This window comes from Pseudomonas fluorescens (genome assembly GCF_902497775.2).
Classification (GTDB): domain Bacteria; phylum Pseudomonadota; class Gammaproteobacteria; order Pseudomonadales; family Pseudomonadaceae; genus Aquipseudomonas; species Aquipseudomonas putida_F.
The window spans coordinates 5,486,083-5,541,762 of the sequence record NZ_OZ024668.1 but is presented as its reverse complement, the minus strand read 5'-3'; the positions used below and the strand labels follow the sequence as shown (position 1 = coordinate 5,541,762).

At 62.4% G+C, this 55,680-nt stretch carries 55 protein-coding genes and 1 pseudogene (2 of these 56 cut by a window edge); 28 read left to right on the top strand and 28 right to left on the bottom strand.

Annotated features, from left to right (window positions below):
- On the bottom strand, positions 1–757 hold the 5' portion of the coding sequence (locus F8N82_RS25510; RefSeq protein ID WP_038998059.1) for a methyl-accepting chemotaxis protein. The gene continues 1,223 nt to the left of window position 1, outside the view; the window shows 757 of its 1,980 coding nt (coding positions 1–757); it begins with the start codon at positions 755–757; the stop codon falls past the left edge of the window.
- A 155-nt stretch (positions 758–912) separates the two neighbouring features.
- Positions 913–1,857: a LysR substrate-binding domain-containing protein gene (locus tag F8N82_RS25505; protein WP_038998058.1), complete on the bottom strand. Its 945-nt coding sequence runs from the start codon at positions 1,855–1,857 to the stop codon at positions 913–915.
- Positions 1,858–2,012: 155 nt separating this feature from the next.
- Here F8N82_RS25505 and F8N82_RS25500 point away from each other — a divergent pair, with 155 nt between their 5' ends.
- Positions 2,013–3,404 (top strand): NorM family multidrug efflux MATE transporter, encoded by a 1,392-nt coding sequence (locus F8N82_RS25500; protein WP_038998057.1) that lies wholly within the window; start codon positions 2,013–2,015, stop codon positions 3,402–3,404.
- Positions 3,405–3,458: 54 nt separating this feature from the next.
- On the opposite strand, the gene F8N82_RS25495 is transcribed toward F8N82_RS25500, so the two are convergent.
- Positions 3,459–5,123 carry a putative bifunctional diguanylate cyclase/phosphodiesterase gene (locus F8N82_RS25495; protein ID WP_038998056.1) on the bottom strand — a complete coding sequence of 555 codons (1,665 nt, stop codon included), beginning with the start codon at positions 5,121–5,123 and terminating at the stop codon, positions 3,459–3,461.
- 265 nt (positions 5,124–5,388) lie between these two features.
- Here F8N82_RS25495 and rep point away from each other — a divergent pair, with 265 nt between their 5' ends.
- On the top strand, positions 5,389–7,398 hold the full coding sequence (gene rep, locus F8N82_RS25490) for a DNA helicase Rep (protein ID WP_038998055.1): 2,010 nt from the start codon (positions 5,389–5,391) through the stop codon (positions 7,396–7,398).
- 63 nt (positions 7,399–7,461) lie between these two features.
- Positions 7,462–8,034, top strand: coding sequence for a xanthine phosphoribosyltransferase (locus tag F8N82_RS25485; RefSeq protein WP_010225834.1), 573 nt, complete (start codon positions 7,462–7,464; stop codon positions 8,032–8,034).
- Positions 8,035–8,124: 90 nt separating this feature from the next.
- On the opposite strand, the gene F8N82_RS25480 is transcribed toward F8N82_RS25485, so the two are convergent.
- The 6 genes from F8N82_RS25480 to dadA all read right to left on the bottom strand — a co-directional run bounded on the left by F8N82_RS25480 (position 8,125) and on the right by dadA (position 14,176).
- Complete coding sequence (locus F8N82_RS25480; RefSeq protein ID WP_038998054.1) at positions 8,125–10,038, bottom strand: acetyl-CoA hydrolase/transferase C-terminal domain-containing protein; 1,914 nt, start codon at positions 10,036–10,038, stop codon at positions 8,125–8,127.
- Between the two features lie 122 nt (positions 10,039–10,160).
- Positions 10,161–10,583, bottom strand: a complete 423-nt coding sequence (locus F8N82_RS25475; RefSeq protein ID WP_176470450.1) for a c-type cytochrome — start codon at positions 10,581–10,583, stop codon at positions 10,161–10,163.
- Positions 10,584–10,722: 139 nt separating this feature from the next.
- A complete protein-coding gene (locus F8N82_RS25470) occupies positions 10,723–11,271 on the bottom strand; it encodes a cupin domain-containing protein (protein WP_038998052.1) in 549 nt (182 codons plus the stop codon).
- Between the two features lie 108 nt (positions 11,272–11,379).
- Positions 11,380–12,453, bottom strand: coding sequence for an alanine racemase (gene alr, locus F8N82_RS25465; protein ID WP_038998051.1), 1,074 nt, complete (start codon positions 12,451–12,453; stop codon positions 11,380–11,382).
- A gap of 96 nt (positions 12,454–12,549) precedes the next feature.
- The gene (locus tag F8N82_RS25460; RefSeq protein WP_038998049.1) at positions 12,550–12,903 is read right to left on the bottom strand and encodes a RidA family protein; all 354 of its coding nucleotides are present in this window, start codon (positions 12,901–12,903) and stop codon (positions 12,550–12,552) included.
- Positions 12,875–14,176, bottom strand: coding sequence for a D-amino acid dehydrogenase (gene dadA, locus F8N82_RS25455; RefSeq protein ID WP_038998048.1), 1,302 nt, complete (start codon positions 14,174–14,176; stop codon positions 12,875–12,877). The genes F8N82_RS25460 and dadA overlap by 29 nt, the downstream gene beginning before the upstream one ends.
- 156 nt (positions 14,177–14,332) lie before the next feature.
- Here dadA and dadR point away from each other — a divergent pair, with 156 nt between their 5' ends.
- The gene (gene dadR / locus F8N82_RS25450) at positions 14,333–14,821 is read left to right on the top strand and encodes a transcriptional regulator DadR (RefSeq protein ID WP_008366790.1); all 489 of its coding nucleotides are present in this window, start codon (positions 14,333–14,335) and stop codon (positions 14,819–14,821) included.
- Between the two features lie 3 nt (positions 14,822–14,824).
- Here dadR and F8N82_RS25445 read toward each other — a convergent pair whose 3' ends face one another.
- Entirely contained in the window at positions 14,825–15,178 is a 354-nt protein-coding gene (locus tag F8N82_RS25445) for a YkgJ family cysteine cluster protein (protein ID WP_038998046.1), read from the bottom strand.
- 114 nt (positions 15,179–15,292) lie between these two features.
- On the opposite strand from F8N82_RS25445, the gene F8N82_RS25440 reads away from it, so the two are divergent.
- The gene (locus F8N82_RS25440) at positions 15,293–16,597 is read left to right on the top strand and encodes an NAD(P)/FAD-dependent oxidoreductase (protein ID WP_038998045.1); all 1,305 of its coding nucleotides are present in this window, start codon (positions 15,293–15,295) and stop codon (positions 16,595–16,597) included.
- Here F8N82_RS25440 and F8N82_RS25435 read toward each other — a convergent pair.
- Complete coding sequence (locus F8N82_RS25435) at positions 16,594–16,824, bottom strand: DUF1127 domain-containing protein (protein WP_038998044.1); 231 nt, start codon at positions 16,822–16,824, stop codon at positions 16,594–16,596. The two genes, F8N82_RS25440 and F8N82_RS25435, sit on opposite strands and share 4 nt — an antisense overlap.
- Before the next feature lie 177 nt (positions 16,825–17,001).
- On the opposite strand from F8N82_RS25435, the gene F8N82_RS25430 reads away from it, so the two are divergent.
- Together F8N82_RS25430 and F8N82_RS25425 are read left to right on the top strand one after the other, a co-directional pair.
- Positions 17,002–18,432: a PLP-dependent aminotransferase family protein gene (locus tag F8N82_RS25430; RefSeq protein WP_038998043.1), complete on the top strand. Its 1,431-nt coding sequence runs from the start codon at positions 17,002–17,004 to the stop codon at positions 18,430–18,432.
- A 60-nt stretch (positions 18,433–18,492) separates the two neighbouring features.
- Positions 18,493–20,049 carry a phospholipase D family protein gene (locus F8N82_RS25425; RefSeq protein ID WP_038998042.1) on the top strand — a complete coding sequence of 519 codons (1,557 nt, stop codon included), beginning with the start codon at positions 18,493–18,495 and terminating at the stop codon, positions 20,047–20,049.
- Here the strand turns inward: F8N82_RS25425 and F8N82_RS25420 are convergent.
- Positions 20,046–21,185: an MFS transporter gene (locus F8N82_RS25420; protein ID WP_038998041.1), complete on the bottom strand. Its 1,140-nt coding sequence runs from the start codon at positions 21,183–21,185 to the stop codon at positions 20,046–20,048. The two genes, F8N82_RS25425 and F8N82_RS25420, sit on opposite strands and share 4 nt — an antisense overlap.
- An 86-nt stretch (positions 21,186–21,271) precedes the next feature.
- The gene (locus tag F8N82_RS25415) at positions 21,272–22,765 is read right to left on the bottom strand and encodes an aldehyde dehydrogenase (RefSeq protein WP_038998040.1); all 1,494 of its coding nucleotides are present in this window, start codon (positions 22,763–22,765) and stop codon (positions 21,272–21,274) included.
- A 199-nt stretch (positions 22,766–22,964) separates the two neighbouring features.
- Here F8N82_RS25415 and F8N82_RS25410 point away from each other — a divergent pair, with 199 nt between their 5' ends.
- Entirely contained in the window at positions 22,965–23,324 is a 360-nt protein-coding gene (locus F8N82_RS25410) for a cupin domain-containing protein (protein ID WP_038998039.1), read from the top strand.
- Between the two features lie 83 nt (positions 23,325–23,407).
- Positions 23,408–23,611 carry a hypothetical protein gene (locus F8N82_RS25405; RefSeq protein WP_038998037.1) on the top strand — a complete coding sequence of 68 codons (204 nt, stop codon included), beginning with the start codon at positions 23,408–23,410 and terminating at the stop codon, positions 23,609–23,611.
- Between the two features lie 68 nt (positions 23,612–23,679).
- Here F8N82_RS25405 and rpmG read toward each other — a convergent pair whose 3' ends face one another.
- Both rpmG and rpmB read right to left on the bottom strand, forming a co-directional pair.
- The gene (rpmG, locus tag F8N82_RS25400) at positions 23,680–23,835 is read right to left on the bottom strand and encodes a 50S ribosomal protein L33 (RefSeq protein ID WP_010225867.1); all 156 of its coding nucleotides are present in this window, start codon (positions 23,833–23,835) and stop codon (positions 23,680–23,682) included.
- 11 nt (positions 23,836–23,846) lie between these two features.
- Positions 23,847–24,083, bottom strand: a complete 237-nt coding sequence (rpmB, locus tag F8N82_RS25395; RefSeq protein ID WP_010225868.1) for a 50S ribosomal protein L28 — start codon at positions 24,081–24,083, stop codon at positions 23,847–23,849.
- Between the two features lie 362 nt (positions 24,084–24,445).
- On the opposite strand from rpmB, the gene F8N82_RS25390 reads away from it, so the two are divergent.
- Positions 24,446–26,035 carry an ABC transporter substrate-binding protein gene (locus F8N82_RS25390; RefSeq protein ID WP_038998036.1) on the top strand — a complete coding sequence of 530 codons (1,590 nt, stop codon included), beginning with the start codon at positions 24,446–24,448 and terminating at the stop codon, positions 26,033–26,035.
- Here F8N82_RS25390 and radC read toward each other — a convergent pair.
- Positions 26,032–26,706, bottom strand: coding sequence for a RadC family protein (radC, locus tag F8N82_RS25385; RefSeq protein ID WP_038998035.1), 675 nt, complete (start codon positions 26,704–26,706; stop codon positions 26,032–26,034). The two genes, F8N82_RS25390 and radC, sit on opposite strands and share 4 nt — an antisense overlap.
- A gap of 133 nt (positions 26,707–26,839) precedes the next feature.
- Between radC and coaBC the strand changes: the two genes are divergently transcribed.
- The 4 genes and pseudogenes from coaBC to argB all read left to right on the top strand — a co-directional run bounded on the left by coaBC (position 26,840) and on the right by argB (position 30,959).
- On the top strand, positions 26,840–28,048 hold the full coding sequence (gene coaBC / locus F8N82_RS25380; protein WP_010225871.1) for a bifunctional phosphopantothenoylcysteine decarboxylase/phosphopantothenate--cysteine ligase CoaBC: 1,209 nt from the start codon (positions 26,840–26,842) through the stop codon (positions 28,046–28,048).
- A gap of 6 nt (positions 28,049–28,054) precedes the next feature.
- Positions 28,055–28,510: a dUTP diphosphatase gene (gene dut, locus F8N82_RS25375; protein ID WP_038998032.1), complete on the top strand. Its 456-nt coding sequence runs from the start codon at positions 28,055–28,057 to the stop codon at positions 28,508–28,510.
- Between the two features lie 137 nt (positions 28,511–28,647).
- Positions 28,648–30,024: pseudogene (locus tag F8N82_RS25370) on the top strand (phosphomannomutase/phosphoglucomutase); the annotation flags it as partial.
- A gap of 29 nt (positions 30,025–30,053) precedes the next feature.
- Positions 30,054–30,959, top strand: a complete 906-nt coding sequence (gene argB, locus F8N82_RS25365) for an acetylglutamate kinase (RefSeq protein WP_010225876.1) — start codon at positions 30,054–30,056, stop codon at positions 30,957–30,959.
- A gap of 101 nt (positions 30,960–31,060) precedes the next feature.
- Here the strand turns inward: argB and pyrE are convergent, their stop codons facing one another.
- On the bottom strand, positions 31,061–31,702 hold the full coding sequence (gene pyrE, locus F8N82_RS25360) for an orotate phosphoribosyltransferase (RefSeq protein ID WP_038998028.1): 642 nt from the start codon (positions 31,700–31,702) through the stop codon (positions 31,061–31,063).
- 80 nt (positions 31,703–31,782) lie between these two features.
- Here pyrE and F8N82_RS25355 point away from each other — a divergent pair, with 80 nt between their 5' ends.
- Positions 31,783–32,562, top strand: a complete 780-nt coding sequence (locus F8N82_RS25355; protein WP_010225880.1) for an exodeoxyribonuclease III — start codon at positions 31,783–31,785, stop codon at positions 32,560–32,562.
- A 66-nt stretch (positions 32,563–32,628) separates the two neighbouring features.
- On the opposite strand, the gene F8N82_RS25350 is transcribed toward F8N82_RS25355, so the two are convergent.
- Both F8N82_RS25350 and rph read right to left on the bottom strand, forming a co-directional pair.
- Positions 32,629–32,997, bottom strand: a complete 369-nt coding sequence (locus F8N82_RS25350; protein ID WP_038998027.1) for a DUF4870 domain-containing protein — start codon at positions 32,995–32,997, stop codon at positions 32,629–32,631.
- A 25-nt stretch (positions 32,998–33,022) separates the two neighbouring features.
- Positions 33,023–33,745 carry a ribonuclease PH gene (gene rph / locus F8N82_RS25345; RefSeq protein ID WP_038998026.1) on the bottom strand — a complete coding sequence of 241 codons (723 nt, stop codon included), beginning with the start codon at positions 33,743–33,745 and terminating at the stop codon, positions 33,023–33,025.
- A gap of 237 nt (positions 33,746–33,982) precedes the next feature.
- On the opposite strand from rph, the gene F8N82_RS25340 reads away from it, so the two are divergent.
- The gene (locus F8N82_RS25340) at positions 33,983–34,846 is read left to right on the top strand and encodes a YicC/YloC family endoribonuclease (protein ID WP_038998024.1); all 864 of its coding nucleotides are present in this window, start codon (positions 33,983–33,985) and stop codon (positions 34,844–34,846) included.
- A gap of 13 nt (positions 34,847–34,859) precedes the next feature.
- Complete coding sequence (gmk, locus tag F8N82_RS25335) at positions 34,860–35,480, top strand: guanylate kinase (protein ID WP_038998022.1); 621 nt, start codon at positions 34,860–34,862, stop codon at positions 35,478–35,480.
- 21 nt (positions 35,481–35,501) lie between these two features.
- On the opposite strand, the gene F8N82_RS25330 is transcribed toward gmk, so the two are convergent.
- From F8N82_RS25330 to F8N82_RS25315, 4 genes are all read right to left on the bottom strand, one after another.
- Complete coding sequence (locus F8N82_RS25330; protein WP_038998021.1) at positions 35,502–37,022, bottom strand: APC family permease; 1,521 nt, start codon at positions 37,020–37,022, stop codon at positions 35,502–35,504.
- Positions 37,023–37,134: 112 nt separating this feature from the next.
- Positions 37,135–37,914, bottom strand: a complete 780-nt coding sequence (locus F8N82_RS25325) for a gamma-glutamyl-gamma-aminobutyrate hydrolase family protein (RefSeq protein ID WP_038998020.1) — start codon at positions 37,912–37,914, stop codon at positions 37,135–37,137.
- Between the two features lie 14 nt (positions 37,915–37,928).
- On the bottom strand, positions 37,929–39,422 hold the full coding sequence (locus tag F8N82_RS25320; RefSeq protein WP_038998019.1) for an aldehyde dehydrogenase: 1,494 nt from the start codon (positions 39,420–39,422) through the stop codon (positions 37,929–37,931).
- A 17-nt stretch (positions 39,423–39,439) separates the two neighbouring features.
- A complete protein-coding gene (locus F8N82_RS25315) occupies positions 39,440–40,822 on the bottom strand; it encodes a glutamine synthetase family protein (protein ID WP_038998017.1) in 1,383 nt (460 codons plus the stop codon).
- Between the two features lie 247 nt (positions 40,823–41,069).
- Here F8N82_RS25315 and F8N82_RS25310 point away from each other — a divergent pair, with 247 nt between their 5' ends.
- The 5 genes from F8N82_RS25310 to F8N82_RS25290 all read left to right on the top strand — a co-directional run bounded on the left by F8N82_RS25310 (position 41,070) and on the right by F8N82_RS25290 (position 45,741).
- Positions 41,070–41,942 (top strand): LysR family transcriptional regulator, encoded by an 873-nt coding sequence (locus F8N82_RS25310; protein WP_038998016.1) that lies wholly within the window; start codon positions 41,070–41,072, stop codon positions 41,940–41,942.
- A 160-nt stretch (positions 41,943–42,102) separates the two neighbouring features.
- Complete coding sequence (gene rpoZ / locus F8N82_RS25305) at positions 42,103–42,369, top strand: DNA-directed RNA polymerase subunit omega (RefSeq protein WP_038998015.1); 267 nt, start codon at positions 42,103–42,105, stop codon at positions 42,367–42,369.
- 60 nt (positions 42,370–42,429) lie between these two features.
- Positions 42,430–44,538, top strand: coding sequence for a bifunctional GTP diphosphokinase/guanosine-3',5'-bis pyrophosphate 3'-pyrophosphohydrolase (spoT, locus tag F8N82_RS25300; RefSeq protein ID WP_038998014.1), 2,109 nt, complete (start codon positions 42,430–42,432; stop codon positions 44,536–44,538).
- 23 nt (positions 44,539–44,561) lie between these two features.
- Positions 44,562–44,942, top strand: a complete 381-nt coding sequence (locus F8N82_RS25295; protein ID WP_003229509.1) for a RidA family protein — start codon at positions 44,562–44,564, stop codon at positions 44,940–44,942.
- A gap of 61 nt (positions 44,943–45,003) precedes the next feature.
- Complete coding sequence (locus F8N82_RS25290; RefSeq protein WP_038998013.1) at positions 45,004–45,741, top strand: hypothetical protein; 738 nt, start codon at positions 45,004–45,006, stop codon at positions 45,739–45,741.
- Between the two features lie 3 nt (positions 45,742–45,744).
- On the opposite strand, the gene F8N82_RS25285 is transcribed toward F8N82_RS25290, so the two are convergent.
- A complete protein-coding gene (locus F8N82_RS25285) occupies positions 45,745–46,602 on the bottom strand; it encodes an SDR family oxidoreductase (RefSeq protein WP_038998012.1) in 858 nt (285 codons plus the stop codon).
- A 194-nt stretch (positions 46,603–46,796) separates the two neighbouring features.
- Between F8N82_RS25285 and exbB the strand changes: the two genes are divergently transcribed.
- From exbB to F8N82_RS25255, 6 genes are all read left to right on the top strand, one after another.
- Positions 46,797–47,786, top strand: a complete 990-nt coding sequence (exbB, locus tag F8N82_RS25280; protein ID WP_038998011.1) for a tonB-system energizer ExbB — start codon at positions 46,797–46,799, stop codon at positions 47,784–47,786.
- A 3-nt stretch (positions 47,787–47,789) separates the two neighbouring features.
- Positions 47,790–48,215 carry a TonB system transport protein ExbD gene (gene exbD / locus F8N82_RS25275; RefSeq protein ID WP_038998010.1) on the top strand — a complete coding sequence of 142 codons (426 nt, stop codon included), beginning with the start codon at positions 47,790–47,792 and terminating at the stop codon, positions 48,213–48,215.
- Positions 48,212–48,949: an energy transducer TonB gene (locus F8N82_RS25270; protein WP_038998009.1), complete on the top strand. Its 738-nt coding sequence runs from the start codon at positions 48,212–48,214 to the stop codon at positions 48,947–48,949. Before exbD ends, F8N82_RS25270 begins: the two co-directional genes overlap by 4 nt.
- A gap of 93 nt (positions 48,950–49,042) precedes the next feature.
- Complete coding sequence (locus F8N82_RS25265; protein WP_038998008.1) at positions 49,043–49,963, top strand: hydrogen peroxide-inducible genes activator; 921 nt, start codon at positions 49,043–49,045, stop codon at positions 49,961–49,963.
- A 9-nt stretch (positions 49,964–49,972) separates the two neighbouring features.
- Positions 49,973–52,048, top strand: coding sequence for an ATP-dependent DNA helicase RecG (gene recG, locus F8N82_RS25260; RefSeq protein WP_038998007.1), 2,076 nt, complete (start codon positions 49,973–49,975; stop codon positions 52,046–52,048).
- A gap of 78 nt (positions 52,049–52,126) precedes the next feature.
- Positions 52,127–53,527 (top strand): aminoacyl-tRNA deacylase and HDOD domain-containing protein, encoded by a 1,401-nt coding sequence (locus F8N82_RS25255; protein WP_038998006.1) that lies wholly within the window; start codon positions 52,127–52,129, stop codon positions 53,525–53,527.
- 22 nt (positions 53,528–53,549) lie between these two features.
- On the opposite strand, the gene F8N82_RS25250 is transcribed toward F8N82_RS25255, so the two are convergent.
- The 4 genes from F8N82_RS25250 to F8N82_RS25235 form a co-directional block, all read right to left on the bottom strand.
- Positions 53,550–53,924 (bottom strand): hypothetical protein, encoded by a 375-nt coding sequence (locus tag F8N82_RS25250; RefSeq protein WP_038998004.1) that lies wholly within the window; start codon positions 53,922–53,924, stop codon positions 53,550–53,552.
- Between the two features lie 117 nt (positions 53,925–54,041).
- On the bottom strand, positions 54,042–54,431 hold the full coding sequence (locus F8N82_RS25245) for a hypothetical protein (RefSeq protein WP_038998003.1): 390 nt from the start codon (positions 54,429–54,431) through the stop codon (positions 54,042–54,044).
- On the bottom strand, positions 54,422–55,429 hold the full coding sequence (locus F8N82_RS25240; RefSeq protein WP_038998002.1) for a hypothetical protein: 1,008 nt from the start codon (positions 55,427–55,429) through the stop codon (positions 54,422–54,424). The genes F8N82_RS25245 and F8N82_RS25240 overlap by 10 nt, the downstream gene beginning before the upstream one ends.
- Positions 55,426–55,680: the end of a hypothetical protein gene (locus F8N82_RS25235; protein ID WP_052251608.1), read on the bottom strand. It continues 276 nt past the right edge of the window; 255 of the gene's 531 nt are visible here — the last part of the coding sequence; its start codon lies beyond the right edge, outside the window — the gene reads right to left on this strand; it ends in the stop codon at positions 55,426–55,428. The genes F8N82_RS25240 and F8N82_RS25235 overlap by 4 nt, the downstream gene beginning before the upstream one ends.

Below are 55,680 nucleotides of genomic sequence, written 5' to 3'. Positions count from 1 at the left end.
CTGCCTGGCTGTCCGCGCGCACACCTGCCGGTGGCACCAGCCAGCGCTGCTTGTCGTCGAGCACGGCCAGTGAGCCAGTCTGGCCGATGCGAAAGCGCCCGAGGTTGGCGAACTGGGCCTTTTGCGCATCGGTGTAGTCGAAGCCGACGAACAGCACTGCAATCACCCGTCCGCTGCCGTCACGCACCGGGGTGTACTGGGTCATGTAGTCGCGTTCGAACAGGTTGGCCCGGCCGACATAGGCTTGACCGGCGAGCAAGCGGGCGTAGGCCGGGTGCTGGCGGTCGAGCAGCGTGCCGATGGCGCGGCTACCGTCCTGTTTGGTCAGCGAGGTGCTGATACGGATGAAATCGTCGCCGCGGCGTACGAACAAGGTGGCGACGCCCGCGGTCATCTGGCGGAAATCATCCACCTGGCGAAAGTCGTTGTTGAGCAACTGATCGCCCAGATACAACGCGGGTGTGGAAACCCCGGCAACCGTCACCGACTCGCCTGGATACAGCTGCAATCCGGCGGCGAAGCGCTTCTCGAACAGGCCACTCAGGCGCTGAGTGCTTTCGCGCAAGGTGCTGTGAAAGGTGTCGAGCTGATCGGCGAGCAGTCGCGCTTCGCTGGCCAGGTGTTCCTGGCGGGTAATCAGGTTGGCGTTGTCCAGCGAGCGCAGGGCAAACAGGGTGCTACCGGTAATCACCACAGCCAGCACGATGGCGAGGGCGATACCGAGTTGCGAGGCAATCCGGGCACGGGGTTGAGACATGGAAGCTCCTGGCAAGAGGGGCCGGGATCGTCCTGATCACGCTGACCGCCCGCATCGATACGGGAATCGAACCCTCTAGGCGTGGCTCTGATGCCTCTGCTTCGGCGGCGCGCGGTAATACTTGAGTGTGCAGCAGGGTTATCCCGCGCAAACGTTCAACTGGTTCCGATTGGCGCTGATAAGCCCAGTATTTCCACCTTGGGCAGGTCCATGGAATCTGCCTCGCCTTGCAGAAAGTCGCTCAAGCGCCGCAGCCGTTCGCCACCGGGGCGGGTTCTGGGCCAGACCAGGTAGTAGTCCAGGCCACTGGCCACTGCTGTCGGCCACGGCAGGCTGAGCCGGCCCTGGGCTACATCCTCGGCAACCATCAGCAAGTCGCCCATGGACACACCGTAGCCCCGGGCGGCAGCAATCATGCCCAGCTCCAGGGTGTCGAACACCTGGCCACCCTTGAGTGAAACCTTGTCGGTAAGGTCCATGCGCGCCAGCCAGCTGCGCCAGTCGCGTTTGTCGGGGGTCGGATGCAGCAGCTCGACGCCGGCCAGGCGCCGCTCGTCCCAGGCGCCTTCCTTGAGCAGCTCCGGCGCACCGACCGGGATCAGCAGCTCGGAGAACAGCCGCTTGACCTCCCAATCCGGCGGAAAGTGACCGTCGCTGAGCAACACCGCACAGTCGAAAGGCTCGTGGTTGAAATCGACATGATCGACATCCATCCAAGCGCTGGTCAGTTGCACCTCGTTGCCCGGCTGCAGGTGGCGAAAGCGGCTCAGGCGCGCCAGCAGCCAGCGCATGGTCAGGGTCGACGGGGCCTTCATGCGCAGGATGTCGTCTTCGCTGCGCAAGGTGTTGCAGGCCCGCTCCAGCGCGGCAAAGCCTTCGCGAACCCCCGGCAAGAGCAAACGCGCCGCTTCGCTGAGCTGCAGGCTGCGGCCATTGCGCACGAATAAACGGCAGGCGAAGTGTTCTTCGAGGGTGCGAATGTGCCGGCTGACCGCACTCTGGGTTATCGATAACTCATCTGCGGCACAGGTGAACGAACTGTGCCGGGCGGCCGCTTCGAAAGCCCGCAATGCGTACAAAGGCGGTAAACGGCGAGACATGACGACGGGCTCCAGGTTATCCACAAGCGATCGCCAGGATCATACCCCCATGAGTTTTAATCATGCCAACCATCGCTATTTTCCTTTTGTGGATAACCGCACGAAGCCTCAGACTTTCACGCTTTGAATCTATCGCGTAAGAAAAGGACGACTCCATGCAGGCTGCGCCGACCCAAGAACTCAAGGCTTTGCTGCGCCTGGCCGGGCCGCTGATTGCCTCGCAGTTGGCGCACATGCTGATGGTGCTCACCGACACCCTGATGATGGCCCGCATCAGCCCGCAGGCGCTGGCCGGTGGCGGCCTGGGTGCGGCGAGCTATTCGTTCGTGTCGATTTTCTGCCTGGGCGTGATCGCCGCGGTCGGCACCCTGGTGGCGATTCGCAAAGGTGCCAGTGACATCGCCGGCGCCACCCGCCTGACCCAGGCCGGGTTGTGGCTGGCCTGGGTCATGGCCCTGGTGGCCGCGCTGGCGCTGTGGAACCTGGAGCCGGTGCTGCTACTGCTCGGCCAGAGCCCGAACAACGTCGAGGCCGCCGCGCAGTTCCTGCTGTTGCTGCCGTTTGCCCTGCCCGGCTACCTGAGCTTCATGGCCCTACGCGGCTTTACCAGCGCCATTGGCCGCTCGACGCCGGTGATGGTCATCAGCCTGATCGGCACGGTGGCCAACTTCCTGCTCAACTACGCCTTGATCGAGGGCATGTTCGGCCTGCCGAAACTCGGCTTGGTGGGCATCGGCCTGGTGACCGCGATCGTTGCCAACTGCATGGCCGTGGCCATGGCGTTGTATATCCGCTGGCACCCGGCCTATGCACCCTACCCGATTCGCCAGGGCCTGAGCCGCCCGTCGTGGCCGGCCTTGCGCGAGCTGTGGCGCCTGGGCCTGCCGATTGGTGGTACCTACACCGTCGAGGTCGGCCTGTTCGCCTTCGCCGCGCTGTGCATGGGCGTACTCGGCAGCACCGAGCTTGCCGCGCACCAGATTGCCCTGCAGATTGTCTCAACTGCGTTCATGATTCCGGCCGGCTTGTCGTACGCCGTGACCATGCGTGTAGGGCTTTATTACGGCGCCGATAACCTCCTGGGCGCCCGGCATGCCGGCCGGGTCGGGATTGGCTTTGGCGCGACGATGATGCTGATGTTCGCCATCCTCTTCTGGTTGCTGCCAGACCCGCTGGTGGGGCTGTTCCTCGACCACGGTGACCCGGCCTTTGCCGAGATCATCCAGCTGGCAGTGAGCCTGCTGATGGTTGCCGCCTGGTTCGAGCTGTTCGATGGCGTCCAGACCATCGCCATGGGGTCGATCCGTGGGCTCAAGGATGCCAAGACCACCTTCCTGGTCGGGCTGTTCTGCTACTGGGTGATTGGTGCGCCGGCGGCCTGGTTGCTGGCGTTCAACCTCGGTCTGGGTGCGGTGGGCGTGTGGTGGGGGCTGGCGCTGGGCCTGGCGTGTGCGGCGGTAAGCCTGACCCTGGCGTTCGAATGGCGAATGAAGCGTTTGCTGGGCAGTGCCGGCGGAGTGAACAAGGTGACTGCTTCGGTGATTTGAGGGCCCTGTGGGAGCTGGACTTGCCAGCGATGGGCTGCAAAGCAGCCCCAGAATCTACAAAGCCACCGACTGCTGCACTGGCCCACGCAGCAAATACTCCATCAACTCATCAATCGGTAACGGCCGGCTGATTAGAAACCCCTGCACCTGGTCACAATCGAAACTGCGCAGCAGGTCCATTTGCTCCACGGTCTCCACACCCTCGGCCACCACCTCAAGGTTGAGGTTGTGCGCCAGGTTGATCATCGCATGCACCAGTTTGCGGTTTTCTTCGCGCTGCTCCATGCCGCCGACAAAGCTGCGATCGACCTTGAGCAAGGTGATCGGCAAGCTGTTGAGGTGCACGAACGACGAGAAGCCGGTACCGAAGTCATCCAGGGAAAAGCGCACGCCCAGGCGCCCGAGGGCATCCATGGTCTGCTTGACCAGGTCGTTGCGGCGCATCACTGCGGTTTCGGTGAGTTCGAACTCCAGCCAGCGGGCATCGACGCCATGTTCGATGATCAGCCGGCTCAGGGTCGCCAACAGCTGGCTGTCCTGGAACTGGCGAAACGACAGGTTGACCGCCATGTGCAGCGGCGCCAGGCCTTGCTCGCGCAGCGCCTGCATGTCGCGCAGGGCGCGGGAAATCACCCAGTAGCCCAAGGGCACGATCAGCCCGCTCTGCTCGGCCAACGGCACGAACTCGCTGGGCGGCAGCAGCCCGCGTTCGGCATGGCGCCAGCGCACCAGGGCTTCGAGGCCGACGATGCGCCCGTCGGCCAGGTTCAACCGCGGCTGGTAATGCAGTTCCAGTTCGTCACGACGCAGCGCCCGGCGCAGTTCGCTTTCCAGGTCGGCAAGACTGCGGGCGTTGCGGTTGATGCGTTCGTTGAAGACGTGGAAGGTACAACCCTGAGTGCTCTTGGCCTGCTGCATGGCGATGTGTGCATGCCACATCAGCGGGTCGGCGCCACCTTGGGCGCGAGCGTGGGCGACCCCCAGGCTACAGCCGAGCAGCAGGCTTTCGCCGTCTATCCAATAGGGCTCGGCCAGGGCTTCGGTGATGCGCTCGGCCATCCATTCGGCGCGCTGCGGCTCGCGGCGGGTATCGATCAACAGGGCGAACTCGTCGCTGCCCAGGCGCGCGACCTGGTCACCGGCTTCAAGCTGGCTTTTCAGCCGCCCCACCACCTGCAGGATCAGCCGGTCGCCGGCCTGATGGCCAAGGGCATCGTTGGCATGGCGAAAGTTGTCGAGGTCCAGATGCCCGAGGGCGACACCGCGCCCTTCGTTATCGGCCAGACGCGCGGCCAGCAGGGTCTGAAAACCCTGGCGGTTGGCGATGCCGGTCAGCGGGTCTTGTTCAGCCAAACGTTGCAGGGTCGCTTCGAGAACGCCGCGCTCGCGAACATGGCGCAGGCTGCGGCGCAGGATATTACTGTTGAGCTGATCAAGAATCAGCCAGTCGCTGACACCCGGCGGCGGCACCTGCGGCTCATGCTCAAGCAGCAGCACCATCGGCAGTACGCAGCGCCCGGGCGCCGGCTGCAGTTGCGGGGTCGCCAGCACCAGCGCATTGCGGTCATTGGCGAACAGGGTGTCGACCGCCTCCCAGTTCGGAGCAGTGAGCAATACCGCCTGGCCCGCCATCGGCAGCAGACACTCGCGCAAGACCGTGGCCCATTCCGGCTCATCGGCCAGCAGGAGCAAACGCAAGGGTTCGACGGGCGTAGACAAGCTGGCTCCTTAGGACGTAGGCGCAGTCAAATGACGATGGGCAGCGAGAATGCGTATCCTAAACCATTAATGAAAATGATTTTCACTTAAAGTCATGCCATTCCATTGCCGACATCCCGCAGGTTTCGCCACGCATCCTGCGGGAAAGTATCAAATGCGGCAAATTTAGATCGCGTGGTACGTCACACTGTCAGACGGTCGCGGCAGAAACTTTCTACCCCTGCTAAAATGCCCGGCTATTTTTCTAGCGTCCCCGGTTTTCGTCATGTCCCGACTCAACCCCCGGCAACAAGAAGCCGTGAACTACGTCGGCGGCCCTCTTTTGGTGCTCGCTGGTGCTGGCTCCGGCAAAACCAGCGTGATCACCCGCAAGATCGCGCACCTGATCCAGAACTGCGGCATCCGTGCCCAGTACATCGTGGCCATGACCTTCACCAACAAGGCCGCGCGAGAGATGAAAGAGCGGGTCGGCACCCTGCTGCGCAAGGGCGAAGGCCGCGGCCTGACCGTGTCGACCTTCCACAACCTGGGCCTGAACATCATCCGCAAGGAGCATGAACGGCTGGGCTTCAAACCAGGCTTCTCGATCTTCGACGAGACCGACGTCAAAGCCCTGATGACCGACATCATGCAGAAGGAATACTCGGGCGACGACGGCGTCGACGAGATCAAGAACATGATCGGCGCCTGGAAGAACGACCTGATCCTGCCGCCCGAAGCCCTGGAAAACGCCCGCAACCCCAAGGAACAGACCGCCGCAGTGGTCTATGCGCACTACCAGCGCACCCTGCGGGCGTTCAACGCGGTGGACTTCGACGACCTGATCCTGCTGCCGGTCAAGCTGTTCCAGGACAACCCCGATGTCCTCGAGAAGTGGCAGAACAAGGTGCGTTACCTGCTGGTCGACGAATACCAGGACACCAACGCCAGCCAGTACCTGCTGGTGAAGATGCTGATCGGCACGCGCAACCAGTTCACCGTGGTCGGCGACGACGATCAGTCGATCTACGCCTGGCGCGGGGCGCGGCCCGAGAACCTGATGCTGCTCAAGGACGACTACCCGTCGCTGAAAGTGGTGATGCTCGAGCAGAACTACCGCTCCACCAGCCGTATCCTGCGCTGCGCCAACGTGCTCATCTCGAACAACCCGCATGCCTTCGAAAAGCAGCTGTGGAGCGAGATGGGCCACGGCGACGAGATCCGCGTAATCCGCTGCAAAAACGAGGAAGCCGAGGCCGAACGAGTAGCCATGGAGATCCTCAGCCTGCACCTGCGCACCGACCGCCCCTACAGCGACTTCGCCATTCTTTACCGGGGCAACTACCAGGCCAAGCTGATCGAGCTGAAGCTGCAGCACCACCAGGTGCCGTATCGCCTGTCGGGCGGCAACAGCTTCTTCGGACGCCAGGAAGTCAAAGACCTGATGGCTTACTTCCGCCTGCTGGTCAACCCGGACGACGACAACGCCTACCTGCGGGTGATCAACGTACCGCGCCGGGAAATCGGCTCGACCACCCTGGAAAAACTCGGCAACTACGCCACCGAGCGTAAGGTTTCGATGTACGCCGCCAGCGAGGAACTGGGCCTCGGCGAGCACTTGGACAGCCGCTACACCGACCGCCTGCAGCGCTTCAAGCGCTGGATGGACAAGGTCCGCGAGCAGGTTGCCCTGGAAGATCCGATTGCTGCGCTGCGCAGCATGATCATGGACATCGACTACGAGAACTGGATTCGCACCAACAGCTCCAGCGACAAGGCTGCGGATTTTCGCATGAGCAACGTCTGGTTCCTGATCGAGGCGTTGAAAAACACCCTCGAGAAAGACGAAGACGGTGGCATGACCATCGAGGAAGCCATCGGCAAGCTGGTGCTGCGCGACATGCTCGAGCGCCAGCAGGAAGAGGAAGACGGCGCCGAAGGTGTGCAGATGATGACCCTGCACGCCTCCAAGGGCCTGGAATTCCCCTACGTGTTCATCATGGGCATGGAAGAGGAAATCCTCCCCCACCGTTCCAGCATCGAAGCCGACACGATTGAAGAAGAACGGCGCTTGGCCTACGTCGGGATTACCCGCGCACGTCAGACCCTGGCCTTCACCTTTGCCGCCAAGCGCAAGCAGTACGGCGAGATCATCGATTGTTCGCCGAGCCGCTTCCTGGACGAACTGCCCGACGACGACCTGGCCTGGGAGGGCCTGGACGATGCGCCGACCGAAGTGAAGGCCGCTCGTGGCAACAATGCACTGGCCGATATCCGTGCCATGCTCAAACGTTAGATAATCAACCTTTGCTGCGGCGTATTGCCGTGGCCACTCTTGCTACATCGAGGAAATACCACAGTGGAAGCACTGCACCAGAAGATTCGCGAAGAAGGCATCGTGCTTTCCGATCAGGTTCTCAAAGTCGATGCGTTTCTCAACCATCAGATCGACCCTGCGCTGATGCAACTGATTGGCGATGAGTTTGCCCGCCTGTTCGCCGACTCGGGCATCACCAAGATCGTCACCATCGAAGCCTCGGGCATTGCCCCGGCGGTGATGACCGGCCTGAAACTGGGCGTCCCGGTGATTTTCGCGCGCAAGCACCAGTCGCTGACCCTGACCGAAAACCTGCTGGTAGCTTCGGTGTACTCCTTCACCAAGCAGACTGAAAACACCGTGGCGATCTCCCCGCGCCACCTCAACAGCAGCGACCGCGTGCTGGTGATCGACGACTTCCTGGCCAACGGCAAAGCTTCCCAGGCGCTGATCTCGATCATCAAGCAAGCCGGTGCCACCGTTGCCGGCCTGGGTATCGTCATCGAAAAGTCGTTCCAGGGCGGCCGCGCCGAGCTGGACAGCCAGGGCTACCGCGTTGAATCGCTGGCCCGGGTGAAGTCGCTGGAAGGTGGCGTGGTTACTTTCATCGAGTAATTTGCGCTGGCCTCATCGCTGGCAAGCCAGCTCCCACAGGTACTGCATACCGCGGACCTTGGGGGAGCTGGCTTGCCAGCGATAGCGTCCTCAAAGGGACGCCGTCGCCTGCAACCCCGCCAGCAACAACCGCTGATACAAGTCCTCCTTCAGCCCCTGCGGTTGCGCCAGGTTCATCCGCGCCAACTGCGCCCGGAAGGCCGCCGGTTCCGGTGCATCCAGCGCCGCCTTGCCCAGTTCCAGCACCTCGCTCAACTTGAACTTGCTCTTGAGCCAGTTCAGCGCCCGCAACAAATCGCGCTCCTCAGCGGTGAAATCGCTGCCCAATGGATACTCGGGGAACAACCGTGCGTGCCTGTCGCGCAGCGCCTGCAAACGCTGCGGGCTGTTGTCGGTAAAGCGCGGCGCCAGGCAAAAATCCTTCGGTAACTTGCCGGCCTTCTGCGCCCGCTCGATCAGCTCGGGCTGAAAGCGCGAGTCAGTGATCGCCAGCAACCGCGCAATCACCTCGGCATCGGTCTGGCCACGCAGGTCGGCGATGCCGTATTCGCTGACGACGATATCGCGCAAGTGGCGGGGAATGGTGCAGTGGCCGTATTCCCAAACCAGGTTGGAGCTGACCTCACCGCCCGCCTCACGCCAACTGCGCAGCAGCAGGATCGAGCGCGCGCCTTCAAGGGCATGGCCTTGGGCAACGAAGTTGTACTGCCCGCCGACCCCGCTGAGCACCCGACCGTCTTCCAGCTGATCGGCGACTCCGGCGCCCATCAAGGTCATGGTGAATACCGTGTTGATAAAACGCGCATCCCGACGCTGCAGGCGCTTGAGCGACTCCTGGCCGTACAGCTCGTTGATGTAGCTGATGGCGCTCATGGCGAAGCGCTTGCGCTGGCCAAGCGGCATTTCCCGCAAGCGCTGGTAAAACGCCTGGGGGCCAAGAAAGAAGCCGCCATGCACCAATACGCCCTGATCATCCAGCTCACCCTTGTTGGCCGCCTGCTGGCGCGCCTCGTCCGGGTAGACCGGGCGGCGAATAATCCCCGCTTCGACCAGCGCCAGCAGGCCGTTGACGAACATTTCGCTGCAACCATACAGGCCGTGGGCGAAGGGCTGGATGCCGCCTTCGCGAGCGATCAGGGTTTGCCAGGGCGTGAGGTCGAGATCTGCCAGCAACGCCTGGTAAGCCTCGTTGTCAGCCTGACGTGCCAGCAGCCCGGCGGTCAGCGCATCGCCCATGGCGCCAATACCGATCTGCAGGGTGCCGCCATCGCGTACCAGGGAGCTGGCGTGCAGGCCGATGAAATGGTCCTGGGTGGTGACCGGCATGTTCGGCGTGGAGAACAACCGGGTGCTTTCCGGGCTGTCGATCAGCAGGTCGAAGTCATCCCGCGGCAGCTCTGATGCGCCCGGCATGTACGGCAGTTCGGCATGCACCTGGCCGAGTATGAGGATGGTTTCACCGGCTGCCCGGCGGCGGGCAATCATCGGCAGCAGGTCAAGGGTGATGTCCGGATTGCAGCTCAGGCTCAAATGGCCAGGATGCGCCGGGTCTTCGGCAACCAGTTGCGCCACCAGGTTCAGGCCCTTGGCATTGATATCGCGGGCGGCATGGCTGTAGTTGCTGCTGACGTAGTCCTGCTGGGCCATGGCGCTGTGCAACAGGCTGCCGGGCTGCATGAAGAACTGCTCGACACGGATATTCGCCGGCAACTGATCGCGGCGCAGGTCGTGCAGGTAGTCCAGTTCGAGGTAGTCGGCGAACACCCGCTCGATGAAGGGCTCAAGGAAGCGCCGCTGCAAGCCGTCGCCCAGGTCTGGCCGGCCCAGGCTCAAGGCGGTGTAGATAGTCAGTTGCCGCTCGGGTAACTGGCGGATCCGCGCATACAGGGCATTGACGAACCGGTTGGGCTTGCCCAGCCCCAGCGGCAGGCCCATGTGGATATGCGCGGGCAGGCGCGCCAGCACCTGGTCTACGGCATCGTCGATCGAACAGCTGTACGCCATCTCGGCCTCCTGTGGCGTTCCTTGACCACTTTGGACCGAGCATGCCGCCAGATTGCTGCGCTGACCAGCGCTAAAAAGCACAAAGCCCGCACGTGGCGGGCTTTGTTGAGCAAGCGCTGGGCTTACAGGCCGGACATCTTCTTGATGGCACCCATGAGGTCGTCATCCGAGCAGTCGGCGCAGGTGCCTTTCGGCGGCATGGCGTTGATACCGGTAATGGCCTTGGCGAGGATGCCGTCCAGACCACCCTGGTGATCGGAGCGCTCTTTCCAGGCAGCGGTATCGCCGATTTTCGGCGCGCCGAGCAGGCCGCTGCCATGGCAAGCATTGCAGTGCTTGGCAATGATTTCATCCGGGGTCTTGGCACCGCCGCCAGCAGCAGATGCTGCGACTTCCATTCCCTTGCATTCCTGACCCTGGACACACACCTGGCCGACCGGTTCCAGTCGATTGGCGATGTCATCGTTGGTCGCAGCTTGTGCGCTGACTGCCCAAAGGGCCAATACGGCAGCTGGTACGGCCAGCATTTTCTTGATTAGATTCACGCGTACACCCTCATGGTGGCTAGTCACGCCCGCGGCCACGGTTTCGCGGGCGGCGCAAGTATAACGGGAACCCTGCCTCACCGAAACAACCCTAGTGTCCAAAGGGTCTTAGCCGCGACAATCCGCCGCGCAATACCCGCTAGAAGTTGGCCGGAGTCGCCGCGCTGATCAGCCGAGCCGGCTCATCGTAAGGATTGCGGAAACGGTGCGGCTTGGTACTTTCAAAATAGTAGCTGTCGCCCGCTTCGAGGATGAAAGTTTCCAGGCCCACCACCAGTTCAAGGCGGCCTTCGAGGAGGATGCCGGTCTCTTCCCCCTCATGGGTGAGCATTTCTTCGCCGGTATCGGCACCCGGTGGATAGACCTCGTTGAGAAAGGCAATGGCCCGGCTCGGGTGCGCCTTGCCGACCAGTTTCATGGTCACGGCACCGTCCGAAATGTCGATCAGCTCGTGGGCTTTGTAAACGATCTGGGTGGGATTTTCCGGTTGCAGCTCTTCGGAAAAGAACTCGACCATGGACATCGGAATACCGCTCAGCACCTTGCGCAGCGAGCTGATGGAAGGGCTGACGCTGTTCTTCTCGATCATCGAGATGGTGCTGTTGGTGACGCCCGCACGTTTGGCGAGTTCACGCTGTGACAGGCCCTTGAGCTTGCGAATGGCTTGCAGTCGTTCACCGACGTCCAAAGCTGGAGCCCTCCTAAACGAACGAGTGGGGTCGAAATTGAACGTTATCATCGCAACAGCGTTCAGTATTTACAACACTTCGACCCGCAGCCTGTCCGCTTTGGCGCCTTAATCGCCGCTGTAGTCCAGCGGTACGCGCTTGAGGTTGCAGAAAATCTGGTAAGGGATGTTGCCAGCATGCGTCGCCACTTCGCTGGCCAGCACGTTCTTGCCCCACAGCTCCACCGGGCTGCCGAGGCCCGCTTCCGGCACATCGGTGAGATCGATGCAGAGCATGTCCATCGACACCCGGCCGATCAGTTGGGTGCGTTTGCCGGCCACCAGCACCGGCGTACCGTTTGGCGCCTGGCGCGGGTAGCCATCGGCATAACCCATGGCCACCACCCCTACCCGGGTCGGCCGCGGGCTGAGGAACTTGGCGCCATAACCGACAGGCTCGCCGGCCGGCAGTTCACGCACGCTGATTACCCGCGATTGCACGGTCATGACCGGCTGCAGGCGCGCAGCTTCGGCCTGCGGCACTTCGAAGGGCGTGGCGCCGTACAGCATCAGGCCTGGGCGTACCCAGTCGCTGGGCATGTTCGGCCAACCGAGCACGGCCGGCGAGTTGCGCAGGCTGACCTCGGCGCTCAAGCCCTGGCGCGCGGCCTGGAATACCGCCAGTTGTTCGTTGCTGGCCTCACTGTCGAGCTCGTCGGCACGGGCGAAGTGGCTCATCAACACGATGCGCGCCACCTTGCCGCTGGCCAGCAGGCGCTGGTAGGCGGCCTGATAGTCCTTGGCGTGCAGGCCGACCCGGTGCATGCCCGAGTCGAGCTTGAGCCAGACGGTGATCGGCTTGCTCAGGTGCGCCTGCTCGATCGCCTCCAGTTGCCACAGCGAATGCACCACGCACCACAGGTCATGCTGGGCGATCAGTTGCAGTTCGCTGGCTTCGAAAAAGCCTTCGAGCAGCAACACCGGCGGCTTGATCCCGGCGGCGCGCAGCTCCAGCGCCTCTTCGATGCAGGCCACGGCGAAACCATCGGCGTGCTGCTCCAGGGCCAGGGCACAACGCACGGCACCGTGACCATAGGCATCGGCCTTGATCACGGCCAGGGCTTTGGCTCCGCTCAGTTCGCGGGCAAGTTGATAGTTGTGACGCAGGGCTTGAAGATCGATCAGGGCACGGGCAGGACGCATGACGGCAGCCTTCTGGGCAGTCTGGTTAGAAGTAAAAAGCCCGGTGCTCAACGGCAGCTGGTCGGCCGCCGGCGGCACCGGGTGAGGGATCGGGGTTTACGGCAGTGCGGCGACCACCGACAGCTCGATGAGGATTTCCGGTTCGCACAGTTTGGCTTCAACGGTGGCACGGGCCGGCGCGACGCCTTTTGGCAGCCACTTGTCCCACACCGCGTTCATGCCCTGAAAGTGCGCGTCGATGTCCTTGAGGTAGATGGTCACCGAAAGCAGGCGGGTCTTGTCGGTACCGGCCAGGTCCAGCAGGCGCTCGATGTTGGCCAGGGTCTCGCGGGTTTGCTGCTCGATCCCGGCGTTCATGTCGTCACCCACCTGGCCCGCCAGGTAGACGGTGCCGTTGTGGGTAACAATCTGGCTCATGCGCTCATTGGTGAGCTGGCGCTGGACTGACATGCTTGGCAGGCTCCTGGTGTTTTCCATAGCGAGAAATATCGAGGCCTTCGGCGCTGATTTGCGGCGTCTTGCGCGCAATCAGGTCGGCCAGCAGGCGACCGGAACCGCAGGCCATGGTCCAGCCCAGTGTACCGTGACCGGTGTTGAGGAACAGGTTACGGAACGGGGTAGCACCAACGATCGGCGTACCGTCCGGGGTGGTCGGGCGCAGGCCGGTCCAGAAACTGGCCTGGCTCAGGTCGCCGCCACGAGGATAAAGGTCGTTGACGATCATCTCCAGGGTTTCGCGCCGACGCGGATTCAGCGACAGGTCAAAACCGGCGATTTCAGCCATGCCGCCAACCCGGATACGGTTGTCGAAACGGGTGATCGCGACTTTGTAGGTTTCGTCGAGAATAGTCGAAGTCGGCGCCATCGCCGGGTCGGTGATCGGCACGGTCAGCGAGTAGCCTTTGAGCGGGTAGACCGGGGCCTTGATGCCCAGCGGCTTGAGCAACTGCGGCGAGTAGCTGCCCAGGGCCAGCACGTAGCGGTCGGCAGTTTCCAGCTTACCGTCGATCCACACGCCGTTGATGCGGTCACCGGCGAAGTCCAGGCGCTGAATGTCCTGGCCAAAACGGAATTCGACACCGAGCTTGATCGCCATTTCCGCCAGGCGGGTGGTGAACAGCTGGCAGTCGCCGGTCTGGTCGTTGGGCAGGCGCAGGGCGCCGGCGAGGATATCGGTGACATTGGCCAGGGCCGGTTCGACGCGGGCAATGCCTTCGCGGTCGAGAACTTCGTACGGCACACCGGACTGCTCAAGGACAGCGATGTCCTTGGCGGCGTTGTCCAGTTGCGCCTGGGTGCGGAACAGCTGAGTAGTACCCAGGGTACGGCCTTCGTAGGCAATCCCGGTTTCGGCGCGCAGCTCGTCGAGGCAGTCACGGCTGTACTCGGACAGGCGCACCATGCGCTCCTTGTTCACCGCGTAACGATTGGCGGTGCAGTTGCGCAGCATTTGCGCCATCCACAGGTACTGGTCGATGTCGGCGGTGGCCTTGATGGCCAAAGGCGCGTGACGCTCCAGCAGCCACTTGATGGCCTTGAGCGGCACACCCGGGGCAGCCCAGGGCGAAGCGTAACCAGGCGAGACCTGGCCGGCGTTGGCAAAGCTGGTTTCCATGGCGACTGCCGGTTGACGGTCGACCACGACGACTTCGAACCCTTGCCGTGCCAGATAGTAGGCACTGGCGGTTCCGATCACACCGCTACCAAGTACCAGAACTCGCATGTTTATTACCCTCGACGCAGCGTACCGCTGACATTTGTTGTTAATGGCGTAGATGGGCGCAGTATAGGAAGGTATGACCAGTGCTTTTCACTATATAAAAGCCTATATTTGGCGAGAATTCTCGGCAAGGTTGGCTTTTACGGAGGGGCATCCACTATGAGAACCCAGCACCAAAGCAAACGTGAACTGGACAAGATTGACCGCAACATCCTGCGCATTCTGCAGGCAGATGGGCGCATCTCGTTTACTGAACTGGGCGAAAAGGTCGGCCTGTCGACGACCCCCTGCACCGAGCGGGTCCGGCGCCTGGAGCGCGAAGGGATCATCATGGGCTACAACGCCCGGCTCAATCCGCAGCATTTGAAAGGCAGCTTGCTGGTATTCGTTGAGATCAGCCTCGACTACAAGTCGGGCGATACCTTCGAAGAATTCCGACGCGCCGTGCTGAAGTTGCCGCACGTGCTTGAGTGCCACCTGGTCTCTGGCGACTTCGACTACCTGGTAAAAGCGCGAATTTCCGAGATGGCCTCGTACCGCAAGCTGCTCGGCGACATCCTGCTCAAGCTGCCGCATGTGCGCGAGTCAAAGAGCTACATCGTCATGGAAGAGGTGAAGGAAAGCCTCAACCTGCCGATCCCGGACTGAGGCTCAGACCAGCACCTGGCGGGTGCTGGCGATGTACTGATGCACCAGCTTCTCGGCCTGCGGATCGATCATCTCGGCCGGCCCCCGGCCGTTAGGGCATGGCAGCTTTGGAGTGGTACCGAACAAGCGGCAGATCAGCGGCCGCTCTTCATACACGGTGCAACCATTGGGGCCCAGGTGTACGCAGTTGAGTTCCGCCAGCGCCGCTTCCTGTTCAGCGGCACTCTTGCGCGGCAAACGGGCCATTTCTTCCGACGAGGTGGTTACCGGCCCGCAGCAATCGTGACAGCCCGGCACGCATTCAAAGGACGGGATCTGCTCACGCAGGAAGCGGATCTTGTGGCTGTTGCAACTCATGGCGGCCTGCGGCAAAGAAGTGTGGCGCTCTATTTTGCCCTATGGTTGCCCGCCGCTGAAAGCGCAGCTTATCCTGCGTAAAATTTTCCAAACACTCAGAATCAGGACATTGCCATGAACGCCGGCGTTCAGCAGCCCGCCTCGCACACTGCTTCCTACTACGCTGCCAGCAGCGCCCCACAGGTGGATTATCCACAGCTGCAGGGCGAGCTGAGTTGTGACGTCTGCGTCGTGGGCGGTGGTTTTTCCGGGCTGAACACGGCAATCGAACTGGCCGAGCGCGGCCTCAATGTGATCGTGCTGGAAGCCCGCAAAATCGGCTGGGGCGCCAGCGGACGTAACGGCGGGCAGCTGATTCGCGGCGTCGGCCACGGCCTTGAGCAGTTCACCTCGATCCTTGGCTGTGACGGGGTGCGTGAGCTCAAGTTGATGGGCCTGGAGGCCGTGGACATCGTGCGCGAGCGAATCGAGCGCCATGCCATCGACTGCGACCTGACCTGGGGCTATTGCGACCTGGCCAACAAACCACGCGACCTGGAAGGTTTCGCCGAGGACGCCGAAGAACTGCGCAGCCTCGGCTATCGCCACGAACTACGCCTGGTAAAGCCGGAGCAGATGCACAGCGTGGTCGGCTCAGACCGCTACGTCGGCGGTCTGATCGACATGGGCTCAGGGCATCTGCACCCGCTCAACCTGGCTCTGGGCGAGGCAGTCGTCGCCAGCAAGCTGGGCGTGCGCCTGTTCGAGCAGTCCGCGGTGACGCGCATCGACTATGGCCCGCAGGTGCGCGTGCAAACCGCGCAAGGCTCGGTACTGGCCAGCACCCTGGTGCTGGGTTGCAACGCCTACCTGAACGACCTGAATACCGAACTGGGCGGCAAGGTGCTGCCCGCCGGCAGCTACATCATCGCCACCGAACCCCTGGGCGAGGCCCAGGCCAACCAGTTGCTGCCGCAAAACATGGCGGTGTGCGACCAGCGCGTGGCCCTGGACTACTACCGCCTGTCGGCCGATCGCCGGTTGCTGTTCGGCGGTGCCTGCCACTATTCCGGGCGTGATCCGCAAGATATCGCCGCCTACATGCGGCCGAAGATGCTCAAGGTCTTCCCACAGCTCGCCGAGGTGCGTATCGACTATCAATGGGGCGGGATGATCGGCATCGGTGCAAATCGCCTGCCACAGATCGGCCGCCTGCCCCACCAGCCCAACGTGTACTTCGCCCAGGCCTACTCCGGCCATGGCCTGAATGCCACGCACCTGGCCGGCAGGCTGCTCGGGGAAGCGATCAGCGGCCAGCACAGCGGGCGCTTCGACCTATTTGCCCGGGTGCCGCACATCACCTTCCCCGGCGGCAAACACCTGCGCTCGCCACTGCTGGCCCTGGGCATGCTCTGGCACCGGATGAAAGAGCTGGTCTAAGAGCGCCAGAAAGGTTTCAGGCCTTCTTCACGGGCCTGCGCAGAGGTCAGGCCAACGTCGCGCAGTTGTGCTGCGTCCAGCGTCAAGAGTGCCCTGCGGGTATGCCAGCGATGAACCATCAGGCCCCAGCGACTTAGGCCCGCGGGCGCACTGAACAGTTGGGTGCGCTGCTCGCGGCTCAGTTCTTCGGCATACAGTTTCAGGCGCACATCGCTCATACCGCTCATTGCTTGCTACCTCCAGGTGTGTGAACCGTGGAGAAAGCATGCGCGTCAGGGCAAAACCATTACAGATCCAAAGGCCGACTATTATTTCCATACAGAATTGGCAGATTTCCTACTGAATGCTGTATTTTTTCCTCATCTGTATTGGTCAGTTTCTGTAGCCGCCTTCCGGAGTATGCCATGACGCTGTACATCAACCTCGCCGAGCTGCTCGGCGCCCGCATCGAACAAGGCCTGTACCGTCCCGGCGATCGCTTGCCTTCGGTGCGCGCCTTGAGCCTCGAGCATGGTGTCAGCCTCAGTACGGTGCAGCAGGCCTATCGCCTCCTGGAAGACAACGGCCTGGCCGCGCCCCGGCCAAAATCCGGTTACTTTGTACCCAACAATCGCAGCCTGCCTGCCCTCCCCGATGTCAGCCGCCCGGCACAACGCCCAGTGGATATTTCCCAATGGGAGCAGGTCATCGAGCTGATCCGCAGCGAGCCGAGCAAAGACGTGGTGCAACTGGGCCGCGGCATGCCCGACATTGACAGCCCTACCCTCAAACCGCTGCTGCGCAGCCTGGCCCAGCTCAGCAGGCGCCAGGACATGCCCGGCCTGTATTACGACACCATCTCCGGCACGCGGGCCCTGCGCGAGCAGATCGCCCGGCTGATGCTCGACTCCGGCTGCACCGTGAGCCCGGCGGACCTGGTGGTCACCACCGGTTGCCACGAGGCGCTGTCGAGCAGTATCCGCGCAGTGTGCCAGCCCGGCGATATTGTCGCGGTGGACTCGCCGAGCTTTCATGGTGCCATGCAGACCCTCAAGGGCCTGGGCATGAAGGCCCTGGAAATCCCCACCGACCCGCTCACCGGGATCAGCCTCGAAGCGTTGGAGCTGGCCCTGGAGCAATGGCCGATCAAGCTCATCCAGATCACCCCGAACTGCAACAACCCGCTCGGCTATATCATGCCCGAGGCACGCAAGAAAGCCTTGCTGACCCTGGCACAACGCTTCGACGTAGCGATCATCGAAGACGATGTGTATGGCGACCTTGCCTACACCTACCCCAGACCCCGGACCATCAAGTCGTTCGACGAGGACGGCCGGGTACTGCTGTGCAGCTCGTTCTCCAAGACCCTGGCGCCGGGCTTGCGCATTGGCTGGGTGGCCCCGGGGCGTTATCTGGAGCGGGTGCTGCACATGAAGTACATCAGCACCGGCTGCACCGCTACCCAGCCGCAACTGGCCATCGCCGACTTCATCGAAGGCGGTCACTACCAGCCGCACCTACGGCGCATGCGCAGCCAGTACCAGCGCGGGCGCGATCAGATGAGCGACTGGGTCACCCGCTACTTTCCACCGGGCACCCGCGCCAGCCGGCCTCAGGGCGGCTTCATGCTCTGGGTGGAGTTGCCGGAAAGTTTCGACACACTGCGCCTGAACCGGTCTTTACTTGGGCAAGGGGTGCAGATTGCCGTCGGCAGTATTTTCTCGGCCTCGGGCAAGTACCGTAACTGCCTGCGGATGAACTTCGCCGCACGTCCCAGCGCCGAGATCGAAGCGGCGGTGCGCAAGGTAGGCGAGACCGCCATTCGTCTACTGGCCCAAGAGCACAGCGACGGGTAACTTTGCGCCGCCGCTCGCGGTCAATATCCATACGCCTCAGTTGTAACAGGACGAATTTTGTTGAAAAGCCAGCGGGTGCTGCCACTACTGCTGTCGCTACTGCTCGGCCTGAGTGGCTGTGCCAGTGTCAGCCAGCCACGGGAAGTCAGCCAGGCCCTGCCGGCCAGCGACTCGGCTTTCGGCCGTTCGGTGCAGCGCCAGGCCTCGGCCTACGACGGGCGCTCCGGGTTTCGCCTGCTGCCCAACAGCAATGAAGCGTTTCGCGCCCGCGCCGAGCTGATCCGCAATGCCCAGTCGAGCATCGACCTGCAGTACTACATCGTCCACGATGGCCTCAGCACCCGTGCGCTGGTGCACGAACTGCTCCAGGCTGCCGACCGGGGTGTGCGCGTTCGCATTCTGCTCGACGACACCACCAGCGATGGCCTCGACGAACTGATCGGCACCCTGGCTGCACATCCGAATATCCACATACGCGTGTTCAACCCGCTGCACCTTGGCCGCAGTACCGGCATGACCCGGGCCATGGGCCGGCTGTTCAACCTGTCGTTGCAGCATCGGCGCATGCACAACAAGCTGTGGCTGGTGGACAACAGCATGGCTATCGTCGGTGGGCGCAACCTGGGTGATGAGTATTTCGATGCCGAACCCAACCTGAACTTCACTGACATCGACCTGCTCGGCGTCGGCCCGGTGGCCGAGCAGTTGGGGCATAGTTTCGACCAGTACTGGAACAGCGCCCTGAGCAAGCCGATCGGCGATTTTCTGTTCACCCAGCCCAATGCCCGCGACCTGCGCGACAGCCGCCAGCGCCTGGAGGCGTCGCTGGCCGAGGCGCGGACCAAGCGCAAGGCACTGTATGACCGGTTGATGGCCTATCAGACCCGGCCACGCCTGGATGTGTGGCGCAACGAGCTGATCTGGGCCCATAACCAGGCGCTCTGGGACGCGCCGAGCAAGGTGCTGGCCCGCGATGAGCCGGATCCGCGGCTGCTGATGACCCAACAGTTGGCCCCGGACCTGAACAACATCCAGCATGAGCTGATCCTGATCTCGGCGTATTTCGTGCCCCGCGAGTCCGGCCTGCTCTACCTGACCAGCCATGCCGACAAGGGCGTCTCGGTGAAATTGCTGACCAACTCGCTGGAAGCCACCGACGTGCCGGCGGTGCATGGCGGCTACGCGCCCTATCGCAAAGCGCTGCTGGAACATGGCGTGCACTTGTACGAACTACGTCGCCAGCCCGGAGACCCGAGCTCAAGCCGCGGCCTCAGTTTTCACAGCAGCTCCGACTCCAGCCTGCACAGCAAGGCGATCGTCTTCGATCGCAAGAAGACCTTCATCGGCTCGTTCAACTTCGACCCGCGCTCGGTGTTGTGGAACACCGAGGTCGGCGTGCTGGTCGACAGCCCGGAGCTGGCGGAATACACCCGCGAACTGGCCGCCCAGGGTATGGCCCCGGCGGTCAGTTATCAGCCGCAACTGGTCGATGGCCAGCTGGTCTGGGTGACCGAAGACAACCACCGCCTGCACACCCTGACCACCGAACCCGGTGGCTTGTGGCGACGCTTCAACGCCTGGATCAGCAAGGCCGTGGGCCTGGAAAAGATGCTCTAGACTGGCGCTGGCTCAAAGGCATTGGGCCGCCGCGCGAGCAGCACCAGGCCAAACGCCCCCAAGGCCATGAACAGCGGCAGCGCATGCCCGCTGACCCACTGGCTACCCGCCCCTGCTGCCAGCGGCCCGATCAGGCAACCAATCCCCCACAACTGCGCAACGTGAGCATTGGCACGCACCAGCGCGTCGTCGCGGTAACGCTCACCAATCAGCACCAGCGACAAGGTGAACAGGCCGCCGGCACTGGCGCCGAACAGCACCCACAGTGGCCAGATCAGCGGTGTTTGCAGCAGCAGTGGAATCGCCAGGCTTGAAGCCAGCAGGGTCAAGGCACAACCACTGAACAGCGTGCGTCGTGACATACGGTCGGCCAGCGCGCCGATCGGCAGCTGCAGCAGCGCATCACCCACTACGACGGTGCTAACCATGAACAGCGCGATTTCCGTGGTAAAGCCCTGCTGCAGGCAGTAGACCGGCAGCAGGGTCAGAATCATCGCCTCGAAGGCGGCAAACAGAGCAATAGCCCAGGCGATCACCGGCAAGCGCCGGCAAAAGCCGAACAGGTCAGCGAAGGTCACGCTGCAGGCTTCGGCACTGGGCGCACCATCGCGGCCGAGCAGCACCAGCGGTGCGGCAATCAGCAGGCCGGCACCGATCCAGAAGCCCAGGTCATCTTTTGAGCCCACCACACCAAGCAACAGCGGCCCGGCCAACTGACTCAGGGCATAGCTGCTGCCATACAGCGCCACCAGCCGGCCGCGCCATTGTTCGACCACCAGCTGGTTGATCCAGCTTTCGCCAAGAATGAAGACGATGGTCAGGATCACCCCGATCAGCAAGCGCAGGGCCAGCCACAACGGATAGCTGGGCAGCAGCGCCAGCAAGCCGATGGAAAACGCCCCGGCCCACAGGCACAGACGCATCAGCCCTGGCGTGCCGAAACGCGCAGCCAGGCGGCTGGACAGGCTGGCACCGACCAGCACGCCAATGGCCGGCATCGCCGCCATTACGCCAATAGCGAAGCTGCCGTAACCCCAGCCCTCCAGGCGCAACGAAACCAGCGGCATGCTGACCCCAAGGGCCAGGCCGACACTGAGCACGGCTGCCAGCACGGCAAAGTAGGTTCCCCAACGCATCGGCGTCTTCCTCCCAAAAAAATCGCGGGGCAAGCCCGCTCCCACACTGTGGAAGAGGGCTTGCCCCGCGACAGGTCCGCCTGGATTTACAGCTTGATCCAGGTCGCTTTCAGCTCGGTGTACTTGTCCAGCGCATGCAGCGACTTGTCACGACCGTTGCCCGACTGCTTGAAGCCGCCGAACGGTGCGGTCATGTCGCCGCCATCGTACTGGTTGACCCACACGCTACCGGCACGCAGGGCCTTGGCGGTCAGGTGCGCCTTGGAGATGTCAGCGGTCCACACACCGGCAGCCAGGCCGTACGGGGTGTCGTTGGCGATGTTGATCGCCTCTTCGGTGGTGTCGAAGGTGATGACCGACAGCACCGGGCCGAAGATCTCTTCCTGGGCGATCTTCATGGCATTGGTCACGCCGTCGAAGATGGTCGGTTCGACATAGGTGCCACCGGTTTCTTCGAGAATGCGCTTGCCGCCCACCAGCAGCTTGGCGCCATCGCTGTGACCGGCGTCGATGTAGGACAGTACGGTGTTCATTTGCTGGGTATCGACCAGGGCACCGACGGTGGTGGCTGGGTCCAGCGGGTTGCCAGGCTTCCAGGCCTTCAGTGCTTCGAGCACCAGCGGCAGGAACTTGTCCTTGATCGAACGCTCGACCAACAGGCGTGAACCTGCGGTGCAGACTTCGCCCTGGTTGAAGGCGATGGCGCTGGCTGCAGATTCGGCAGCAGCGTTGAGGTCCGGAGCGTCAGCGAAGACGATGTTCGGGCTCTTGCCGCCGGCTTCCAGCCAGACGCGCTTCATGTTCGACTCGCCCGCGTAGATCATCAGCTGCTTGGCGATCTTGGTCGAACCGGTGAACACCAGGGTATCGACATCCATGTGCAGGGCCAGGGCCTTGCCCACAGTGTGGCCGTAACCTGGCAGCACGTTCAGGACACCGGCAGGGATACCGGCCTCGATCGCCAGTTGGGCGATACGGATGGCAGTCAGTGGCGATTTTTCCGAAGGCTTGAGCACCACCGAGTTACCGGTGGCCAAGGCCGGGCCGAGCTTCCAGCAGGCCATCAGCAGCGGGAAGTTCCACGGCACGATGGCAGCAACCACGCCCACCGGCTCGCGGGTTACCAGACCCAGCTGATCATGTGGGGTAGCGGCGACTTCGTCGTAGATCTTGTCGATCGCTTCACCGTTCCAGCTCAGGGCCTGGGCGGCACCAGGCACGTCGATGTTCAGCGAGTCGCTGATCGGCTTGCCCATGTCCAGGGTTTCCAGCAGGGCCAGCTCTTCGACGTTCTTCTTGAGCAGGCCGGCGAAACGAATCATGGTGGCTTTACGCTTGGCCGGGGCCAGGCGCGACCAGACGCCGGAGGCGAAGGTGGCACGGGCGTTTTCCACGGCGCGCTGGGCATCGGCCTCGTCGCAGCTGGCGATCTGCGCCAGGAGGCGTCCGTCGACCGGGCTGAGGCACTCGAATGTGGCGCCGGAAACGGCAGCAGTGTATTCACCATTGATGAAAGCACGGCCTTCGATCTTCAGTTGCTGGGCACGCTGTTCCCAGTCCGCACGAGTCAGGGTGGTCATACGAAACTCCTCCTCTTGTTAAGGTGCAGTGCCGCACGAGGGCTTGGGGGCACTGTCGAAAATTCTGGCTGGGCGACAAAGGCGCACAGGCACCTGCCACCCTAAACCACCGGCGCCCTAATTTTCAATATATTTGACATAATCACACCAAACACCTACTGATGTTCATTTTATTAAACAACAAAAAGGGGACCCGACCATGCGCATTAACCAGATCATCGATTTTGCCCAGGTACTGACCGAAGCCGAGCGCTACCGCCCCGCCGCCGAAAAGGTGCTCAAGGGCGACCCGGAGCAGGCGGTCTTCAACCACTACTCCAGCCCGTGCTCGCAGTTTCATGCGGGCGTCTGGGAAGGCGCGGCCGGGCAATGGACCGTCAATTACACCGAACATGAGTATTGCGAGATCGTTCAAGGCGTCTCGGTGCTTCGCGACGAGGACGGCGAGGCCAAAACCTTGCGCGCTGGCGACCGCTTCGTGATCCCGGCAGGCTTCAAGGGCACCTGGGAAGTGCTGGAGCCGTGCCGTAAGATCTATGTGATGTTCGAGCAGAAATAAATAACTACCGCTTGAGCAGCACTCATTCAACGGAGCATGGCGTTGCCCAACCGGGCATTCAATCAATCGAAGGAAGCAACGCCATGACCAACGAAGAAGCCCTGCAACAGATCAATCACCTTGTCGGCACTCGCTATGTGCCTGCCGCCAAGGCCTACATCAGTGAACTGACCGGCCGCGCTCGCGTGGTCGGTGCACGTGAATTCTCCACCCGCGAATACGACTCGAGCCGTATCCATGTCATCGCCAATGATGACGGCGTCATCCAGTCGTTCCACTTCAGCTGATTACATAGCGACATAAAAAAAGGGCCCGTATCCTGAGATACGGGCCCTTTTTTCGTCAGCCGGATCAATTACTTGATCTTGGCTTCCTTGTAGATCACGTGCTTGCGAACAACCGGATCGAATTTTTTGATTTCGATTTTGTCCGGAGTGGTGCGCTTGTTCTTGTCGGTGGTGTAGAAGTGGCCGGTATTAGCGGTCGACACCAGACGGATCAATTCACGCATGATTCTCTCCCTTAGACCTTAGCGCCGTTACGGCGAATGTCGACCAGAACGGCATCAATGCCGCGCTTGTCGATGATGCGCATGCCTTTGGCAGATACGCGCAGACGCACGAAACGCTTCTCGGACTCGACCCAGAAGCGATGATGCTGCAGGTTCGGCAGGAAACGACGACGGGTTTTGTTGTTTGCGTGGGAAATGTTATTCCCGGTTACCGGACCCTTACCGGTAACTTGACAGACTCTCGACATGCCTCAGCCCTCTAAAACCACATGCCCAACCCGGCATGGGTTGGCCGCTTAATCTCTCAGTCTTTGGCGCCAGGCGCCGTGTTTCTTCAGGGTCTTATCGACTCGGTCAGCAGATGCGACAAGCCGAGCCCCTAGAAAAGAGCGCTGCTTTATACCAGAAAGACCAGAGCACAACAACAGAAGATGTGCTTTGACTCGCTGTTCGACACGCCGGAGCAGCATAACCACTGGCCCGGCCGGCTGTCGACCGTCCGTCGCCCGATCGGCAAAAAAGGATATGGTCATTTGTCTCACAGCACACTAGGGTAGGACTTTTCCAGACTGCACTGGCAGATGGGCCATCGATCAGCCAAGGAATCCCCATGCGCGCTGCCGTTCTACCCCTGTTGTTCGCCACCTTGCTCGGCCCGGCTTTCGCCCAGGCGGCTGCGCTGAGTGTGTGCACCGAAGCCAGCCCCGAAGGCTTCGACGTGGTCCAGTACAACTCGCTGACCACCACCAATGCCTCGGCTGATGTGTTGATGAACAGCCTGGTCGGGTTCGACGCGCGCCAGGGCCAGGTGGTACCGAGCCTGGCCGAAAGCTGGACGGTGTCGCCAGACGGCCTGATTTACGAATTCAAGTTGCGCCCGGGGGTGAAATTCCACAGCACCGGCTACTTCAAGCCCGGCCGCACACTGGATGCTGACGACGTGCTGTTCAGCTTCCAGCGCATGCTCTACCCCGCCCATTCCTGGCACAAGATCGCCCAGCGCGGCTACCCCCACGCCCAGTCGCTGCAGTTGCCAAGCCTGATCAAACAGATCGAGGCCGTCGACCCGCTAACCGTGCGCTTTACCCTCGATCACCCCGACGCCACCTTCCTGGCCACCCTGAGCATGGGCTTTGCCTCGATCTACTCCGCCGAGTACGCCGACCAGTTGCTCAAGGCCGGCACACCGGAGAAGCTCAACAGCCAGCCGATCGGCACCGGGCCATTTGTGTTCAATCGTTTCCAGAAGGACGCAGTCATCCGCTACCGGGCCAACCCGGACTACTTTGCCGGCAAGCCGGGTATCGACCCACTGATCTTCGCTATCACCCCGGACGCCAACGTGCGCCTGCAAAAACTCAAGCGCAACGAGTGCCAGATTGCCCTCTCGCCGAAACCGCTGGATATCGCCGCGGCCACTGAAGACCCGACATTGAAAGTGGAAAAGACCGAAGCCTTCATGACCGCTTTCGTCGCCATCAATAGTCAACATGCACCGCTGGACAAGCCGGAAGTGCGTCAGGCCATCAACCTCGCCTTCGACAAGGCCAGCTACCTCAAGGCCGTTTTCGAGGACACCGCCGTCGCCGCCAATGGCCCGTACCCGCCCAACACCTGGAGCTACGCCAAGGACCTGCCCGGCTACCCGGCCAACCTCGACAAGGCCCAGGCGCTGCTGGCCAAGGCCGGCCTCAAGGATGGCTTCAGCACCACCATCTGGACCCGCCCGCAAGGCAGCCTGCTCAACCCCAACCCCAGCCTTGGCGCGCAATTGCTGCAGGCCGACCTGGGCAAGATCGGCATCAAGGCCGAGATCCGCGTGATCGAATGGGGCGAGCTGATCCGCCGGGCCAAGGCCGGCGAGCACGACCTGCTGTTCATGGGCTGGGCCGGCGACAGCGGCGACCCGGACAACTTCCTCAGCCCGCAGTTTTCCTGCGCTGCAGTCAAGTCCGGGACCAACTTCGCCCGCTACTGCGATCAGCGCCTCGACCAGTTGATTAGCGCCGGCAAGACCACCAACGACCAGAGCGTGCGCAGCCGCCTGTACCAGCAGGCCCAGACGCTGATCCAGCAACAGGCCTTGTGGCTGCCCCTGGCCCACCCGACCGCTGCCGTGCTGGCGCGCAAGGATGTCCAGGGTTACCAGGTCAGCCCATTCGGCCGCCAGGACTTTGCCGGGGTCAGCACCTCGCGCTAGAGCCAGCCGTGCTCGGCCATCGACAGCGGCTCACCGTCGCCGATGACAAAGTGGTCGAGCACGCGCACTTCGATCATATCCAGCGCCTTGGTCAGGCGCCGGGTCAGCACCCGGTCGGCATCGCTGGGCTCGCTGACCCCCGAAGGGTGGTTGTGGCAGAGGATCAACGCCGCAGCATTGTTCGCCAAAGCGCGCTTGATGACCTCGCGGGGATAGACACTGGCACTATTGATCGAGCCACGGAACAACACCTCAAAGCCGAGCGGCCGATGCTTTGTATCGAGGAAAAGGCAGCCGAATACTTCGCTCTTTTCATGTCGAAGCATGGATTTGAGGTATCGACGCACCTCAAGGGGACTTTGCAGTGCCGGATCGCGAACGATGGTTTCAGCCAGGTGCCGCCGCCCGATTTCCATTACAGCTTGCAACTGGGTAAATTTTGCAGGCCCTAGCCCGATTTCACGCTGAAATGCCGCTTGATCGGCTTCCAGCAGATACCTCAAGCCGCCAAATCGCTTCAACAGATGGCGGGCCAGATCAACCGCGCTCTTGCCCGCGACACCTGTCCGTAAAAACACAGCCAGAAGCTCAGCATCCGATAGACTACCCGCTCCGCGCTGTAACAGTTTTTCCCGCGGTCTTTCCGCCGCAGGCCAATCCCTGATACTCATGACAATTCCCTCTGTCTTTCGGTTACTGCTCCCGGTTTGAGCCCTGTGCTACATTAGCCCCTCATTTTTACGCGACGAACCGGCCTGGGGAGGCGTCGTCGCCGCGTGTAATCACTGAGCAAAAGGCAAGCCTATGCAGCGGCTGTATCGGAAGCGCATCGTTCTCGGCGTCGGCGGCGGCATTGCCGCCTACAAGAGTGCCGAGCTGGTTCGCCGACTCCTGGAACACGGCGCCCAAGTGCGCGTCGTCATGACTCGTGGCGGGGCCGAATTCATTACCCCGCTGACTATGCAGGCCCTGTCCGGGCACCCGGTGCACATGGACCTATTGGACCCTGCTGCCGAAGCGGCGATGGGCCATATCGAGCTGGCCAAATGGGCCGACCTGGTGCTGATTGCCCCAGCCACCGCCGACCTGCTCGCACGCCTGGCACAGGGTGTTGCCGACGATCTGCTGACCACCCTGGTCCTGGCTACCGACGCCACCGTGGCCGTGGCCCCGGCAATGAACCAGGCAATGTGGCGCGACCCGGCCACCCAGGCCAACCTCGAGCTGCTGCAAAGCCGTGATATCCAGGTGTTCGGCCCGGCCTCCGGCAGCCAGGCCTGTGGCGACGTGGGCCTGGGCCGCATGCTCGAAGCCACTGACCTTGCCTGGTGCGCCGCCGAGACCTTCAAGCGCGAGTCACTGACCGGCAAGCACGTGCTGATCACTGCCGGCCCGACCCAGGAAAACATCGACCCGGTGCGCTACATCACCAACCACAGTTCGGGGAAAATGGGCTTTGCCCTGGCCGAAGCGGCGGTTGAGGCTGGCGCCAAAGTCACCCTGGTCACGGGCCCGGTGAACCTGCCAACACCCGACCGGGTTACCCGCATCGACGTGGTCAGTGCCCGCGACATGCTCGCCGCCTGTGAAGCCGCCATCCCCTGCGATGTGTTCATCGCTTCGGCTGCGGTCGCAGACTACCGCCCAGAGGTGGTAGCCCCGCAAAAACTCAAGAAAGACCCTACGACAGGTGACGGCCTGCTGCTGCAGATGGTCCGCAATCCGGACATTCTCGCCAGCATCTCCACCCGTCCCGATCGCCCGTTCAGCGTCGGCTTTGCCGCCGAGACCGAACACCTGCTCGATTACGCCGCGCGCAAGCTCAAGGACAAGAACCTCGACCTGATTGTCGCCAACGATGTGGCCAACCCCAGCATCGGCTTCAACAGCGAGGAGAACGCCTGCAGCGTCATCGACCGCCAACTTCACGCCACTGTTTTCGCGCAGACCAGCAAGGGCAAGATCGCCCGCCAGCTGGTAGCTTTCATCGCCGAACGTCTCAACCAGGTTTAATTTCGCATGCACGCTCTACAAGCCAAGATTCTCGATCCACGCATCGGCGGCGAGTTCCCGCTGCCGCAGTACGCCACCCCGGGCTCGGCCGGCCTCGACCTGCGCGCCATGCTCAAGGAAGACACCGTCCTCGAGCCAGGCCAGACCCTGCTGATCCCTACCGGCCTGTCGGTGTACATCGGTGATCCGGGCCTGGCGGCATTGATCCTGCCGCGTTCGGGCCTTGGCCACAAACACGGCATCGTCCTTGGCAACCTGGTCGGCCTGATCGACTCCGACTACCAGGGCGAACTGATGGTCTCCTGCTGGAACCGCGGCCAGACGCCATTCACCATCGCCATCGGCGAACGCATCGCCCAGCTGGTACTGGTGCCGGTGGTACAGGCGCACTTCGATATCGTCGAAGCCTTCGATGAGAGCCAACGCGGCGCTGGCGGCTTTGGTCATTCCGGCAGCCATTGATCCGCCGGTTATCCAGCGCGAGCCAAGGATGGCGAACTCTCTGGCGAAATAGCCGTCAAAGCGTTCAGTTTGAGCCTGCCCTGCACGCCCTCTAAATTGGAGCTCCCCCAGAGATGAACGACATGGCACACCTGGTACCTGTACTTCCAGCCAGCATTTTCCGCGCTTATGACATCCGTGGCGTCGTCGGCGAAACCCTCACCGCCGAAACCGCCTACTGGATCGGTCGCGCCATCGGCGCGCAAACCCTGGCCCAGGGTGAGCCGAACATCTCGGTTGGCCGTGACGGCCGCCTGTCCGGGCCAATGCTGGTCGAGCAACTGATCAAGGGCCTGGTCGAAGCCGGCTGCAAGGTCAGCGACGTCGGCCTGGTGCCGACCCCGGCCCTGTACTACGCCGCCAACGTTTTGGCCGGCAAATCCGGCGTCATGCTCACCGGCAGCCACAACCCGCCGAACTACAACGGCTTCAAGATCGTCATCGCTGGCGACACCCTGGCCAACGAGCAGATCCAGGCCCTGTTGACCCGCCTGCAGACCAACGACCTGAGCCGTGGCGAAGGCAGCGTCGAGAAAGTCGAGATCCTCGAGCGCTACTTCACGCAGATCACCGGCGATATCAAGCTGGCGAAAAAACTCAAAGTGGTCGTCGACTGCGGCAACGGTGCGGCTGGCGTGATCGCCCCGCAACTGATCGAAGCCCTGGGCTGCGAAATGATCCCGTTGTTCTGTGAAGTCGACGGCAACTTCCCCAATCACCACCCAGACCCGGGCAAGCCGGAAAACCTGGTCGACCTGATCGCCAAGGTCAAGGAAACCGGCGCCGACCTGGGCCTGGCCTTCGACGGCGATGGTGACCGCGTCGGCGTGGTTACCAACACCGGTAGCATCGTCTATCCAGACCGCCTGCTGATGCTGTTCGCCCAGGACGTACTGGAACGCAACCCGGGCGCCGAAATCATCTTCGACGTCAAATGCACCCGTCGCCTGACCCCGCTGATCGAGCAGTACGGCGGCCGCGCGCTAATGTGGAAGACCGGTCATTCGTTGATCAAGAAGAAGATGAAGCAGACCGGCGCCCTGCTCGCAGGCGAGATGAGCGGCCACATTTTCATCAAGGAACGCTGGTATGGTTTTGACGACGGCATCTACAGTGCTGCGCGCCTGCTAGAGATCCTCAGCAAGGCCACAATCGATGCTGAACAGCTGTTCGCAGCGTTCCCGAACGATATTTCCACGCCGGAAATCAATATTGATGTGACCGACGAGGGTAAATTCAGCATCATTGATGCACTGCAACGCGATGCCGACTGGGGCAACGACGCCAACCTGACCACCATCGATGGTGTGCGGGTCGACTACTCCCACGGCTGGGGCCTGGTTCGCGCCTCCAACACCACGCCGGTGCTGGTATTGCGCTTCGAGGCCGACAATCACGCCGAACTGCAGCGTATCAAAGAGGTATTCCGCGCCCAACTGAAGCGCGTTGCCCCTGACCTGCAACCCGAGTTCTGACCGACTATCTGTTCCAATTGGAGCCCTGCATGACCCTCGATCGCGATGCCGCCACCCATGTCGCCCAGGTTTTGTCCGAAGCGCTGCCTTACATTCGCCGCTTTGTCGGCAAGACCCTGGTGATCAAATACGGCGGCAACGCGATGGAGAGCGAAGAGCTCAAAACCGGTTTTGCCCGCGATGTGGTGCTGATGAAAGCAGTGGGCATCAACCCGGTGGTGGTGCACGGTGGCGGCCCGCAGATCGGTGACCTGCTCAAGCGCCTGTCGATCGAAAGCCGCTTCGTCGACGGCATGCGTGTCACCGATGCGCAAACCATGGACGTGGTAGAGATGGTCCTCGGCGGCCAGGTCAACAAGGACATCGTCAACCTGATCAACCGCCATGGCGGCAGCGCCATCGGCCTGACCGGTAAAGATGCCGAGCTGATTCGGGCGAAGAAACTCACCGTCACTCGCCAGACGCCAGAGATGACCACCCCGGAAATCATCGACATCGGTCACGTTGGCGAAGTGGTCGGGGTTAACACCGACCTGCTCAACATGCTGGTCAAAGGTGACTTCATCCCGGTGATCGCGCCAATCGGCGTGGGCGCCAACGGCGAGTCGTACAACATCAACGCCGACCTGGTGGCGGGCAAGGTGGCCGAAGCGCTGAAGGCTGAAAAGCTGATGCTGCTGACCAATATCGCCGGCCTGATGGACAAGCAAGGCACCGTGCTCACCGGCCTGACCACCGAGCAGGTCAACGAACTGATCGCCGACGGCACCATCTATGGCGGCATGCTGCCGAAAATCCGCTGCGCCCTGGAAGCGGTGCAAGGCGGGGTCAACAGCTCGCACATCATCGATGGCCGGGTACCGAACGCAGTGCTGCTGGAGATCTTCACCGACAGCGGTGTGGGTACCTTGATTACCAATCACAAGCCGCGTTAAACCCTTTCGCGGGGCTTGTGGGAGCGGCGGTGCGGCGACCCGACTTGCCCCCCGCGATCAGACACAAAAAAGGCGACCCTCGGGTCGCCTTTTTGTTTGCCTCAGATACCGTACTGAGCCCGATAGGCCTCGACGGCCGGCAAGTGCTGCTTGAGCGCCGGGTCGTCGGCGAGGAACTGCAGCACCTGGGTCAGCGAGACAATGCTCACCACCGGAATGCCGAAGTCGCGCTCCACTTCCTGGATCGCCGACAGCTCGCCGTTGCCGCGCTCCTGGCGGTTCAGCGCAATCAGCACGCCAGCAGCCTTGGCTTGCTGGCCCTGGATGATCTGCATGACCTCGCGGATGGCGGTACCGGCAGTGATCACGTCGTCGATGATCAACACGTCGCCGGTCAGCGGTGCGCCCACCAGGCTGCCGCCTTCACCGTGGGCCTTGGCCTCTTTACGGTTGAAGCACCAGGGCAGGTCGAGATCATGGTGCTCGGCCAGGGCCACGGCAGTGGCTGCCGCCAGGGGGATACCCTTGTAGGCCGGGCCGAACAGCACGTCGAACGGGATCTTGCTGTCGACAATCGCCGCAGCATAGAAACGCCCGAGCTGAGCCAGGGCCGAACCGCTGTTGAACAGGCCGGCATTGAAGAAGTACGGGCTGGTGCGCCCGGACTTGAGGGTGAATTCACCGAAGCGCAGAACCCCGCGGTCGATGGCAAAACGAATGAAGTCGCGCTGATACGGCTGCATGAAGAGTCCCGGATACCACGGATTTAGCTAATTGAGTACAGCTCGGGTATCATACACGCACGAGATTTTTGGGGCCATTTATGCGGATCATCAGTGTGAACGTTAATGGCATTCAGGCTGCCGTTGAGCGTGGTTTGCTCAGCTGGCTACAAGCCCAGAATGCTGACGTCATCTGCCTTCAGGATACCCGCGCCTCGGCCTTTGAACTCGACGACCCAGCTTTCCAGCTCGATGGCTACTTCCTTTATGCCTGCGACGCAGAAGTTCCCGCCCAAGGCGGCGTGGCACTTTATTCGCGGTTGCAGCCCAAGGCAGTCATCAGCGGCCTGGGCTTCGAGACAGCCGACCGCTACGGACGTTACCTGCAGGCCGATTTCGACAAGGTAAGCATCGCAACCCTGTTGCTACCTTCGGGAATGAACGGCGATGAAGACTTGAACCAGAAGTTCAAGTTGATGGACGACTTCGCCAAGTACCTGGACAAGCAACGGCGCAAGCGTCGTGAGTACATCTACTGCGGCTCGTTGTACGTGGCGCAGCAGAAGCTCGACGTCAAGAACTGGCGCGATGGCCAGCAGTCTCCAGGCTTCCTGGCGCCAGAGCGCGCCTGGATGGACGAGATTGTCGGCAACATGGGTTATGTCGATGCCCTGCGCGAAGTCAGCCGTGAAGGCGACCAGTACAGCTGGTGGCCAGATAACGAACAGGCCGAGATGCTCAACCTGGGCTGGCGCTTCGACTATCAGTTGCTGACCCCGGGCCTGCGCCGCTTCGTGCGCAGCGCACGCCTGCCACGCCAGCCGCGCTTCTCCCAGCATGCGCCGCTGATCGTGGACTACGACTGGACGCTGACCATCTGATGGATTCAGCCACAAAAAAGCCGACTTCGCGTCGGCTTTTTTGTGGCTGCAGCTTTTAGCGGATCATTATTTGATCGGCCGCCAGGTCAGCGGGTAGCGATACGGCAGGCCGTCATTGGCCTTGACCCCGGCCATGATGGTCAGGATCAGCACGGCGATCATCAGCATGCCGAACAGCACCACACCGATCAGTACGAACATCAGCACGGCGCAGATGATCGAGGCAATGAACACGGTGATCTGAAAGTTCAACGCTTCCTTGCCCTGGGCATCGACGAACGGATCGACGTCTTTCTTCCAGATCCACATCACCAACGGCCCCAACAGGCTACCGAAGGGAAAGACCAGGCCCAACAGCGCGGCCAGGTGGCAGAACATTGCCCACTGCCGAACTTCGGCATTGGGAGTGGGCAACTGCAACGGCTGCTCGGTCATATTCTGCTCCTTGCCCGGGTTGAATTCAGTCGGCCAGCGAGGCTTGCTGCAGTTCAAACAGGTCGGTCATGCCTTTTTGCGCCAAGGCCAGCATGGCATTGAGCTCTTCTGGCTGGAACGGTGCGCCTTCGGCAGTGCCCTGAACCTCGATGAACCCACCCTGGCTGGTCATCACCACGTTCAGGTCGGTCTCGGCGGCCGAGTCTTCGAGGTAGTCCAGGTCGAGCACCGGCTCGCCCTGGTACATGCCCACCGAAACGGCAGCGATCATGTGCTTGAGCGGGTCACCGCCCTTCAGGCCGCCACGCTTCTTGACCACCCGCAGGGCGTCGACCAGGGCGACCATGGCGCCGGTGATCGATGCGGTACGGGTGCCCCCATCGGCCTGGATCACGTCGCAGTCGACGTACAGGGTGATGTCGCCCAGCTTGCTCATGTCCAGCGCAGCGCGCAGGGAGCGGCCGATCAGGCGCTGGATTTCGAGGGTGCGGCCGCCTTGCTTGCCGCGGCTGGCTTCACGCTGGTTACGCTCGCCGGTGGAGCGCGGCAGCATGCCGTACTCGGCCGTCAGCCAGCCTTGGCCCTGACCTTTGAGGAAGCGCGGGACACCGTTCTCGACACTGACAGTGCAGATGACTTTGGTGTCACCGAACTCGACCAGTACTGACCCCTCGGCGTGTTTGGTGTAGTTGCGGGTGATGCGGATCGAGCGGAGCTGATCGGCAGCGCGACCACTTGGACGTTTCATTTGGGATACCTGTACTGGACTTGAATCTGCCCAGCATTATAGAGCGCCCCGGGCAATGAGGACACGCCTATTGTCGCAGGGCCCGAAACTGGCGACCCAGGGCCGCAGGTCGGGTTTTTCCGGAGGTGCTCTGACTGTTTGTAACATCAGTGGATTGGGAGCCAGCGCCGCACTGCGCTACAATCCTGCGCCTCCAGCCATTGGCTTTCCTTCATCTTATTGCGCGAGGTACTTCCCATGGTGCACAGCATGACCGCTTTTGCTCGTGTCGAGCGCGCCGGTAGCCAGGGCACCCTGATCTGGGAACTGCGCTCAGTCAATCATCGCTACCTGGAGCCGCACCTGCGCCTGCCAGAAGCCTTCCGCGACCTCGAGGGCGCCGTGCGCGAAAGCCTGCGCCAGGGCCTGTCGCGCGGCAAGGTCGAATGCACCCTGCGCTTCAACGAAGAGAATAACGGCAAGGCCCTGCAGGTCGACCGCGAGCGCGCCGCGCAGCTGGTTGCCGCCGCCGAGACTGTGGCCAGCCTGATCAAGCAGCCGGCGCCGCTCAACCCGCTCGAAGTGCTGGCCTGGCCTGGCGTGCTGGTGGCCGATGCCGCCGACCCGCAGGCGCTCAACAGCGAAGCCATGGCCCTGTTCGAGGAGGCCCTGAACGAGCTGAAGAACGGCCGCAACCGCGAAGGCGCAGAACTTGCCCGGTTGATCAACGAGCGCCTGGACAACATGGCCGGCGAGGTCACCACCTTGCGCGCGCTGGTACCGCAGATGCTCGCCGCCCAACGGCAGAAAATCCTCGACCGCTTCAGCGACATGCAGGCCGAACTCGACCCGCAGCGCCTGGAGCAAGAGATGGTCATGCTCGCGCAAAAGAGCGATGTTGCCGAAGAACTCGACCGCTTGAGCACCCACGTCACCGAAGTGCGCCGGGTGCTCAAGTCCGGCGGCGCCGCTGGCCGGCGCCTGGACTTCCTGATGCAGGAGCTCAACCGCGAAGCCAACACCCTGGGCTCCAAAGCCTTCGACCCACGCAGCACCCAGTCCGCGGTCAACCTCAAGGTACTGATCGAGCAGATGCGTGAACAAGTACAGAACATTGAGTAAGGCCACCCCGACCATGAATCACAGCAGCGGCACCCTTTACATCGTTTCGGCCCCTTCCGGCGCCGGCAAGACCAGCCTGGTCAAAGCCCTGATCGACGCTGACAACAGCATCCAGGTCTCGGTCTCGCACACCACCCGGGCCATGCGCCCGGGCGAAGTGCACGGCGTGAACTACCACTTCGTCGAACACACCGAATTCAAGCTGATGATCGAGCAAGGCGACTTCCTCGAGCAAGCCGAGGTCTTCGGTAACTTCTACGGGACTTCGCGTAGCGCGCTGCAGCAGGCGCTCGACCAAGGCCAGGACCTGATCCTCGAGATCGACTGGCAAGGCGCCCAGCAGGTGCGCAAGTTGATGCCCGAGGCACGTTCGATCTTCATCCTGCCGCCGACCCAGGAAGCCCTGCGCCAGCGCCTGACCAACCGCGGCCAGGACAGCGACGAGATCATCGAAGGACGGATGCGTGAAGCAGTGAGCGAGATGAGTCACTACGACGAGTATGACTTCGTCATCATCAACGATGACTTCGCCACAGCGCTGGAAGACCTCAAGGCGGTGTTCCGCGCCAATCGCTTGCTGCAGGCCAACCAGCAGCAGCGTCATGGCCAGTTGCTCAAGCAATTGCTTGCCTGAGCAACCCGCCACTCCAGCCGCTTAACGGCGGCTGGAGACCGTGGCGTGACGGTGCAGGGTCATGCCCAGGAAGAACGCCGGCGCACGCAGGCGCGACAGCATCATCAGCACCAGGCCGAGCACGGTGATGATCATTGCGATCACGAACACCAGGCCCAACCCGCCAACATGCGAACCACTGCCGAACGACGGTGAAGCGCTGTCGATGGCCGTCTGCAGGAAGATCACCGAGAGGATGCCACCACCGAGCAGCGGGCACAGGCCGCGCAGGAGGAAGTGACGCAGGCTGTCGAACAGACTGTGGCGGAAGTACCAGACACAGGCGTAGGCGGTCAGCGAATAGTAGAAGCAGATCATCATGCCCAGGGCGGTGATGGTGTCAGCCAGGACATTCTCGCTCAGGGTACGCATGGTCACGTAGAACACGCCTGCGGCCATGCCGGCACAAATGGTGGCGTAGCGCGGGGTTTTCGAACGCGGGCAGACGCTGGCGAAGCGCTCAGGCACGGCGCCGTAGTAACCCATGGCCAGCAGCGTACGCGCCGGCGACACGAAGGTGGACTGCAGCGAGGCGGCAGTACTGGCCAGCACGGCGATCGACATCAGGATTGCCAGAGGCCCCATGACGGGACCGGCCAGGTGAGCGAAGACGTTTTCCTGGATGCGCGGGTTGTTCAGGCCCAGGCCAACGTCACCAATACCGGCAAATTGCAGGGTGGCGATTGCCGTGACCAGGTACAGACCGAGAATCAGCAACACCGTCAGGGTTGCCGCGCGGCCCGGGGTATCACCGCTGCCTACCGATTCTTCGCTGATGCTCAGGCACACGTCCCAGCCCCAGAAGATGAAGATCGACAGCGACAAGCCGGCGGTAAAGGCCGAGAACGACTCAACGCCGAAGGGGTTGAACCAGTCCAGGTCGAATTCCAGCGGCGGCGTCACCGAAGACTCGCCAAATGCGGCCATGGCAAAGCCCACCAGTACCACCAGCTGCAATGCCACCAGGCCGTACTGCACGGTCATGGTCGTGGCGATGCCGCGACAGCAGATCCACACCGCCATGGCGATGAACACGCAACAGGTGACCACATTGATCAGCAGGTTGTCGCTTAGCGCAGCCACCTCGTGGCTGCCGGTGATCTGCCCAAGGAATAGATAGAAGAAGTCGACGGCCACCCCGGCCAGGTTGGACAGCACGATGGTGGTCGCGGTGACCAGCCCCCAGCCGCCGATCCAGCCGATCATCGGGCCGAACGCCCGCGCCGACCAGGTAAAGGAAGTACCGCTGTCCGGCTCGGCCGCATTCAATTCGCGGTAACCCAGGGCCACCAGCAGCATCGGCAGGAAGCCAACGATGAATACCGCCGGCAGATGAGCCCCGACTTCACGCACGGTCGGGCCCAGCGCGCCGGTCAGGGTATAGACCGGAGCGATGGTGGAAATGCCCAGCACGATGCTGGCCAGCAGTCCGAGCCGGCCCTTGGCCAGCCCCTTGGATCGCCCGCCCTCACCTGGGGACAGGCCTGCTTTGTGTTCACTCATGAGTAGTTGCCGCCAATATTGGTATTGTTTTTCAGGACACCCCGCAGGGTGTCCGCTTTCACTCATTGAAACTTGTTGCGTGGTACTTCAAGCCCGGTTCAACCGGCTGACCTCATAGGGTCTTCTCCCGGATCTGCTCGCCCGTGGCACGGGCCAGGCATGCCTCACGGAACGCCTGGAACAGACGCAGCGAGACCGGGTTGTCGGCGAAGCGGTACTCGGGATGCCATTGCACACCGACCACAAAGCCTGGGGCGTCTTCCATGAACACCGCTTCGATCAGTCCATCGGGGGCCAATGCCTCGGCGCGCAAGCCGTCAGCCAGGCGATCGATGCCCTGGCTGTGCAGCGAATTGACCATGAAGCTGTGCTCCATCCCCAGGCGCTCGAACAGCCCGCCGGGCTGGACAGTCACCAGGTGACGGGGGCTGTATTGTTCTTCCAGCGGGGCATCCTGCGGCTCGCGGTGATCCAGGTAACCAGGCAGTTCCTGCACCCGCTGGTGCAGGGTGCCACCGAGGGCCACGTTGAGTTCCTGGAAACCACGGCAGATGCAGAACACCGGCACGCCGTCGGCAATCGCCGCCTGCAGCAGCGGCAGGGTCAGCCGATCGCGAAACACGTCGTGCCTGGTCCCTTCCACGCTGGGGGCGCCATTGTAATGATGCGGCTCGACATTTGAAGGCGAACCGGTAAAAAGAATGCCATCGAGCCGCTCCAGTACGCGGCGCGGGTCGCTGGGCTCGGCCCTTGCCGGGAGGATCAGGGGGATCCCGGCAAAGCCTGCGGCCTCGACATATTTGTCGCCAACGGTGTGCGACGAGTTCTTGCCCAGTTGCTGGCGGCAAGCGGAAACGCCAATCAAAGGCGGCATTCCAGTGGTAGTTTGCATGGGTTCACCCTCCCTTACAGCTTGATCCAGGTCGCCTTGAGTTCGGTGTATTTGTCGAAAGCGTGCAGCGATTTGTCCCGGCCGTTGCCCGACTGCTTGAAGCCGCCGAACGGGGCGGTCATGTCGCCGCCGTCGTACTGGTTGACCCAGACGCTGCCGGCACGCAGGGCGCGGGCGGTGTTGTGGGCACGGGAAATATTGCTGGTCCACACGGCCGCGGCCAGACCGAAAGGCGAGTCGTTGGCAATGGCGATGGCTTCTTCGGCGCTGTCGAAGGTGATCACCGACAACACCGGGCCGAAGATTTCTTCGCGGGCGATGCGCATGGCATTGGTTACGCCATCGAAGATCGCAGGCTGCACATACACGCCGCAGGTGTCTTCCAGTACACGCTCGCCGCCGGTGACCAGGGTGGCACCGTCAGCCTTGCCGGCTTCGATGTAACCGAGCACGGTATCCAGCTGGGTGCTGTCGACCAAGGCGCCGACACGGGTGTTCGGGTCCAGCGCATGGCCGGGTTTCCAGGCCTTGAGGGCCTCGACCACCATAGGCAGGAAGCGCTCCTTGATGCTGCGCTCGACCAACAGGCGCGAACCGGCAATGCACACCTCGCCCTGGTTGAAGGCGATGGCGCTGGCCGCAGCTTCGGCGGCGGCCTGCAGGTCCGGGGCGTCAGCGAAGACGATGTTCGGGCTCTTGCCCCCGGCTTCGAGCCAGACGCGCTTCATGTTCGACTCACCGGCGTAGACCATCAGCTGCTTGGCGATACGGGTGGAGCCGGTGAATACCAGGGTATCGACGTCCATGTGCAAGGCCAGGGCCTTGCCGACGGTGTGGCCGTAACCTGGCAACACGTTGAGCACACCCGCCGGCAAGCCTGCTTCGATTGCCAGCTGGGCAATACGAATGGCGGTCAGCGGCGATTTTTCGGACGGCTTGAGGATCACCGAGTTACCGGTGGCCAGGGCCGGGCCGAGTTTCCAGCAGGCCATCATCAGTGGAAAATTCCACGGAACAATGGCCGCGACCACGCCGACCGGCGAGCGGGTGACCAAACCCAGCTGGTCGGACGGGGTCGCAGCAACTTCGTCGTAAATCTTGTCGATGGCTTCGGCGTTCCAGCGAATGGCGTTGGCCGCCGCCGGGATGTCGATGCTCAGGGAATCGGCAATCGGCTTGCCCATGTCCAGGGTTTCCAGCAATGCCAGTTCTTCGGCATTGGCCAGAAGCAAATCAGCAAAGGCGATCAGCACCCGCTTGCGCTGGGCCGGGGCCTGGTCGGCCCAGACACCACTGTCGAAACTGCGCCGGGCAGCGGCCACGGCGCGTTCGGCGTCGGCGCTGTCACAGCTGGCGATCTGCGCCAGTTGGCGACCGTCGACCGGGCTTGCGCAGTCGAAGGTCTCGCCGGACACACTGGCGCAGTACTGGCCGTCGATAAAGGCGCGGCCTTCGATGTTCAGGCCCTGGAAAAGCTGTTCCCAGTGTTGGCGTGGTGCTGTTGTCATTGTTGTTCTCTCCGGCGTCACACCGTGTGCAGGTACCAGTTGTATTCGAGGTCGGAAATCGACACCTCGAACTCAGCCATCTCGCTTTCCTTGCAGGCGACAAAAATATCGATGTAGTCCGGGCTGATGTATTTGTTCAGCACTTCACTGTCATCGAGCTCACGCAGCGCATCGCGCAGGTTGTTCGGCAGGCTCTGCTCCAGTTGCTCGTAGGAGTTGCCTTCGATAGGCGCTCCCGGCTCGATCTGGTTGGTCAGACCGTGGTGGATGCCGGCGAGGATGGCCGCCATCATCAGGTACGGGTTGGCGTCAGCGCCGGCGACACGGTGCTCGATGCGCACGGCATCGCTGCTGCCGGTCGGTACGCGGACCGCTACGGTGCGGTTGTCCAGGCCCCAGCTCGGCGCGTTGGGCACATAGAACTGAGCACCGAAACGCCGGTAGGAGTTGATGTTCGGGCACAAGAAGGCCATCGACGCCGGCATGGTCTCCAGCACGCCACCAATGGCGTGGCGCAGGGTTTCGCTTTGCTCGGGGTCTTCGCTGGTGAAAATGTTCTTGCCGGTTTTCTTGTCCAGCAACGAGATGTGCACATGCAGGCCGTTACCGGCCTGGCCCGGATAGGGCTTGGCCATGAAGGTGGAGTCCATTTCATGGTCGTAGGCGATGTTCTTGATCAGGCGCTTGAGCAACACCGCGTAGTCACAGGCCTTCATTGGGTCGGCAACGTGGTGCAGGTTGACCTCGAACTGCGCCGGGGCACTTTCCTTGACGATCGCATCTGCCGGGATGCCCTGCTCCTTGGCGGCTTCGAGCATGTCTTGCAGGCAATCGACGTATTCGTCGAGGTCGTCGATCAGGTACACCTGGGTCGACTGCGGGCGCTTGCCGGAAATCGGCGAGCGCGGCGGTTGCGGGCGGCCGTTGAGGTTGTCCTGGTCGATCAGGTAGAACTCGAGCTCAAACGCCGCGCAGATATCCAGCCCCAGCGCATCGAACTTTTCCACGACACCGCGCAGCACTTCCCGCGGGTCGGCGAAGAACGGCGTACCGTCCAGCTCGTGCATGGTCATCAGCAATTGCGCGGTCGGGCGTTTCTGCCAGGGCTCGTAGGCCAAGGTGCCAGGGATCGGGAAGCAGATGCGGTCGGCATCGCCGATGTCCAGGCCAAGGCCTGTGCTTTCGACGGTCGAGCCGTTGATGTCCAGGGCAAACAGCGAAGCCGGCAGGTTGATGCCTTTTTCGTAGACTTTAACCAGGCTTGCACGCTCGATGCGCTTGCCGCGCACCACGCCGTTCATGTCTGCAATCAGCAGATCGACAAATTGCACCTCAGGGTGGGCCTGGAGAAATTCACCCATCTCATCGAGAGGGATGGCGCACGGGGAGACCGACGTCATGGCTAGGCATCCTTTGATTTTTTATCGAACGACATGGAGGAGGTACTACTGCGCTATCGGGAGCGGCGATGGTTTCATTTGTTCTTTTTAAGTGGTCCCATCGTGGGGAACAGCTGAACGCCGTGGCTTCGCACGGACGTTCCAGATTTTTCTGACAACGTCGCGACTTGATTCACGACTGCCGCCTCACTATAGAATGGCCCCCACGCAACAGACATTGGCATTTAGGCAAGTAAAGAGTGCATCCATGCAATATCAGATCAGCCACGCCGACCTTTCCCTGGTGCTTGCACTGGTCCGCGGCCGCTCCCTGGCCAAGGCCGCCGAGCTGCTGAAGGTCGATGTATCGACTGTTTTTCGTTCGATCCGGCGCATGGAAGCCGCCCTTGGTACCGCGTTATTCGTCAAAAGCCGCAAGGGCTACATTCCCACCGGCACCGCCCAGGCCCTGGCCGAACAGGCCGAGCGCGCTGAACAGGCGCTGGATGCCGCGCGGGTGGCACTGGAGCATGGTGAGCAGGTCGTCAGCGGCACGGTGCGCCTGACCTGTACCGACGCCGTGTTGCACAGCCTGCTGCTGCCGGCGCTGGCCGAGTTCATGCCGGCATATCCGGCGCTGTCGCTGGAGCTGGCAACCTCCAACACCTTTGCCAACCTCAGCCGACGGGATGCCGACCTGGCCCTGCGCTTGACCAACACCCCGCCGGAGCACCTGGTCGGACGCTGCCTGGGGGCTGCGTCCTACGTGATTTGCGGGCGTGAGGAGTTTCGTGAAAGGCTCAAGGAGCCCAGCCTGCCCTGGATCGCCCCGGATGACACCATGCAGGATCACCCCACCGTGGTCTGGCGCAGCGAGCACCTGCCCGGGGTGACGCCGCGCTACCGCTGCAGCAGCATCTCCGCCATCGCCCAACTGGTGACCGCCGGGCTCGGCGTGGCCGCCCTGCCCGACTACATGGCCCACGACTTGCCCGGCGTCGACCCCCTCAGCGATGCCTTGCCCGGCTGCGACACCGAACTGTGGCTGCTGACCCGTCCGGATTGCCGGGCATTGCGCTCGGTGCAGACGCTGTTCGACGAATTGACCCCGCGGCTGCGTGATGCACTCGGTCGGCAGTAAAAGACAAGACAGTTGTGTTAGAGCCCTCTAAGTGGTTATCGTCGAGGGACCAAGGGCTCGAAATGAAATCAGCGCTTCCCTAAAGGCTGGTGATTTTTTAAACTATCGAGTCCGCTCGCCCATTTGGGCTGAACACCGCATTTGCTACTTGAGGAAGACCATGGCCCGCGTAACCGTTGAAGACTGCCTAGAACACGTGGATAACCGTTTTGAGCTGGTCATGCTCTCCACCAAGCGTGCCCGTCAACTGGCCACCGGCGGCAAAGAGCCGAAAGTGGCATGGGAAAACGACAAGCCTACCGTTGTTGCCCTGCGCGAAATCGCTGAAGGCATCTGCACCCCTGAGTTCATGGCCGAACAAGATATCCGCACTCAAGAAGATCCGATCTTCGCGTTCGGTGAGGAAGAGAACAACGAGGCGGTCTAAGCCCATGCCTGGTCGACGTAGTACGGCGCCGGTCACCGTCCCTTGGCAAGAGGTAATCCCATGCCGAGCATAGACGCCCTCGCCGATCGCTTGTCGACCTACCTCGGCGCTGACCAGGTCAATCTGGTGCGCCGGGCGTACTTCTACGCCGAACAAGCACACGACGGCCAGCGCCGTCGTAGCGGCGAAGCCTACGTCACGCATCCGCTGGCGGTGGCAAGCATCCTTGCCGACATGCACATGGACCATCAGAGCCTGATGGCGGCCATGCTGCATGACGTGATCGAAGACACCGGCATCGCCAAGGAAGCGCTCAGCTCGCAATTTGGCGAAACCGTGGCCGAACTGGTCGACGGCGTCAGCAAGCTGACCCAGATGAACTTCGAGACCAAGGCCGAAGCCCAGGCGGAAAACTTCCAGAAAATGGCCATGGCCATGGCCCGGGACATCCGCGTGATCCTGGTCAAGCTGGCCGACCGCCTGCACAACATGCGCACCCTCGAAGTGCTGTCCGGCGAAAAACGCCGGCGCATCGCCAAAGAAACCCTGGAAATCTACGCGCCCATCGCCAACCGCCTGGGCATGCACAGCGTGCGCGTAGAGTTCGAAGACCTCGGCTTCAAGGCCATGCATCCGATGCGCTCGGCGCGCATCTACCAGGCGGTCAAGCGCGCCCGCGGCAACCGCAAGGAAATCGTCAACAAGATCGAAGAGTCGCTGGCCCACTGCCTGGCGGTCGACGGTATCGAGGGCGAAGTCAGCGGCCGGCAAAAGCACCTCTATGGCATCTACAAGAAGATGCGCGGCAAACGCCGAGCCTTCAACGAGATCATGGATGTCTACGCGTTCCGCATCATTGTCGACAAGGTCGACACCTGCTACCGCGTGCTGGGCGCCGTGCACAACCTGTACAAGCCGCTGCCGGGGCGCTTCAAGGATTACATCGCGATCCCCAAGGCCAACGGCTACCAGTCGCTGCATACCACGCTGTTCGGCATGCACGGGGTGCCCATCGAGATCCAGATCCGCACCCGCGAAATGGAAGAGATGGCCAATAACGGCATTGCCGCCCACTGGCTGTACAAGTCCAGTGACGACGAGCAGCCCAAGGGCACCCACGCCCGGGCACGCCAGTGGGTCAAAGGCGTGCTGGAGATGCAGCAACGTGCGGGCAACTCCCTGGAATTCATCGAAAGCGTAAAGATCGACCTGTTCCCGGACGAGGTCTACGTGTTTACGCCCAAAGGCCGGATCATGGAGCTGCCCAAAGGCTCCACGGCGGTCGACTTCGCCTACGCGGTGCACACCGATGTCGGCAACAGCTGCATTGCCTGTCGCATCAACCGCCGCCTGGCGCCATTGTCCGAACCGCTGCAAAGCGGCTCGACGGTCGAGATCGTCAGCGCCCCGGGTGCGCGGCCGAACCCGGCTTGGCTCAACTTCGTGGTGACCGGCAAGGCCCGAACGCACATCCGGCACGCACTCAAGCTGCAGCGCCGCTCGGAGTCCATCAGCCTTGGCGAACGCCTGCTGAACAAGGTCCTCAACGGGTTCGACAGCGCCCTGGACAAGATCCCCCAGGAGCGCATCCAGGCCATGCTCGGCGAGTACCGCCTGGATCTGATCGAAGACCTGCTCGAAGACATCGGCCTGGGCAACCGCATGGCCTATGTGGTGGCCCGCCGCCTGCTGTCCACCGAGGGCGAGCAACTGCCAAGCCCGGAAGGCCCGCTGGCCATTCGCGGTACCGAAGGCCTGGTCCTGAGCTACGCCAAATGCTGCACGCCGATCCCGGGCGACCCGATTGTCGGTCACCTGTCGGCGGGCAAAGGCATGGTCGTGCACCTGGAAAACTGCCGCAACATCAGCGAAATCCGCCACAACCCGGAAAAATGCATCCAGCTGTCCTGGGCCAAGGATGTCACCGGCGAATTCAACGTCGAGCTGCGCGTCGAGCTTGAGCACCAGCGCGGCCTGATCGCGCTGCTGGCCAGCAGCGTCAATGCCGCCGACGGCAATATCGAGAAAATCAGCATGGATGAACGCGATGGTCGCATCAGCGTGGTCCAACTGGTGGTCAGCGTGCACGACCGTGTGCACCTGGCACGCGTGATCAAGAAACTACGCGCCCTGACCGGGGTGATCCGAATCACCCGCATGCGTGCGTAGCCCAATAACAGCAAGGAGTCATCATGACCAAGACCGTCATCACCAGTGACAAGGCCCCAGCCGCCATCGGCACCTACTCCCAGGCGATCAAGGCCGGCAACACGGTGTACATGTCCGGGCAGATCCCGCTGGACCCGAAAACCATGGAACTGGTCGAAGGCTTCGAAGCCCAGACCGTCCAGGTCTTCGAAAACCTCAAGGCCGTTGCTGAAGCCGCTGGCGGTTCGTTCAAGGACATCGTCAAGCTGAACATCTTCCTCACCGACCTGAGCCACTTCGCCAAGGTCAACGAGATCATGGGCAAGTACTTCGACCAGCCGTATCCGGCTCGCGCCGCCATCGGCGTTGCTGCCCTGCCGAAGGGTTCGCAGGTTGAAATGGATGCCATCCTGGTCATCGAGTAACACCCCCGAAGGCGCGCCGCCCGGTGCGCCTTCATCCCCCGCCCCTGCAAGGACCCCCGCCATGCGCTACGCGCTCGCCCTGTCGCTGCTCGCCACCCTGTTGAGCGGCTGCGCCAGCCACAGCCCGGAAGACCTCAACGGTACCTGGATCAATCAGAACGCCATCGATGCCGCCGCCAAAGGTTCCAACCTGCGCCAGGCCCTGCTCGCCAACGGCCCGAACCTTGAATGGAAGGTCAACGTCGCCGCCGGCCAGGCCACCTACAGCAATGGTTTCGAAGCCGGAGACGGCAAGCTCAAGGCGCTCAAGGACGGCCAGTGGGAAGTCGATTTCTACGGCAACTACGTCGAAACCCTGAGCCTGGACGGTGATGAGCTGGTCCAGGCGGCCAGCGAAGCCAATGGCCAGCAGAGTTTCCAGCGTGCCGAAACGCCGGCACCGATCGACGCGCCGGCCGGCACCACCTTTGAAACAGCGCTGTACAGCGCTTACCTGAGTGGCAACTGGAAGATTGTCGAAGGCCCGGGCCAGGGAGCGCTGGTACATTTTCGCGCCAACGGCAGCCTCGATGGCCTGCCCGGCCTGGATCGCTACGCCCTGTGCCTGGCTGGCGATTGCGCGGCCATGAGCGGCGAGTTCGACAGCCTGTGGCTGGAACGCAACCAGCAGGGCAACCCGTGGATCTTCAAGCGTGACGGCAAACAGCTGGAAATCTTCCAGGCCGTCAACAAGGCCCAGGCCGACGAGATGCCGGATTTGCATCCTGGCACCCGCCGCTGGCTGCTTGAGCGTCAGTAAGGGTTAATTACTGCCGGCAAGGATGGCCGCATAGCCTTCCTTGTAGCTTGGGTACTGTGGCGCCCAGCCCAGTGCCCGGGCCCGGGCGTTGCTGCAACGCTTGCTGCCGGTACGCCGCACCCGCTCCTGTTCCGACCATTGGGTAACGCCCATGTACTCGCGCAGCCAGGCAACCACATCAAACAGTGGCACCGGCGCGTCGTCGACACCGATATAGCAATCGTCCACTGCCTTGCCCTGGTAATCAGCCCTGAGCAAAAAGGCCAGTAGCCCGGCCGCGTCCTCAGCGTGGATACGGTTGCCATACAGTGGCGGCTCTTCAGTTACCCGATAGCCCTGGCGGACTTGGCTGAGCAGCCATTCGCGGCCCGGGCCGTAGATACCCGTGAGGCGCACGATGGTCGCGGCAATACCGCTGGCCAGGGCCAGGTGCTCGGCTTCGAGCATGACCTTGCCCGAATAGCCTTCAGGCTCCACGGCAGCGGTTTCGTCAATCCACTCGCCGTCCTTCTGCGCATACACGCTGCTGCTCGAAACGAACAACAGGCGCCGCGGCTTCTGGTTGCGCTCGGCCAGCCAGCTCAGCACATTGCGCAGGCCCTCGACATACGCAGCCTGATAGCCGGCTTCGTCATGCTGGCTCGCTGCCACGCTGTAGACCAGGTAATCCGGAGCGTCAACTGGCCAGTCGAGCGGGCAGCGCGGATCATTCAAGTCGGCAGCGATGGCCGCCACCCCGGCTGGCAACTGGCCAACACTGCGGCGCAGGCCACTTACTGGCCAGCCAGAGGCCAGCAATTGCTTGGCCAGACGGCCACCGACATCGCCACAACCGACGATCAGAACTGAGGGCGCAGACATTCCAAAACTCCGCAAATCAAAGGCCCAGCCTATCCAAATAAATCGATAGGCGGCTAGCTATGGTGGAAAAAAAGTAACTTTATTACTTCTGCTAACAAGAATTACTTGCAATAATGGCCACCCAATTTGTTCTCGGCCTGTCTCGAGGCCTGGAAGGACAACCACCTCTTTCTTCTTCATCAGGTCAGGCCAGCATGACACGCATCCAACCTTCCGCTTCGCCAACCACGTCGCGCGCATGGCGCGCCGTTGCCGCGCTGATGTTCAGCCTGGTGATGGCACCCGCCGCTCTGGCCGATGAGCCGACCACCGCTCCCGCTACTCCAGCCGCCGCCGTAGCACCGGCCACCCCAGGTGCCGAACAGGCTGCCGCGCCAACCGATCCGGCTGCCGCCCCTGCCGTTGCACCAATCGATGGCCAGACAGCCAATCCGGTCGACGAAAGCGTTGAAGCACTGGTTGAAGACACCAGCCTGGGCATGGCTCACGACCTGTCGCCATGGGGCATGTACAAAAACGCCGACATCGTGGTGAAGATCGTCATGATCGGCCTGGCCATCGCCTCGATCATCACCTGGACCATCTGGATCGCCAAAGGCTTCGAGCTGATGGGCGCCAAGCGTCGTCTGCGTGGCGAGATCGCTGCCCTCAAGCGTGCCACCACCCTCAAGGAAGCCAGCGACAGCGCCAGCAAAGAAGGCACCCTGGCCCACATCCTGGTTCACGATGCTCTTGATGAGATGCGCCTGTCGGCCAATGCCCGCGAGAAAGAAGGCATCAAAGAGCGCGTCAGCTTCCGCCTCGAGCGCCTGGTAGCTGCCAGCGGTCGCAACATGAGCAGCGGCACTGGCGTCCTGGCCACCATCGGTTCCACCGCACCCTTCGTCGGTCTGTTCGGTACCGTCTGGGGCATCATGAACAGCTTCATCGGCATCGCCAAAACCCAGACCACCAACCTCGCCGTGGTTGCCCCGGGTATCGCCGAAGCCCTGCTGGCCACCGCCTTGGGCCTGGTTGCAGCAATCCCTGCGGTCGTCATCTACAACGTCTTCGCCCGCTCCATCGCCGGCTACAAGGCTCAGGTGTCCGATGCTTCGGCCGAGGTCCTGCTGCTGGTCAGCCGCGACCTGGACCACCAGCCAAGCGACCGTGCCAATGCACCTCACATGGTTAAAGTAGGCTAAGCCATGGGCCTGCATCTTAACGAAGGTGGCGACGACCTCGCCGAAAACCACGAAATCAACGTCACGCCGTTCATCGACGTCATGTTGGTCCTGCTGATCATCTTCATGGTGGCAGCGCCGCTGGCAACCGTCGACATCAAAGTCGACCTGCCCGCCTCGACCGCAAAACCTGCGCCGCGGCCTGAGAAGCCGGTGTTCCTCAGCGTCAAGGCGGACCAGAACCTGTATGTCGGCGAAGAGCAGGTCCAGCGCGACCAACTCGGCGCGGTGCTGGACGCCAAGACCAAGGGCGACAAGGACACCACGATCTTCTTCCAGGCCGATAAAGGCGTGGATTACGGCGATCTGATGGAAGTCATGAACACGCTGCGCGCGGCCGGTTACCTGAAAGTCGGTCTGGTCGGCCTTGAGACGGCAGCCAAGAAATGATCAAGACGCGGCATAAGCTGGCGCGTTACAGCAGTAGTCTGGCGATTGTGCTGGGTATCCATGCCGTTGCCGTGTTGCTGACGCTCAATTGGTCGGTGCCCCAGGCGATCGAGTTGCCGCCTGCGGCGATGATGATCGAAATGGCCCCGATGCCCGAACCGGCGCCGCCACCTCCACCCAAGGTGGTCACCCCGCCACAGCCACCAGCGCCGGTCGAAGAACTGCCGCTGCCGAAACTGGCCGAGGCGCCTAAACCGAAAATCGCCATCGCCAAGCAGGTCAAGCCAAAAGCCAAACCGCAGCCGCCCAAGCCTGAGAAGAAGCCTGAGCCGCCGCAAGAGAAGCCGGCCGACGAGGAAGCGGTGGATACACCGCCAACTACCGCACCTGCGCAGAAATCGGCTGCCCCGGCGCCGAGTATCGCCACCAACAGTAATGCCCTGCCTACCTGGCAGAGCGACCTGCTGCGTCACCTGGCGAAGTACAAGCGCTACCCGGAAAACGCCCGGCGCATGCGTATGGAAGGCATCAACCGCCTGCGCTTCGTGGTCGATGGCGAGGGCAAGATCCTCTCCTACGCCCTGGCCGGTGGTTCGGGCAGCGCGGCACTGGATCGGGCGACCCTGGAGATGATCCGTCGCGCGCAACCGGTTCCACCGCCGCCAAAGGAACTGCTCAACAACGGCAGCATTGAAGTGATCGCGCCTTTCGTCTACTCGCTAGACAAACGCTAACGCTTTGTTTCTGTCACAAACGAGCAAGTCTGATAACGTGCGTCTATCGATTGCAGCCGCTATGCTGGGGCCGCAACTTCATGGACGCACGTTATGACCCTCACAGAATTGCGCTACATCGTCACCCTCGCCCAGGAGCAGCACTTCGGCCATGCCGCCGAACGCTGCCACGTCAGCCAGCCGACCCTGTCGGTCGGCGTGAAAAAGCTTGAGGACGAACTGGGTGTACTGATTTTCGAGCGCAGCAAAAGCGCGGTGCGCCTGACCCCGGTCGGCGAAGGCATCGTGGCCCAGGCGCAAAAGGTTCTCGAGCAGGCCCAGGGCATCCGCGAACTGGCCCAGGCCGGCAAGAACCAGCTGACCGCCCCGCTGAAAGTCGGCGCGATCTACACCGTCGGCCCCTACCTGTTCCCGCACCTGATCCCGCAACTGCACCGGGTCGCCCCGCAGATGCCGTTGTACATCGAAGAGAACTTCACCCACGTACTGCGCGACAAGCTGCGTAACGGTGAACTGGACGCGGTGATCATCGCCCTGCCGTTCAACGAGGCTGATGTCCTGACCCTGCCGCTGTACGACGAACCTTTCTACGTACTGATGCCCAGCGAGCATCCATGGACCCAGAAAGAAACCATCGACGCCGGCCTGCTCAACGACAAGAGCCTGCTGCTGCTCGGTGAAGGCCATTGCTTCCGTGACCAGGTGCTCGAGGCTTGCCCGACCCTGACCAAGGGCAGCGATGGCGCCAAGCACACCACGGTCGAATCCAGCTCGCTGGAAACCATCCGCCATATGGTCGCTTCGGGCCTGGGCGTGTCGATCCTGCCGCTGTCTGCAGTGCACAGCCATCATTACGCTCCAGGCGTGATCGAAGTGCGCCCACTGAGCCCTCCGGCGCCGTTTCGCACCGTGGCCATCGCCTGGCGCGCCAGCTTCCCGCGGCCCAAGGCGATCGAGATCCTCGCTGACTCGATCCGCCTGTGCTCGGTCGCCAAACCCGCCGCGAGCCAGTAGGAAAGCACCATGCCGGAGTTGTCCCAGGTCTCGGTGACCGCGCTCAAGGGTGTCGGCGAGGCCATGGCCGAGAAGCTCGCCAAGGTCGGCCTGGAGAACCTCCAGGACGTGCTGTTCCACCTGCCGCTGCGCTATCAGGACCGCACCCGCGTAGTGCCCATCGGCGCCTTGCGCCCGGGCCAGGATGCGGTCATCGAAGGCGTGGTCAGTGGCACCGACGTGGTCATGGGCAAGCGCCGCAGCCTGCTGGTGCGCCTGGGCGACGGCAGCGGCGTGCTGAGCCTGCGCTTTTACCACTTCAGCAACGCGCAGAAGGAAGGCCTCAAGCGCGGCACTCACCTGCGCTGCTACGGTGAAGCCCGCCCCGGCGCCTCGGGCCTGGAGATCTACCACCCGGAATACCGCGCGCTGACTGGCGACGAGCCGGCCCCAGTGGAACAGACCCTGACCCCGATCTACCCGACCACCGAAGGCCTGACCCAGCAACGCCTGCGCCAGTTGTGCCAGCAGAGCCTGGCGCTGCTCGGCCCGCGCAGCTTGCCGGACTGGCTGCCGGAGGAACTGGCCCGGGATTATCAACTGGCGCCGCTGGACGATGCGATCCGCTACCTGCATCACCCACCGGCCGATGCCGATGTCGATGAACTGGCCGAAGGTCACCATTGGGCCCAGCACCGCCTGGCGTTCGAAGAACTACTGACCCACCAGCTGTCCCAGCAGCGCCTGCGCGAAAGCCTGCGCGCCCAGCGTGCGCCGGTATTGCCCAAGGCCAGCCGGTTGCCCCAGCAGTACCTGGCCAACCTCGGCTTTGCGCCGACCGGTGCGCAGCAGCGGGTGGGCAACGAGATCGCCTACGACCTCAGCCAGCCGGAGCCCATGCTGCGCCTGGTCCAGGGCGATGTCGGCGCGGGCAAGACCGTGGTCGCTGCCCTGGCCGCCCTGCAGGCGCTGGAAGCCGGTTACCAGGTGGCGTTGATGGCCCCCACCGAGATCCTTGCCGAGCAGCACTTCATCACCTTCAAGCGCTGGCTCGAGCCGCTGGGCATCGAAGTCGCCTGGCTGGCCGGCAAGCTCAAGGGCAAGGCACGCACCAGCGCCCTGGAACAGATCGCCGGCGGTGCGCCAATGGTGGTCGGCACCCATGCCTTGTTCCAGGAAGAGGTGAAGTTCAAGAACCTGGCCCTGGCGATCATCGACGAACAGCACCGCTTCGGCGTGCAGCAGCGCCTGGCCCTCCGCCAAAAAGGCGTGGGCGGCCAACTGTGCCCACACCAGTTGATCATGACCGCCACACCGATACCGCGCACCCTGGCAATGAGCGCCTATGCCGACCTGGATACGTCGATCCTCGACGAACTGCCGCCAGGCCGTACGCCGGTGAACACCGTGCTGGTGACTGACAGCCGTCGCTTCGAGGTGGTCGAGCGGGTCCGTGCGGCCTGTGCCGAAGGGCGCCAGACCTACTGGGTCTGCACCCTGATCGAAGAATCCGAAGAGCTCACCTGCCAGGCCGCCGAAACCACCTTCGAGGAGCTCAGTAGCGCCTTGGGCGAGTTGCGTGTCGGCCTGATTCACGGGCGCATGAAGCCTGCGGAAAAAGCCGCGGTGATGGCCGACTTCAAGCAGGGCAACCTGCAACTGCTGGTGGCGACCACAGTGATCGAGGTCGGTGTCGACGTGCCCAATGCCAGCTTGATGATCATCGAGAACCCCGAGCGTCTGGGCCTGGCCCAGCTGCACCAACTGCGCGGCCGGGTCGGCCGTGGCAGCGCGGTGAGCCACTGCGTGCTGCTGTATCACCCGCCGCTGTCGCAGATCGGCCGCGAACGCCTGGGGATCATGCGCGAAACCAACGACGGCTTCATCATCGCCGAGAAAGACCTGGAGTTGCGCGGCCCCGGGGAAATGCTCGGCACCCGCCAGACGGGCTTGCTGCAATTCAAGGTCGCCGACCTGATGCGCGATGCCGACCTGTTGCCCGCCGTGCGTGATGCCGCCCAGGCCCTGCTGGCCCGTTGGCCCTCGCACGTCAGCCCGCTGCTGGAGCGCTGGCTGCGCCACGGCCAGCAATATGGCCAAGTGTGACGCCCGTCCCAGATTGCAGCCAGCCCAGGGTTCAAGCTGGTTATACTCATGCGATTGAAAAAATTTTGGATACAGACCATGACTGAAGTTGCTCTGGACACCGCAACCCCCCACGCTCCGTCTGTTATCCGGTTGCTGCTCGACAAGCTCGGCATCGCCTACCGCGAAGTGACCGACCACCCGCAGCTGCCGGCCGCCGCCAAGGTGCAGGCCGTACTGCTGGACGATGAAGTCGGCGCATTGATGGTGCTGTTCCCGCAGAACCAGTTGCTCGACCTCAGCCGCCTGACCGAGCTGACCGGGCGCAAGCTGGCTGCGGTACCGCTCGAGCGCCTGCGCCACATGCTGGAAAAACATGGCCTCAAGCTCCTTCCGGGAATTCCGGCGCTGACCAGCTCACCCTGCCTGTACGAAGAAAGCCTGCTGCGCCCAGAGCGTCTGCTGATTCATTCTGGTGAAGCCGGGTTGCTGCTGGAGATCGAACGCGACGACTTCAAGAAGATGCTGAGCAAGGCCAGCGCGGGCAACTTCGGCGAATTGCTCAGCAGCATCCGTCCCAACCTCGACCGCCCGCACGATGACAGCGAAGAGATCACCCAGGCCGTCCAGGCCTTCACCGCCAGGCGCATCCAGCAACGCCTGGAAAGCACCATCGAGATCCCGCCACTGGCGGAAACCGCGCAGAAGATCATCAAGCTGCGAGTCGACCCCAACGCCACCATCGACGACATTACCGGTGTAGTCGAAACCGACCCGGCCCTCGCTGCGCAAGTGGTGAGCTGGGCGGCCTCGCCCTACTACGCCTCACCGGGCAAGATCCGCTCGGTGGAAGACGCCATCGTTCGCGTGCTGGGCTTTGACCTGGTGATCAACCTGGCCCTTGGCCTGGCGCTGGGCAAGACCCTGAGCTTGCCCAAGGACCACCCGCAACAGACCACCCCGTACTGGCAGCAATCGATCTACACCGCTGCGGTGATCGAAGGCCTGACCCGCGCCATGCCACGAGCCGAGCGCCCGGAGTCGGGCCTGACCTACCTGGCCGGGCTGCTGCACAACTTCGGCTACCTGCTGCTGGCGCACGTGTTTCCGCCGCATTTCTCGCTGATCTGCCGGCACCTGGAGGTCAATCCGCACCTGTGCCACAGCTATGTCGAGCAGCACCTGCTGGGTATCAGCCGCGAGCAGATCGGCGCCTGGCTGATGCGCTACTGGGACATGCCGGAAGAACTGTCCACCGCGCTGCGCTTCCAGCACGACCCGACCTATGCTGGCGACTACGCCGCGTTCCCCAACCTGGTATGCCTGGCGGTGCGTTTGCTGCGTTCCCGTGGGATCGGCTCGGGGCCGCAGGAAAGCATCCCCGACGAGCTGCTCGAGCGTCTGAATCTGACCCGCGAAAAAGCCGAGGATGTGGTCAACAAGGTGCTGGAAGCCGAAACCATGCTGCGTGAACTGGCTTCGCAGTTCAGCCAGCACTGAGGCGTGAGCCTGACCTTGGCGGTCAGGCCTTCTTTTTCGGTTTCAGGTACTTCATCAGGCCCTGGAACCAGATCACCATCGCCGGGTTGCCCTTGATCTGGATGCTCTTGTCCTGAATCCCCTGCATGAAGGCCAACTGCTTGTTCTTGGCCTGCAGGGTGGCGAAGCCGAACGCGGCATCCTTGAAGGCAATGGCAAAGGCCGGTGCAGGGTGAGTGCCGGATTTGCTGCTGATGCGCATGTCCTTGACGATGAAATGGCGCGCCGCCTTGCCATCGAGGGTCTGCAGCTGGAACACCAGGTCCTTGTCGGCCAGTTGCTGCTGAAAGGCAGGGTTTTTGCGGCTGGCCTTGGCCATCAGCAGGCCCATGGCCCAAAGGAGAAAGCGAAACTTCATGTGCGCGCCTCGGCTAAAAAGTGACTGGCGAAGCAGTTTATAGTCTCGCTGCAAAAACGCCATCGTTCTCTGCGCTTTACGCGACGATAGCCGCTGATGGCCTTGTAACCGGGTTATTCACTGGCGCCTGAACCTGTTAAGTCCGTACAGAATCAATTGATTCGCGCCGATTGCCGCCAGTGCCGTGGAAAACCCCAGCACACTGCAAAACAACGCGCGCAGGGGATGCTGTGGCAACAGGTAGAGCAGGATCGCAGCAGGAATCGCGGCCGCCAGCAGCAACCGCCACTTGAGCCGCGGCACCAGGGCGATCACCAGGTTCATCAGCACCACGAAGTAGAAGATCAAATACATGCCCATGCCGATCGCCACCCCGCGCGACATCAGCCCGCCAGCCATCTGCCTGTACAGGGTCATGCCGGTGTTGTGCAGCAACAGGTAAGTGACGATGGCCAACAAGTGCACGGTCAGCGCAATAGCCAGGCGGTAAGGTTTGGCTACAGGCATGATTGCGACGGGTCCTCGTTCAGGCCTTTGTCGTTCAGGCGCTTGATACCGTCCACGGCGCTATCGCGGTAACCGCTCGCCTCAAGGGCGGCTTGTTGATAGCAGGCCATGGCCCGGGCATTGTCCTGCTGGCCCAGCTTGCCCTGCTCGTAGGCGTAGCCAAGGTCCACCAGGCCCCTCGGGGACTCCAGCTTCGCCGATTGCTGCAAGGCTTGTAGCGCTTTGCCCGGATTTTGGCAGGTCAAGTTCTCGGCATACTCTTCGCCGTAGCACACAAAGTGCGCCAGCATGGCCCCAGCATCCCGTTCAGTGCTCATAGCTGACTCCAGGAGCTGCACGATGGTCGAATCTGGCAGGCGCTCGGCTTCACCCGAAAAAATCAGGATGACCGCCTGTACCGCAGCCTCGTTGTTGCCCTTGCCGGCTGCACTGAGCAGGCTGTTGAGTGCAGCGTTCATCAGTTGCCCAGGGTTGTCGTAGAGCCCTGCCCGGCCCAGGCCCTCATAGACCCTGGCACGCTCGACATCCAGCTCGCCAGCGACCTTCTCCTTGCGCCCGGTGAAGAAGCCTTCCAGGGACCAGTCGTCGATCCGGCTCAACACCCAGCACTGGCCGCGGGTAAAGGTGTAGACCTTGAGCAGCTCACCCTTGCTGTCGCGCAGCACCATTTGCCGTGTGCCATCCTGTTCGACTACCAGGCCCCTTTCGACGCGTTTGGCCGGCTGCAGCAACGCCAGCGACGGGCGCTGCTCCGGGGTCAACTTGCGAATCGACACACGCGGTTGCTTGCGCCCAGGGTAGATCCGTTGCTCGATCAGCGGATCAGCTACCAGTGATTGCTGCAGCGCTTCGCTTTTGGCAAATGCGCTGAAGAAGGCGCCGAAGTCATTGTCGGAGCAATCCGGCATGTCCACCGGCGCAGCCATGCAGGTAGCCGCGCCACCCGCGAGCAGCAGTGCACAGCCCAATTGGCGCCAGGTCATCGACAAGCCCTTCATGGTGTTCCTCTGTCGATCACTTGTTGAGTGGGAGTGCACCAGTAATCACTGAAGCCCAGCCAGTAACTCAGCACATCCCAGATAAAGCGCAGGGCATTTTCCGGCTTGCGGCAATCGGCCTGCTCGTCGGCCACCTCATAGGGCGTATTGCTGATGAAATAGTTGAGCCAATGGGGCTCCCAGTTGGGCATCGCGATCTCGATATGCCCATCGGCCTTGTACAAGCTGATCCAGACGATGCCGACAGTACC

What these genes read in the sequence shown, in the direction of transcription:
- F8N82_RS25505 (WP_038998058.1), bottom strand. Translation starts at nt 1,857, where the DNA reads ATGTCTCGCCGTTTACCGCCTTTGTACGCATTGCGGGCTTTCGAAGCG.
- F8N82_RS25270 (WP_038998009.1), top strand. Translation starts at nt 48,212, where the DNA reads ATGATCAAGACGCGGCATAAGCTGGCGCGTTACAGCAGTAGTCTGGCG.
- alr (WP_038998051.1), bottom strand. Translation starts at nt 12,453, where the DNA reads ATGCGTCCTGCCCGTGCCCTGATCGATCTTCAAGCCCTGCGTCACAAC.
- F8N82_RS25430 (WP_038998043.1), top strand. Translation starts at nt 17,002, where the DNA reads ATGACGCTGTACATCAACCTCGCCGAGCTGCTCGGCGCCCGCATCGAA.
- F8N82_RS25250 (WP_038998004.1), bottom strand. Translation starts at nt 53,924, where the DNA reads ATGAAGTTTCGCTTTCTCCTTTGGGCCATGGGCCTGCTGATGGCCAAG.
- F8N82_RS25285 (WP_038998012.1), bottom strand. Translation starts at nt 46,602, where the DNA reads ATGTCTGCGCCCTCAGTTCTGATCGTCGGTTGTGGCGATGTCGGTGGC.
- F8N82_RS25500 (WP_038998057.1), top strand. Translation starts at nt 2,013, where the DNA reads ATGCAGGCTGCGCCGACCCAAGAACTCAAGGCTTTGCTGCGCCTGGCC.
- F8N82_RS25245 (WP_038998003.1), bottom strand. Translation starts at nt 54,431, where the DNA reads ATGCCTGTAGCCAAACCTTACCGCCTGGCTATTGCGCTGACCGTGCAC.
- gmk (WP_038998022.1), top strand. Translation starts at nt 34,860, where the DNA reads ATGAATCACAGCAGCGGCACCCTTTACATCGTTTCGGCCCCTTCCGGC.
- F8N82_RS25240 (WP_038998002.1), bottom strand. Translation starts at nt 55,429, where the DNA reads ATGAAGGGCTTGTCGATGACCTGGCGCCAATTGGGCTGTGCACTGCTG.
- radC (WP_038998035.1), bottom strand. Translation starts at nt 26,706, where the DNA reads ATGAGTATCAGGGATTGGCCTGCGGCGGAAAGACCGCGGGAAAAACTG.
- F8N82_RS25320 (WP_038998019.1), bottom strand. Translation starts at nt 39,422, where the DNA reads ATGACAACAGCACCACGCCAACACTGGGAACAGCTTTTCCAGGGCCTG.
- F8N82_RS25265 (WP_038998008.1), top strand. Translation starts at nt 49,043, where the DNA reads ATGACCCTCACAGAATTGCGCTACATCGTCACCCTCGCCCAGGAGCAG.
- F8N82_RS25460 (WP_038998049.1), bottom strand. Translation starts at nt 12,903, where the DNA reads ATGTCAGTCCAGCGCCAGCTCACCAATGAGCGCATGAGCCAGATTGTT.
- F8N82_RS25355 (WP_010225880.1), top strand. Translation starts at nt 31,783, where the DNA reads ATGCGGATCATCAGTGTGAACGTTAATGGCATTCAGGCTGCCGTTGAG.
- F8N82_RS25325 (WP_038998020.1), bottom strand. Translation starts at nt 37,914, where the DNA reads ATGCAAACTACCACTGGAATGCCGCCTTTGATTGGCGTTTCCGCTTGC.
- spoT (WP_038998014.1), top strand. Translation starts at nt 42,430, where the DNA reads ATGCCGAGCATAGACGCCCTCGCCGATCGCTTGTCGACCTACCTCGGC.
- dadA (WP_038998048.1), bottom strand. Translation starts at nt 14,176, where the DNA reads ATGCGAGTTCTGGTACTTGGTAGCGGTGTGATCGGAACCGCCAGTGCC.
- argB (WP_010225876.1), top strand. Translation starts at nt 30,054, where the DNA reads ATGACCCTCGATCGCGATGCCGCCACCCATGTCGCCCAGGTTTTGTCC.
- rph (WP_038998026.1), bottom strand. Translation starts at nt 33,745, where the DNA reads ATGAAACGTCCAAGTGGTCGCGCTGCCGATCAGCTCCGCTCGATCCGC.
- dadR (WP_008366790.1), top strand. Translation starts at nt 14,333, where the DNA reads ATGAGAACCCAGCACCAAAGCAAACGTGAACTGGACAAGATTGACCGC.
- exbD (WP_038998010.1), top strand. Translation starts at nt 47,790, where the DNA reads ATGGGCCTGCATCTTAACGAAGGTGGCGACGACCTCGCCGAAAACCAC.
- F8N82_RS25330 (WP_038998021.1), bottom strand. Translation starts at nt 37,022, where the DNA reads ATGAGTGAACACAAAGCAGGCCTGTCCCCAGGTGAGGGCGGGCGATCC.
- F8N82_RS25480 (WP_038998054.1), bottom strand. Translation starts at nt 10,038, where the DNA reads ATGGCGTACAGCTGTTCGATCGACGATGCCGTAGACCAGGTGCTGGCG.
- dut (WP_038998032.1), top strand. Translation starts at nt 28,055, where the DNA reads ATGCACGCTCTACAAGCCAAGATTCTCGATCCACGCATCGGCGGCGAG.
- rpmG (WP_010225867.1), bottom strand. Translation starts at nt 23,835, where the DNA reads ATGCGTGAATTGATCCGTCTGGTGTCGACCGCTAATACCGGCCACTTC.
- F8N82_RS25295 (WP_003229509.1), top strand. Translation starts at nt 44,562, where the DNA reads ATGACCAAGACCGTCATCACCAGTGACAAGGCCCCAGCCGCCATCGGC.
- exbB (WP_038998011.1), top strand. Translation starts at nt 46,797, where the DNA reads ATGACACGCATCCAACCTTCCGCTTCGCCAACCACGTCGCGCGCATGG.
- F8N82_RS25255 (WP_038998006.1), top strand. Translation starts at nt 52,127, where the DNA reads ATGACTGAAGTTGCTCTGGACACCGCAACCCCCCACGCTCCGTCTGTT.
- F8N82_RS25290 (WP_038998013.1), top strand. Translation starts at nt 45,004, where the DNA reads ATGCGCTACGCGCTCGCCCTGTCGCTGCTCGCCACCCTGTTGAGCGGC.
- pyrE (WP_038998028.1), bottom strand. Translation starts at nt 31,702, where the DNA reads ATGCAGCCGTATCAGCGCGACTTCATTCGTTTTGCCATCGACCGCGGG.
- F8N82_RS25440 (WP_038998045.1), top strand. Translation starts at nt 15,293, where the DNA reads ATGAACGCCGGCGTTCAGCAGCCCGCCTCGCACACTGCTTCCTACTAC.
- rep (WP_038998055.1), top strand. Translation starts at nt 5,389, where the DNA reads ATGTCCCGACTCAACCCCCGGCAACAAGAAGCCGTGAACTACGTCGGC.
- F8N82_RS25310 (WP_038998016.1), top strand. Translation starts at nt 41,070, where the DNA reads ATGCAATATCAGATCAGCCACGCCGACCTTTCCCTGGTGCTTGCACTG.
- coaBC (WP_010225871.1), top strand. Translation starts at nt 26,840, where the DNA reads ATGCAGCGGCTGTATCGGAAGCGCATCGTTCTCGGCGTCGGCGGCGGC.
- rpmB (WP_010225868.1), bottom strand. Translation starts at nt 24,083, where the DNA reads ATGTCGAGAGTCTGTCAAGTTACCGGTAAGGGTCCGGTAACCGGGAAT.
- F8N82_RS25405 (WP_038998037.1), top strand. Translation starts at nt 23,408, where the DNA reads ATGACCAACGAAGAAGCCCTGCAACAGATCAATCACCTTGTCGGCACT.
- rpoZ (WP_038998015.1), top strand. Translation starts at nt 42,103, where the DNA reads ATGGCCCGCGTAACCGTTGAAGACTGCCTAGAACACGTGGATAACCGT.
- F8N82_RS25410 (WP_038998039.1), top strand. Translation starts at nt 22,965, where the DNA reads ATGCGCATTAACCAGATCATCGATTTTGCCCAGGTACTGACCGAAGCC.
- F8N82_RS25390 (WP_038998036.1), top strand. Translation starts at nt 24,446, where the DNA reads ATGCGCGCTGCCGTTCTACCCCTGTTGTTCGCCACCTTGCTCGGCCCG.
- F8N82_RS25340 (WP_038998024.1), top strand. Translation starts at nt 33,983, where the DNA reads ATGGTGCACAGCATGACCGCTTTTGCTCGTGTCGAGCGCGCCGGTAGC.
- F8N82_RS25350 (WP_038998027.1), bottom strand. Translation starts at nt 32,997, where the DNA reads ATGACCGAGCAGCCGTTGCAGTTGCCCACTCCCAATGCCGAAGTTCGG.
- recG (WP_038998007.1), top strand. Translation starts at nt 49,973, where the DNA reads ATGCCGGAGTTGTCCCAGGTCTCGGTGACCGCGCTCAAGGGTGTCGGC.
- F8N82_RS25445 (WP_038998046.1), bottom strand. Translation starts at nt 15,178, where the DNA reads ATGAGTTGCAACAGCCACAAGATCCGCTTCCTGCGTGAGCAGATCCCG.
- F8N82_RS25315 (WP_038998017.1), bottom strand. Translation starts at nt 40,822, where the DNA reads ATGACGTCGGTCTCCCCGTGCGCCATCCCTCTCGATGAGATGGGTGAA.
- F8N82_RS25435 (WP_038998044.1), bottom strand. Translation starts at nt 16,824, where the DNA reads ATGAGCGGTATGAGCGATGTGCGCCTGAAACTGTATGCCGAAGAACTG.
- F8N82_RS25415 (WP_038998040.1), bottom strand. Translation starts at nt 22,765, where the DNA reads ATGACCACCCTGACTCGTGCGGACTGGGAACAGCGTGCCCAGCAACTG.
- F8N82_RS25420 (WP_038998041.1), bottom strand. Translation starts at nt 21,185, where the DNA reads ATGCGTTGGGGAACCTACTTTGCCGTGCTGGCAGCCGTGCTCAGTGTC.